The sequence below is a fragment of the Rhizobium sp. 'Codium 1' genome, assembly GCF_020889605.1.
Taxonomy (GTDB): Bacteria; Pseudomonadota; Alphaproteobacteria; order Rhizobiales; family Rhizobiaceae; genus Allorhizobium; species Allorhizobium algae.
This window is the reverse complement of sequence record NZ_JAJGPW010000007.1, coordinates 166,993-222,594: the sequence shown is the minus strand read 5'-3', so window position 1 is coordinate 222,594 and position 55,602 is coordinate 166,993. Positions and strand designations below refer to the sequence as shown.

56 protein-coding genes, 1 tRNA gene and 1 pseudogene (2 of these 58 cut by a window edge) are annotated in these 55,602 nt (G+C 62.1%); 30 read left to right on the top strand and 28 right to left on the bottom strand.

The window, feature by feature from the left end; all coding sequences use genetic code 11:
* The 7 genes from rplO to rplQ form a co-directional block, all read left to right on the top strand.
* On the top strand, nt 1-141 hold the end of the coding sequence (gene rplO / locus LJE98_RS17325; RefSeq protein ID WP_229576460.1) for a 50S ribosomal protein L15. The gene continues 339 nt to the left of window position 1, outside the view; 141 of the gene's 480 nt are visible here — the last part of the coding sequence; the start codon falls outside the window, past its left edge; it ends in the stop codon at nt 139-141.
* Between the two features lie 240 nt (nt 142-381).
* Nucleotides 382-1,722 (top strand): preprotein translocase subunit SecY, encoded by a 1,341-nt coding sequence (secY, locus tag LJE98_RS17320; protein WP_229576459.1) that lies wholly within the window; start codon nt 382-384, stop codon nt 1,720-1,722.
* The gene (locus LJE98_RS17315) at nt 1,719-2,369 is read left to right on the top strand and encodes an adenylate kinase (RefSeq protein WP_229576458.1); all 651 of its coding nucleotides are present in this window, start codon (nt 1,719-1,721) and stop codon (nt 2,367-2,369) included. Before secY ends, LJE98_RS17315 begins: the two co-directional genes overlap by 4 nt.
* Before the next feature lie 231 nt (nt 2,370-2,600).
* Entirely contained in the window at nt 2,601-2,969 is a 369-nt protein-coding gene (rpsM, locus tag LJE98_RS17310) for a 30S ribosomal protein S13 (protein WP_229576457.1), read from the top strand.
* A 129-nt stretch (nt 2,970-3,098) separates the two neighbouring features.
* Nucleotides 3,099-3,488, top strand: coding sequence for a 30S ribosomal protein S11 (gene rpsK / locus LJE98_RS17305; protein WP_015915761.1), 390 nt, complete (start codon nt 3,099-3,101; stop codon nt 3,486-3,488).
* Between the two features lie 100 nt (nt 3,489-3,588).
* Nucleotides 3,589-4,599 (top strand): DNA-directed RNA polymerase subunit alpha, encoded by a 1,011-nt coding sequence (locus LJE98_RS17300; protein ID WP_112247662.1) that lies wholly within the window; start codon nt 3,589-3,591, stop codon nt 4,597-4,599.
* Between the two features lie 116 nt (nt 4,600-4,715).
* Nucleotides 4,716-5,138, top strand: a complete 423-nt coding sequence (gene rplQ, locus LJE98_RS17295) for a 50S ribosomal protein L17 (protein ID WP_054150978.1) — start codon at nt 4,716-4,718, stop codon at nt 5,136-5,138.
* A gap of 97 nt (nt 5,139-5,235) precedes the next feature.
* Here the strand turns inward: rplQ and LJE98_RS17290 are convergent, their stop codons facing one another.
* The 10 genes from LJE98_RS17290 to LJE98_RS17245 all read right to left on the bottom strand — a co-directional run bounded on the left by LJE98_RS17290 (nt 5,236) and on the right by LJE98_RS17245 (nt 12,898).
* Complete coding sequence (locus LJE98_RS17290; RefSeq protein ID WP_229576456.1) at nt 5,236-5,985, bottom strand: hypothetical protein; 750 nt, start codon at nt 5,983-5,985, stop codon at nt 5,236-5,238.
* A 47-nt stretch (nt 5,986-6,032) separates the two neighbouring features.
* Nucleotides 6,033-7,364 carry an RNA polymerase sigma factor gene (locus LJE98_RS17285; RefSeq protein ID WP_229576455.1) on the bottom strand — a complete coding sequence of 444 codons (1,332 nt, stop codon included), beginning with the start codon at nt 7,362-7,364 and terminating at the stop codon, nt 6,033-6,035.
* 34 nt (nt 7,365-7,398) lie between these two features.
* A complete protein-coding gene (locus tag LJE98_RS17280) occupies nt 7,399-7,827 on the bottom strand; it encodes a VOC family protein (RefSeq protein WP_229576454.1) in 429 nt (142 codons plus the stop codon).
* 6 nt (nt 7,828-7,833) lie between these two features.
* A complete protein-coding gene (locus LJE98_RS17275) occupies nt 7,834-8,271 on the bottom strand; it encodes a YciI family protein (protein ID WP_229576453.1) in 438 nt (145 codons plus the stop codon).
* Nucleotides 8,272-8,383: 112 nt separating this feature from the next.
* The gene (locus LJE98_RS17270) at nt 8,384-9,256 is read right to left on the bottom strand and encodes a DUF817 domain-containing protein (RefSeq protein WP_229576452.1); all 873 of its coding nucleotides are present in this window, start codon (nt 9,254-9,256) and stop codon (nt 8,384-8,386) included.
* 108 nt (nt 9,257-9,364) lie between these two features.
* Complete coding sequence (locus LJE98_RS17265; RefSeq protein ID WP_229576451.1) at nt 9,365-10,084, bottom strand: cytochrome c biogenesis CcdA family protein; 720 nt, start codon at nt 10,082-10,084, stop codon at nt 9,365-9,367.
* Nucleotides 10,085-10,088: 4 nt separating this feature from the next.
* Nucleotides 10,089-10,493, bottom strand: a complete 405-nt coding sequence (locus tag LJE98_RS17260; RefSeq protein ID WP_229576450.1) for a thioredoxin family protein — start codon at nt 10,491-10,493, stop codon at nt 10,089-10,091.
* A gap of 38 nt (nt 10,494-10,531) precedes the next feature.
* Entirely contained in the window at nt 10,532-11,185 is a 654-nt protein-coding gene (msrQ, locus tag LJE98_RS17255; RefSeq protein WP_229576449.1) for a protein-methionine-sulfoxide reductase heme-binding subunit MsrQ, read from the bottom strand.
* Nucleotides 11,185-12,135, bottom strand: coding sequence for a protein-methionine-sulfoxide reductase catalytic subunit MsrP (gene msrP / locus LJE98_RS17250; RefSeq protein ID WP_229576448.1), 951 nt, complete (start codon nt 12,133-12,135; stop codon nt 11,185-11,187). Before msrP ends, msrQ begins: the two co-directional genes overlap by 1 nt.
* Before the next feature lie 157 nt (nt 12,136-12,292).
* On the bottom strand, nt 12,293-12,898 hold the full coding sequence (locus tag LJE98_RS17245; protein ID WP_229576447.1) for a thermonuclease family protein: 606 nt from the start codon (nt 12,896-12,898) through the stop codon (nt 12,293-12,295).
* Between the two features lie 229 nt (nt 12,899-13,127).
* On the opposite strand from LJE98_RS17245, the gene ilvD reads away from it, so the two are divergent.
* Nucleotides 13,128-14,963 (top strand): dihydroxy-acid dehydratase, encoded by a 1,836-nt coding sequence (gene ilvD, locus LJE98_RS17240; RefSeq protein ID WP_229576446.1) that lies wholly within the window; start codon nt 13,128-13,130, stop codon nt 14,961-14,963.
* Between the two features lie 132 nt (nt 14,964-15,095).
* A complete protein-coding gene (locus LJE98_RS17235) occupies nt 15,096-15,524 on the top strand; it encodes a VOC family protein (protein ID WP_229576445.1) in 429 nt (142 codons plus the stop codon).
* Between the two features lie 9 nt (nt 15,525-15,533).
* On the opposite strand, the gene LJE98_RS17230 is transcribed toward LJE98_RS17235, so the two are convergent.
* Nucleotides 15,534-16,298, bottom strand: a complete 765-nt coding sequence (locus LJE98_RS17230) for a class II aldolase/adducin family protein (RefSeq protein WP_229576444.1) — start codon at nt 16,296-16,298, stop codon at nt 15,534-15,536.
* Nucleotides 16,295-17,431 carry a TauD/TfdA family dioxygenase gene (locus tag LJE98_RS17225; protein WP_229576443.1) on the bottom strand — a complete coding sequence of 379 codons (1,137 nt, stop codon included), beginning with the start codon at nt 17,429-17,431 and terminating at the stop codon, nt 16,295-16,297. Before LJE98_RS17225 ends, LJE98_RS17230 begins: the two co-directional genes overlap by 4 nt.
* Nucleotides 17,432-17,548: 117 nt before the next feature.
* Between LJE98_RS17225 and LJE98_RS17220 the strand changes: the two genes are divergently transcribed.
* Nucleotides 17,549-18,448 (top strand): LysR family transcriptional regulator, encoded by a 900-nt coding sequence (locus LJE98_RS17220; protein ID WP_229576442.1) that lies wholly within the window; start codon nt 17,549-17,551, stop codon nt 18,446-18,448.
* Nucleotides 18,449-18,512: 64 nt separating this feature from the next.
* Here the strand turns inward: LJE98_RS17220 and LJE98_RS17215 are convergent, their stop codons facing one another.
* The 3 genes and pseudogenes from LJE98_RS17215 to LJE98_RS17205 all read right to left on the bottom strand — a co-directional run bounded on the left by LJE98_RS17215 (nt 18,513) and on the right by LJE98_RS17205 (nt 20,588).
* A complete protein-coding gene (locus LJE98_RS17215) occupies nt 18,513-19,154 on the bottom strand; it encodes a glutathione S-transferase family protein (protein ID WP_229576441.1) in 642 nt (213 codons plus the stop codon).
* Between the two features lie 43 nt (nt 19,155-19,197).
* Nucleotides 19,198-19,479: pseudogene (locus LJE98_RS17210) on the bottom strand (HepT-like ribonuclease domain-containing protein); the annotation flags it as partial.
* Nucleotides 19,480-19,481: 2 nt separating this feature from the next.
* Complete coding sequence (locus LJE98_RS17205) at nt 19,482-20,588, bottom strand: cytochrome c3 family protein (RefSeq protein WP_229576440.1); 1,107 nt, start codon at nt 20,586-20,588, stop codon at nt 19,482-19,484.
* Nucleotides 20,589-20,716: 128 nt separating this feature from the next.
* Here LJE98_RS17205 and LJE98_RS17200 point away from each other — a divergent pair, with 128 nt between their 5' ends.
* From LJE98_RS17200 to LJE98_RS17190, 3 genes are all read left to right on the top strand, one after another.
* On the top strand, nt 20,717-22,201 hold the full coding sequence (locus LJE98_RS17200) for a ferric reductase-like transmembrane domain-containing protein (protein WP_229576439.1): 1,485 nt from the start codon (nt 20,717-20,719) through the stop codon (nt 22,199-22,201).
* A 220-nt stretch (nt 22,202-22,421) separates the two neighbouring features.
* Entirely contained in the window at nt 22,422-22,736 is a 315-nt protein-coding gene (locus tag LJE98_RS17195; protein ID WP_229576438.1) for an ArsR/SmtB family transcription factor, read from the top strand.
* 135 nt (nt 22,737-22,871) lie between these two features.
* Nucleotides 22,872-23,843 carry a permease gene (locus LJE98_RS17190; protein ID WP_229576437.1) on the top strand — a complete coding sequence of 324 codons (972 nt, stop codon included), beginning with the start codon at nt 22,872-22,874 and terminating at the stop codon, nt 23,841-23,843.
* A gap of 105 nt (nt 23,844-23,948) precedes the next feature.
* Here LJE98_RS17190 and LJE98_RS17185 read toward each other — a convergent pair whose 3' ends face one another.
* Nucleotides 23,949-24,359, bottom strand: a complete 411-nt coding sequence (locus LJE98_RS17185; protein WP_229576436.1) for a lysozyme inhibitor LprI family protein — start codon at nt 24,357-24,359, stop codon at nt 23,949-23,951.
* Between the two features lie 143 nt (nt 24,360-24,502).
* On the opposite strand from LJE98_RS17185, the gene LJE98_RS17180 reads away from it, so the two are divergent.
* From LJE98_RS17180 to LJE98_RS17170, 3 genes are all read left to right on the top strand, one after another.
* On the top strand, nt 24,503-25,579 hold the full coding sequence (locus LJE98_RS17180; protein WP_229576435.1) for a serine hydrolase domain-containing protein: 1,077 nt from the start codon (nt 24,503-24,505) through the stop codon (nt 25,577-25,579).
* A 106-nt stretch (nt 25,580-25,685) separates the two neighbouring features.
* On the top strand, nt 25,686-27,092 hold the full coding sequence (locus LJE98_RS17175) for a DegQ family serine endoprotease (RefSeq protein ID WP_229576434.1): 1,407 nt from the start codon (nt 25,686-25,688) through the stop codon (nt 27,090-27,092).
* Nucleotides 27,089-28,402, top strand: a complete 1,314-nt coding sequence (locus LJE98_RS17170; protein WP_229576433.1) for a replication-associated recombination protein A — start codon at nt 27,089-27,091, stop codon at nt 28,400-28,402. The genes LJE98_RS17175 and LJE98_RS17170 overlap by 4 nt, the downstream gene beginning before the upstream one ends.
* Before the next feature lie 15 nt (nt 28,403-28,417).
* Here the strand turns inward: LJE98_RS17170 and LJE98_RS17165 are convergent, their stop codons facing one another.
* Complete coding sequence (locus LJE98_RS17165) at nt 28,418-28,729, bottom strand: DUF1883 domain-containing protein (protein ID WP_229576432.1); 312 nt, start codon at nt 28,727-28,729, stop codon at nt 28,418-28,420.
* A 1,079-nt stretch (nt 28,730-29,808) separates the two neighbouring features.
* On the opposite strand from LJE98_RS17165, the gene LJE98_RS17160 reads away from it, so the two are divergent.
* Nucleotides 29,809-30,093, top strand: coding sequence for a GIY-YIG nuclease family protein (locus LJE98_RS17160; RefSeq protein ID WP_229576431.1), 285 nt, complete (start codon nt 29,809-29,811; stop codon nt 30,091-30,093).
* Between the two features lie 627 nt (nt 30,094-30,720).
* Here LJE98_RS17160 and LJE98_RS20190 read toward each other — a convergent pair.
* Nucleotides 30,721-30,855, bottom strand: coding sequence for a hypothetical protein (locus LJE98_RS20190; protein WP_267499099.1), 135 nt, complete (start codon nt 30,853-30,855; stop codon nt 30,721-30,723).
* Between the two features lie 262 nt (nt 30,856-31,117).
* Nucleotides 31,118-34,897 (bottom strand): vitamin B12-dependent ribonucleotide reductase, encoded by a 3,780-nt coding sequence (locus LJE98_RS17155; protein ID WP_229576430.1) that lies wholly within the window; start codon nt 34,895-34,897, stop codon nt 31,118-31,120.
* Between the two features lie 843 nt (nt 34,898-35,740).
* Here LJE98_RS17155 and LJE98_RS17150 point away from each other — a divergent pair.
* Nucleotides 35,741-37,651 carry a methyl-accepting chemotaxis protein gene (locus LJE98_RS17150; RefSeq protein ID WP_229576429.1) on the top strand — a complete coding sequence of 637 codons (1,911 nt, stop codon included), beginning with the start codon at nt 35,741-35,743 and terminating at the stop codon, nt 37,649-37,651.
* Between the two features lie 186 nt (nt 37,652-37,837).
* Nucleotides 37,838-38,467: an NAD(P)H-binding protein gene (locus tag LJE98_RS17145; protein WP_229576428.1), complete on the top strand. Its 630-nt coding sequence runs from the start codon at nt 37,838-37,840 to the stop codon at nt 38,465-38,467.
* Nucleotides 38,468-38,501: 34 nt separating this feature from the next.
* Here the strand turns inward: LJE98_RS17145 and LJE98_RS17140 are convergent, their stop codons facing one another.
* Nucleotides 38,502-39,329, bottom strand: coding sequence for a DUF1206 domain-containing protein (locus LJE98_RS17140; protein WP_229576427.1), 828 nt, complete (start codon nt 39,327-39,329; stop codon nt 38,502-38,504).
* Between the two features lie 122 nt (nt 39,330-39,451).
* On the opposite strand from LJE98_RS17140, the gene LJE98_RS17135 reads away from it, so the two are divergent.
* The 3 genes from LJE98_RS17135 to LJE98_RS17125 are packed head-to-tail and all read left to right on the top strand — an operon-like array spanning nt 39,452 to nt 40,562.
* A complete protein-coding gene (locus tag LJE98_RS17135; RefSeq protein WP_229576426.1) occupies nt 39,452-39,610 on the top strand; it encodes a hypothetical protein in 159 nt (52 codons plus the stop codon).
* A gap of 56 nt (nt 39,611-39,666) precedes the next feature.
* Nucleotides 39,667-40,026 carry an ArsR/SmtB family transcription factor gene (locus tag LJE98_RS17130; protein WP_229576425.1) on the top strand — a complete coding sequence of 120 codons (360 nt, stop codon included), beginning with the start codon at nt 39,667-39,669 and terminating at the stop codon, nt 40,024-40,026.
* 2 nt (nt 40,027-40,028) lie between these two features.
* Nucleotides 40,029-40,562, top strand: coding sequence for an SRPBCC family protein (locus tag LJE98_RS17125; RefSeq protein ID WP_229576424.1), 534 nt, complete (start codon nt 40,029-40,031; stop codon nt 40,560-40,562).
* Nucleotides 40,563-40,646: 84 nt separating this feature from the next.
* Here LJE98_RS17125 and LJE98_RS17120 read toward each other — a convergent pair whose 3' ends face one another.
* The 5 genes from LJE98_RS17120 to LJE98_RS17100 form a co-directional block, all read right to left on the bottom strand.
* Nucleotides 40,647-42,308, bottom strand: coding sequence for a PQQ-dependent sugar dehydrogenase (locus LJE98_RS17120; RefSeq protein WP_229576423.1), 1,662 nt, complete (start codon nt 42,306-42,308; stop codon nt 40,647-40,649).
* Nucleotides 42,305-42,742, bottom strand: a complete 438-nt coding sequence (locus tag LJE98_RS17115; protein ID WP_420710168.1) for a DUF2231 domain-containing protein — start codon at nt 42,740-42,742, stop codon at nt 42,305-42,307. The genes LJE98_RS17120 and LJE98_RS17115 overlap by 4 nt, the downstream gene beginning before the upstream one ends.
* Nucleotides 42,743-42,907: 165 nt before the next feature.
* The gene (gpt, locus tag LJE98_RS17110; protein WP_229576421.1) at nt 42,908-43,405 is read right to left on the bottom strand and encodes a xanthine phosphoribosyltransferase; all 498 of its coding nucleotides are present in this window, start codon (nt 43,403-43,405) and stop codon (nt 42,908-42,910) included.
* A 223-nt stretch (nt 43,406-43,628) separates the two neighbouring features.
* Complete coding sequence (locus LJE98_RS17105; protein ID WP_229576420.1) at nt 43,629-44,471, bottom strand: universal stress protein; 843 nt, start codon at nt 44,469-44,471, stop codon at nt 43,629-43,631.
* Between the two features lie 101 nt (nt 44,472-44,572).
* Nucleotides 44,573-45,358, bottom strand: coding sequence for a competence/damage-inducible protein A (locus tag LJE98_RS17100; RefSeq protein WP_229576419.1), 786 nt, complete (start codon nt 45,356-45,358; stop codon nt 44,573-44,575).
* 190 nt (nt 45,359-45,548) lie between these two features.
* Here LJE98_RS17100 and wrbA point away from each other — a divergent pair, with 190 nt between their 5' ends.
* The 5 genes from wrbA (at nt 45,549) to LJE98_RS17075 (ending at nt 49,676) form a co-directional block, all read left to right on the top strand.
* Nucleotides 45,549-46,145, top strand: a complete 597-nt coding sequence (wrbA, locus tag LJE98_RS17095) for an NAD(P)H:quinone oxidoreductase type IV (RefSeq protein WP_229576479.1) — start codon at nt 45,549-45,551, stop codon at nt 46,143-46,145.
* 468 nt (nt 46,146-46,613) lie between these two features.
* A tRNA-Leu gene (locus LJE98_RS17090) sits at nt 46,614-46,699 on the top strand.
* Nucleotides 46,700-46,896: 197 nt separating this feature from the next.
* Nucleotides 46,897-47,931, top strand: coding sequence for an ABC transporter substrate-binding protein (locus LJE98_RS17085; RefSeq protein ID WP_229576418.1), 1,035 nt, complete (start codon nt 46,897-46,899; stop codon nt 47,929-47,931).
* Nucleotides 47,932-48,072: 141 nt separating this feature from the next.
* Complete coding sequence (locus LJE98_RS17080) at nt 48,073-48,861, top strand: ABC transporter ATP-binding protein (RefSeq protein ID WP_229576417.1); 789 nt, start codon at nt 48,073-48,075, stop codon at nt 48,859-48,861.
* Complete coding sequence (locus LJE98_RS17075) at nt 48,858-49,676, top strand: ABC transporter permease (protein WP_229576416.1); 819 nt, start codon at nt 48,858-48,860, stop codon at nt 49,674-49,676. The genes LJE98_RS17080 and LJE98_RS17075 overlap by 4 nt, the downstream gene beginning before the upstream one ends.
* Nucleotides 49,677-49,712: 36 nt before the next feature.
* Here LJE98_RS17075 and LJE98_RS17070 read toward each other — a convergent pair whose 3' ends face one another.
* Both LJE98_RS17070 and LJE98_RS17065 read right to left on the bottom strand, forming a co-directional pair.
* Nucleotides 49,713-50,312 (bottom strand): hypothetical protein, encoded by a 600-nt coding sequence (locus tag LJE98_RS17070; RefSeq protein WP_229576415.1) that lies wholly within the window; start codon nt 50,310-50,312, stop codon nt 49,713-49,715.
* Between the two features lie 96 nt (nt 50,313-50,408).
* Nucleotides 50,409-51,863, bottom strand: coding sequence for a TrkH family potassium uptake protein (locus LJE98_RS17065; RefSeq protein ID WP_229576414.1), 1,455 nt, complete (start codon nt 51,861-51,863; stop codon nt 50,409-50,411).
* A gap of 132 nt (nt 51,864-51,995) precedes the next feature.
* On the opposite strand from LJE98_RS17065, the gene ilvA reads away from it, so the two are divergent.
* Complete coding sequence (ilvA, locus tag LJE98_RS17060) at nt 51,996-53,210, top strand: threonine ammonia-lyase (RefSeq protein WP_267499108.1); 1,215 nt, start codon at nt 51,996-51,998, stop codon at nt 53,208-53,210.
* On the opposite strand, the gene LJE98_RS17055 is transcribed toward ilvA, so the two are convergent.
* Nucleotides 53,203-54,192: an alpha/beta hydrolase gene (locus LJE98_RS17055; RefSeq protein ID WP_229576412.1), complete on the bottom strand. Its 990-nt coding sequence runs from the start codon at nt 54,190-54,192 to the stop codon at nt 53,203-53,205. The genes ilvA and LJE98_RS17055 overlap by 8 nt on opposite strands.
* A 115-nt stretch (nt 54,193-54,307) precedes the next feature.
* Here LJE98_RS17055 and LJE98_RS17050 point away from each other — a divergent pair, with 115 nt between their 5' ends.
* A complete protein-coding gene (locus LJE98_RS17050; protein ID WP_229576411.1) occupies nt 54,308-54,628 on the top strand; it encodes an HlyU family transcriptional regulator in 321 nt (106 codons plus the stop codon).
* Between the two features lie 97 nt (nt 54,629-54,725).
* On the top strand, nt 54,726-55,602 hold the 5' end (the start) of the coding sequence (gene amt, locus LJE98_RS17045; protein WP_229576410.1) for an ammonium transporter. Its footprint extends 2,366 nt past the window's final position; the window shows 877 of its 3,243 coding nt (coding positions 1-877); its start codon is at nt 54,726-54,728; its stop codon lies off the right edge, out of view.

Genomic DNA, 55,602 nt, shown 5'->3' with positions numbered 1-55,602 from the left:
GTTCGCGTCCTGTCGGGTGGCGAACTCAAGGCTAAGCTGACGATCGAAGTCGCCGGCGCCTCCAAGGCAGCCGTCGAGAAGATCGAAAAGGCCGGTGGTTCCATCAAGCTGCTCGAAACAGCCAAGGAAGCCGCTGAATAAGTGAAAGACAATCGCCCGGGGTGCTTCACACCGGGCGATTTTGCTCCCATATGTGAGCCTCACGATCCCAGGACGGAATGGACGTTGTTTCGTCTTCCGGGTCATCTGGAAAACAAGGGTGTGAGGCATGCGGTTGCTCGGCAACTTCTCCCGCGCCCTGTTTTCTGAAAAAGCAGTTTGATTAAAGAGCCTCCGGTTCCGGCGTAGCGCCGCCACCGGTCTGGGTTTGCGGAGAATTCTATGGCTTCTGCAGCGGAACAACTGGCCTCGAACCTCAACTTCTCGACTTTCGCCAAGGCGGAAGATCTGAAGAAGCGTCTGTGGTTCACTCTGGCCGCATTGCTGGTTTATCGCCTCGGCACGCATATTCCGCTGCCTGGCCTCAATCCGGAGGCCTATGCCGCCGCCTTCCAGGGGCAGTCGGGTGGCATCCTCGGACTTTTCAACATGTTTGCCGGCGGTGCAGTCGAGCGCATGGCGATCTTTGCGCTGGGCATCATGCCCTATATCTCCGCGTCGATCATCGTGCAGCTGATGACGTCGGTCGTGCCCACCCTCGAGCAACTCAAGAAAGAGGGCGAGCAGGGGCGCAAGATCATCAATCAGTACACGCGCTACGGCACTGTGCTTCTGGGTGCCCTCCAGGCCTATGGCATCGCCGTCGGTCTCGAAACGGGCCAGGGCATCGTGGCCGATCCGGGCTGGTTCTTCCGTATTTCGACCGTGCTGACCCTGCTTGGCGGCACCATGTTCCTGATGTGGCTGGGTGAACAGATCACCTCGCGTGGTATCGGCAACGGCATTTCGCTGATCATCTTCGCCGGCATCGCGGCCGGCCTGCCGACAGCCGTGGCACACACTCTTGAGCTCGGCCGTACCGGCGCGCTCTCGACCCTGCTCATCCTGGCCGTCATCGTTGTGGCAATTGGCGTCATCGCGCTGATCGTCTTCGTCGAGCGTGCCCAGCGTCGCCTTCTGATCCAGTATCCGAAGCGCCAGGTCGGCAACCGCATGTTCCAGGGCGACACGTCGCATCTGCCGCTGAAGCTCAACACTGCGGGTGTCATTCCGGCAATCTTCGCCTCGTCGCTGCTGCTTCTGCCTGCAACGGCTGCAGGTTTCGCCGGCAACAGTCAGCTTCCGGGCTGGGCAACGACCGTGATCGCCGCGCTGCAGCACGGACACCCGGTCTATATGATGCTCTATGCGGCCTTGATCGCTTTCTTCGCCTTCTTCTACACGGCCATCGTCTTCAACCCGAAGGATACGGCCGACAATCTGAAGAAGCATGGCGGCTTCATTCCCGGCATCCGCCCCGGTGACCGCACAGCTGAGTATATCGACTACGTTCTGACCCGCATCACGGTGGTCGGCGCGATCTACCTCGTCTTCGTCTGCGTCCTGCCTGAAATCCTCATCGCACGCACCGGGATCCCATTAGCCCTTGGTGGTACTTCGCTTTTGATTGTTGTCAGCGTGACCCTTGATACTGTAGCACAGGTTCAGGGACATCTGATCGCCCAGCAGTATGAGGGGCTGATCAAGAAGTCGAAGTTACGTGGAGGAAAGAGGGGACGATGAGACTGATTCTGTTAGGACCGCCGGGCGCGGGTAAGGGAACCCAGGCCCAGCGGATCGTTGAGAAGCACGGCATTCCGCAGCTTTCCACCGGTGACATGCTCCGTGCAGCCGTTTCGGCGGGCACGGAGGTCGGCAAGCGCGCCAAGGCTGTCATGGACGCCGGCAAGCTGGTCTCGGACGACATCGTCATCGCCATCGTCTCCGAGCGCATCGATGCGCCCGACTGTGCCAATGGCTTTATTCTTGATGGTTTCCCTCGGACCTTGGTCCAGGCGGATGCCACCGAGTCCATGCTGAAAGGCAAGAATCTCGACCTGACGGCGGTGATCGAAATCCGCGTCGACGACGAGATTCTGGCTGAGCGAATCGCCGGCCGTTACACCTGCGCCAACTGCGGTGCCGGCTATCACGACGAGAACCTGAAGCCGAAGGTTGAAGGCGTCTGTGACAAGTGCGGCTCGACGCATTTCAAGCGTCGTCCGGATGACAACCGCGATACGGTCCGCACCCGTCTGCAGGCCTACTACAAGGAAACCTCGCCGCTGATCGGCTATTACCACGCCAAGGGTAAGCTGCATTCGGTCGACGGCATGGGAGAGATCGATGCCGTAACCGGCGAGATCGAAGCCATTTTCGCCAAGCTCTGAAGCCGGCGGAATCCAAGAATCTTCGCGGGATCGGTTGCTTTTGTCGATCGATTCCGTTAAAGACCGCGCCAACTCGCGACATGTCTGCGATCGGCGCGTTCTTCCAAAACGCTGGGAGACCGGGTTCGATCGTTTTGGTTTGTCGTGAACCCGAATTGTAATTGCGGTCCATCTGGGCCGTGTAACGAGACACCACTTGCCGGATGGCAACTGGAAGCAAGGAGAATAGGCGTGGCACGTATCGCTGGCGTCAACATCCCGACTGCGAAGCGCGTAATCATCGCGCTGACCTATATTCACGGGATTGGACCGAAGTTCGCAAAGGAAATCATGGAGAAGGTCGGTCTTCCGGCCGAGAAGCGCGTTCATCAGCTGACCGACGCTGAAGTGCTCCAGATCCGCGAAACCATCGACCGCGATTACCAGGTCGAAGGCGACCTGCGTCGCGATACCGCGATGAACATCAAGCGTTTGATGGATCTCGGCTGCTACCGTGGCCTGCGCCATCGTCGTGGTCTGCCGGTTCGCGGTCAGCGCACGCACACCAACGCCCGCACCCGCAAGGGTCCGGCGAAGGCGATCGCTGGTAAGAAGAAGTAATTTTTTCGCGGCATTTTGGATGAGGGCAGTCGGCGGTAGGGAGCTACCGCTCACTGCCTAAATCCTATTGCCTCGATTGGTGTAGCCGCTGGAACTACGGCGGTGCTTAGATCAACTGAAAGGAAGACCATGGCCAAGGAAGCCACACGCGTCCGCCGTCGCGAACGCAAGAACATCTCGTCGGGCGTTGCCCACGTTAACTCGACCTTCAACAACACGATGATCACCATCACCGACGCACAGGGCAACGCGATTGCCTGGTCGTCTGCTGGTGCCAAGGGCTTCAAGGGTTCGCGCAAGTCGACCCCGTTCGCAGCCCAGATCGCTGCTGAAGACTGCGCCAAGAAGGCTCAGGAACACGGCATGAAGTCTCTCGAAGTGGAAGTCTGCGGTCCGGGTTCGGGTCGTGAATCCGCTCTGCGCGCCCTCCAGGCTGCCGGCTTTATGATCACGTCCATCCGCGACGTGACGCCGATCCCGCACAATGGCTGCCGTCCGCGCAAGAAGCGTCGCGTTTGATCGTTCTTCGTTTTGCCGGCCAGGTGTTTGCGCGCCTAGCCGGTGCTTCTCATATTCGGCCGTCACGATTGAATGGTGATGGCGAACGGAAGGTAAAATCATGATTCAGAAGAATTGGCAGGAACTGATCAAGCCGAACAAGGTGGAGTTTTCCTCCTCCGGCCGCACCAAGGTGAACCTCGTCGCCGAGCCGCTTGAGCGTGGCTTCGGTCTGACGCTCGGCAACGCCCTGCGTCGCGTTCTCCTGTCGTCGCTTCGGGGTGCAGCCGTCACGGCTGTCCAGATCGACGGCGTTCTGCACGAGTTCTCGTCTATCCCGGGCGTTCGCGAAGATGTCACCGACATCGTCCTGAACATCAAGGAAATCGCTATCAAGATGGACGGCGACGATGCCAAGCGCATGGTTGTCCGCAAGCAGGGTCCGGGCGTTGTAACCGCCGGTGACATCCAGACGGTCGGCGACATCGAGATCCTGAACCCCAACCATGTCATCTGCACCCTCGACGAAGGTGCCGAGATCCGCATGGAGTTCACGGTCAACAACGGCAAGGGTTACGTCCCGGCCGAGCGCAACCGCGCGGAAGATGCTCCAATCGGTCTCATCCCGGTCGACAGCCTCTACTCGCCGGTCAAGAAAGTGTCCTACAAGGTGGAAAACACCCGCGAAGGACAGGTTCTCGACTATGACAAGCTGCTGATGACCATCGAAACCGATGGTTCGGTCACCGGTGAAGATGCAGTCGCTTTTGCGGCCCGCATTCTCCAGGACCAGCTCGGCGTCTTCGTCAACTTCGACGAGCCGCAGAAGGAAGTTGAAGAAGAGTCGGTCACCGAACTCGCCTTCAATCCGGCGCTGCTCAAGAAGGTCGACGAACTGGAGCTTTCGGTCCGTTCGGCGAACTGCCTGAAGAACGACAACATTGTCTACATCGGCGATCTGATCCAGAAGACCGAGGCAGAAATGCTGCGCACGCCGAACTTCGGTCGCAAGTCGCTCAACGAAATCAAGGAAGTTCTCGCTTCCATGGGCCTGCACCTCGGTATGGAAGTACCGGCATGGCCGCCCGAGAACATCGAAGATCTCGCGAAGCGTTACGAAGACCAGTATTAATAACAGTGAAGGCAGCCTCTAAGCCTGCCTTTCCCCGTCAAACTGCGGGCGAATGTCCGTATGTGTCAGGAAACGGCAGCCTCTGAGACAGAGCCTGCACTCAAAGGAGAATAGCAATGCGCCACCAGAAAGCCGGCCGCAAGCTGAACCGTACCGCCAGCCACCGCAAGGCGATGTTCGCCAACATGGCGGCTTCGCTCATCCTGCATGAGCAGATCGTCACCACCCTGCCGAAGGCGAAGGAAATTCGCCCGATCGTCGAAAAGCTCGTCACCCTCGGCAAGCGCGGCGACCTGCATGCTCGCCGTCAGGCGATCTCGCAGATCCGCGACGTCACCGTGGTTGCCAAGCTGTTCGACGCCATCGCGACGCGTTACGCCACCCGTAACGGCGGCTACCTGCGCATCATGAAGGCCGGTTTCCGCCAGGGCGACAACGCTGCCATGGCCGTCATCGAGTTCGTCGAGCGCGACGTCGATGCCAAGGGCGCAGCCGACAAGGCCCGCGTCGCCGCTGAAGCCGAAGCTGAAGCAGCGTAAGGTTCTTGCCCGTAAGGGAAAGATGAAAAAGCCGGGTGAGCGATCACCCGGCTTTTTGCGTTCTGGCGGGGGTTCCCCTCAATCCTGCCGGTTCAATTCAAATGGGATATGGGAAGTCAACGAAAGGGTCCGCAAGGGGTTCGAGCAATTGCCACGTAAAGCCGTACCGTTCAGCAGGCGGTATGTTTGTCGGGAGCTTGACTTTAAAGTATCCGCCGATTGCTTTTTCATAGCCGTCGCTGGGTCCAAGGGAGATTTCGAGCTGTCCCTGCGTTTCAAAAGGGCCGTCGAGGAATTGGGCGTGCAGCACCACGACTAGGCCCGCAACAGAATGGAGCAAGTTGTCGAAGTTGGCATTTGAAAACGACGCGTGACGATCATGTTTGGCAGCGTGATACTCTTGGTACCAAGTAGGTTTGCCGTTTGAGGTCCAATCGTGGAATGGCGCTAGCACCTTGGTTCCGGTCCGCCACAGCGGCAACTTCACTTCGTACTGCGACAAGAAATGAGATGCCTCAATCTTTCTATAGTCGTTTATATTCCAGGTCCCCGCCTTCTGGTACTCGTTCTCTTTGAGGATAGCCTTGAAATTGGCTTCTAGTTCGATGCAGCTTCTGATGAAGAGCTCATGTATGCGAAATGAATACGTCTTAAGATTTTCATCGTCCGGCTCGATGTAATCAAATATTTCGAATAGGTCTTTCTGGATAAGTTCAAACGCTCGAATGTAATGCTCTGGCTCGGTGCAGAATTTTGGATGTCGTATGTAGCGCCACCGTCCTTCTTCGGTGTAGTCACCGTCAGCGAATTGACGAACGGTTCTCCTAAAAGGTCTATCGATTGCCACTTGCTTCTCCCTCCTGCAGCGACACGATGGCAACGTAAGCCTGTCGTTCAGGTTGTGATACAGGTTTTAGCACGTTCCGATAAAAACGTTCTTTCAGTCTCATTGCCACTGAACGCGGCCGCCTGCATGAATTCGGCCCGCGCCTCTGCCCTACGTCCGAGCCGAAACAGAAAATCCCCCTTCGCGGCATGAAGCGGCGGATAGGTCGCAAGTTGCGGCTTGCCCTCGATTGCCGCCAGCAAAGCCAGCCCCACCTCCGGCCCAAAAGCCATCGTATGCGCCACCGCCCGGTTGAGTGCGACGACTGGTGAGGGCACCCGCGCCAGCAGCCGGTCGTACAGCGCAGCGCTCGTCGCCCAGTCCGTGTCCTCGTACCGCGCCGCTCGCGCATGCACGGCCGCCAGCGCCGCCTGCAGCGCATAGATCCCGTCTTCACCACCGAGATGGTTCACCGTCGCCAGCCCCTCCATCCCGCGCTGGATCAGCAAGCGGTCCCACAGGCGCCGGTTTTGCGTCTCAAGCGTCAGTGCGCTGCCATCGGCTGCCACCCGCGCCTTGAAGCGCGAGGCCTGCAACTCCATCAGGGCCAGCAGAGCATGCGCCTCCGGCTCGTCAGGGGCGAGCCCGACCAGGATGCGCCCAAGCCGCATCGCCTCCTGGCAGAGCTGCGGTCGGATCAGATCCTCGCCGCGGCTTGCGGCATAACCCTCGTTGAAGATCAGGTAGATCACCTCCAGCACCGAGGCGAGGCGGGCGTCGCGTTCGTCCCCGAGCGGGACCTCGAAACCGACATCGGCATCCCTGAGCGCTTTCTTTGCCCTCACGATCCGCTGTGCCACCGTGGTCTCAGGAGTGAGAAAGGCCCGGGCGATTTCCTCCGTCGTCAGCCCGCCGATGACCTTCAGCGTCAGCGCCGTGCGCTGGTCGCGCGAGAGCAGGGGATGGCATGCGGTGAAGATGAGCGACAGTCGCTCGTCGCCGATCTCGTCATCGAGCGAGGCCTCCACGGCCGCATGCGCGTCCACGCGCCCGGTTTCGATGTCATGGGCAAGCGAGGCTTCGTGCCGCGCCATCATCTGGCGCCGGCGCCAGAGATCGACCGCCCGCCGCTTGGCGGTCGTCATCAGCCAGGCGCCGGGATTGGGCGGCGTGCCGGTGTCTGGCCAGGACGCAAGCGCTGAAACCAGCGCTTCCTGCGCCAGCTCTTCCGCCAGGCTGATGTCGCCAACATGTTTTGCGAGGCCGGCAACCAGCCGGACCCGCTCCATGCGATAGATCGCCTCAATATCCCGAGCCGCTGCCTCCGCGCCGTCGCCATGCGGACGGGCGGAGGGCGCGACCGCCTGTCCGTCTCGTGTCATGAGCCGGAGTATGGACACGTTCCCGGGGTGGTCAACCTGGGAGGAATGAACCTCAGGCGTCGACACCGGTCGTGTCGCCGGCAGCGGCTGCCGGGTCCATCCAGAAGATCTCCCAGACATGCCCGTCGGGGTCCTCCACCGATCGGCTCCACATGAAGCCGTGATCCTGCGGCGGGTTCGGGTCGGCCCGCCCGCCTGCGGTCACTCCAGCGCCTACCATGCGGTCGACATCCGCACGCGCCTCGACGGTCAGCGCCAGCAGCATCTGGCTGGTTGCCCTGGCGTCCGCAATGGTCCGGCTGGTGAAGGTCCGGTAGTAGCCATGCGTCAGGATCATCACGCCGATCGTGTCGCACAGCATCATGCAGGCTGCATTCTCATTGGAAAATTGCGGGTTCCGGCTTGCCCCCAGCGCCTCGTAGAAGCGTGTCGAGGCATCGAGATCGGTCACCGGCAGGTTGATGAAGATCATCTTGCTCATCGCGTCTCAGCCCTTCGCGTTGAGCTGGGCGGCGAGACCTTCGGCCGCGCGGTCATGGCTTGCCTGCCCCTCGGGCGTCGCGATTTCGGCAAAATCCTCCATCTCGTAGAAGGGGCGGATCTCGATCTCGCTCGGTCCCATCATCGGGTTCGGGCAGCGCTTCACCCAGGCGACAGCTTCGTCCATGTCCTTCACCTCCCAGATCCAGTAGCCGGCGACCAGTTCCCGGGTCTCGGCAAAGGGGCCGTCGATCACCCGGCGGTCCGCACCGTCGAAGGCGACGCGCTTGCCCATCTTCGACGGTTTCAATCCGTCGCCGGACATCATGATGCCGGCCTGCACCAGTTCCTCGTTGAACTTGCCCATGTCCTCGAACAGCTTGGCCGGGGGCATGATGCCCTCTTCGCTGTCTTCCGTGGCCTTCACCATCACCATTACACGCATGTCGTCACTCCTCTCTTTGTCCGGACCGCACCCGCGATCCTGCCTCCCCAACGAATGAGGTAAACCCATTTCGACACGGCCTGCGAGAAATTTTGTCGGCAAGCGCCACAAGTCACTTCGGAATATGGATTGTCGAGCGGATATGCTTGAGGGACGCGACGATGGTGAAGGTCATCATGACCAGCAGCGTCCAGGAACTCCATTTGCCCAGATGCACGGTCGACCAGGCGCCGAGCTGGTTGGGATAGTGCCAGATGGCGAAGAAGGTGGAGATGTTCTCCGCCACCCAGATAAAGAAGCCGATCAGGATGAAGGAGAGCAGCATCGGCATCTGGCGGTCCCGGTCGAAGGGGCGGAAGGTGACCGTCGTGCGGGCATAAAGGCCGATGGCGAGCGCCGCCAGATACCAGCGATAGTCGCCGATATAGTGGTGAGTGAAAAAATTTAGATAGATGGCAAGCGCCACGCCGATGGCCATCCAGTAGGGCGGGTGATGACGGATGCGCAGGTCGAACAGCCGCCAGGCCTGGATGATGTAGCTGCCGACCGCCGCATACATGAAGCCGGAAAACAGGGGCACGCCGAAGAGCTTCGTATAGGCAAAGTCCTGATAGGACCACGACGGATTGGCACCTGCGGTCTTGAACGCCTCGAGCACGAAGCCGACGACATGGAACAGGCAGATCGCCTTCAACTCGTCCGTCGTCTCAAGCTTTGTCCAGACCATCCAGACCTGGATGGCAAGCGCAATGATCAGCAGGACGTCATAGCGGGGAATGCCGAAGACGCCAGCGCGCGGAACGACGAATATGGAGAGGAAGAACAGACCGGCAAACAGGCAGGCCCGCGCCTCCTTGATGCCGAAGAACAAAAATTCGATGACGAAGCGCCGAAAGCCGGTGAGCGCGGGAGAGGGTGTCTGGTCGATCAGCCGGCGGTCGAGTGCGCTGAGGAGGCCGTTTCGTCCATCTGCCACCAGTGCCATCGCCGACCGCCTACGCTGTTGCAATCCGTTGCAACCTCACTACTCGGCGGCCATGGACGAAATCAAGGCATCGACGTCACTTCGCAGACGCTGGCGGAAGACCTGAGACTAGATCCGCGTGGTCAGGTCGATCATCCAGGTCGGCGCAATGTCGAGCAGCCAGATTTCGATGCTCTTGTCGAAGCCGGAGACGACAAGGGCACCCGTGATGACCAGCAAGCCACCCATCAGGCTCTTGCCGGCTTGTCCGACCGTCAGCAGGCGATGCCGCGACCGCGCGAGCGCCTCGCGCGACAGCATGCCGATCACCAGCAACGGCAGGGCGGCACCGACACCGAACGCGATCATCGTCCCGGTTACCTGCAGGAGGTTTTCGCCGCGGGCCGCCATCAGGGACGCGGCGCCGAGTGTCGGTCCGACACAGGGGCTCCAGACGGCTCCGAGCAGCAGGCCGACGAGAAACTGCCCCTTGATGCCCTTGTCATCGAACTGACCGAAGTGTGCCTGAGACCAGGCGGCGACCGGCCCCGTGGCGGCGGCCATCCGGTGTTGAGCGATCGGCACGAGGAGCACGGCGCCGAAAAGGATCATCACGATCCCGGCCACCATCCTGAAGAGGCTGAAGTCGAGGCCGACCGAGAAGCCGACAAGCGCGACGAACAACCCGATTCCGACAAACGAGATCGTCAGCCCCGCCGCCAGAGCGACGGGACCGTATCGATGCCGATTGATCGCCGTGCCAAGTACAATCGGAATGAGCGGCAGCGTGCACGGATTGAGCAGGGACAAAAGGCCCGCGAGAAAGGCGAGCAGAGCGCTGCTCAGCATCGCTCTATTGCCCCAGCGCCGAGGTGAAGAGTTTTTCGACCGAGGCGGGGTTTGTGTCTGCCACGCTGCGGCCCCTCTCTTCTGCGCCCTTGAAGGCGATCAGCGTCGAGCGATTTTGCGCCCCGAGACTGCGCATCTCGTCCTTCTGCTTGTCGTAGTCGACCTTGAGGACGAGGATGTCCTTGTATTCCGGTTTGCCGGCCAGCGTATCGATGATCTTGGTCTGTGCCCGACACGTGCTGCACCAGCTGGCCGTCACGTCGACCACCACCGATTTGCCCTCCGCCTTGGCGGTCTCGAAGGCCGATGCCTCGAAGGGCGCGATCTCGATCGCACCGGCAACCCCCGCCGTGGCCAGCATCACGACACCTGCAAGCGCCGCACTCCATGTCTTCAGGTGTCTTGTCATCGCATTCACCCCTTTTGTGTTTGATGTCGTTGGCGTGGTCAGGTCCGCGGCGCCGTCATGCGCTTTGCCCGCCGCCGCTCCATGATCTTCGGCCGGATGAGCCGGTAGCCGAGCAGTATGATTGTCACGGCAATGTAGAAGGCGGCCTCAGGATCGATCACCTTCAGCGACAATGCATAATGCAGGATCGCGACCAGCAGCACGGGATAGACCAGCTTGTGCAGCATGTTCCAGCGCTGACCCAGCCTGCGGATCGACCACTGGTTCGACGTCAGCGCCAGCGGGATCAGCATCAGAAGTCCCGCCATGCCGAGCATGATATAGGGCCGCTTCAGGATGTCGCCGGCGATCGACGACAGGATCAGGCCCCGGTCCAGCGTCAGATAGACGGCGAAATGCGCCAGCACGTAATAGAAGGCAAGAAGACCGAGTGCGCGCCGATAGGCAATGAGATTAATGCCGAACAGATCCCTGAGCGGCGTCACCGTGAGCCCAAGACAGACGAATCTGAGCGCCCAGAGGCCCAGCAGATGTTCGAAGGCGCGCACGGGGTCTGCCCCCAGCCCCCCGAAAATCCCGAGATAGAAGGCATAGAGCCCGGGTAGCAGCCCGACCGCATAGAGTGCCCAGACGGAGGCCGGGCGATAGCGTTTGGGTAGCGCGGGCAGGGCGGGCAAGGCGAGCGAGGCCATCAGAAGAACTTCGCGAGGTCCATGCCGTCGTAAAGGCTTGCCACCTCGTCGGCATAGCCGTTGAACGGCAGCGTATTGATGCGCGCGCCACCGAACAGGCCGTCGGCCTCGCCGATCCGTCGTTCGGTCGCCTGGCTCCAGCGCGGATGATCGACCTCGGGATTCACATTGGCATAGAAGCCATATTCAGACGGCTGCAGCCTGTTCCAGGTCGATGGCGGCTCCTGCTCGGTGAGCGTGATCTTGACGATCGACTTGATGCCCTTGAAGCCGTATTTCCACGGCACGACCAGACGGATCGGCGCACCGTTCTGGTTCGGCAGGGTTTCACCATAGAGGCCGGTTGCAAGGATCGCGAGCGGATGGCGCGCCTCATCCAGCCTCAACCCTTCGACATAGGGCCATTCCAGTGCCTGGAAGAGGCCCGCCTGACCTTGCATTTCCTCAGGCCGGACGAGGGTTTCGAAGGCAACATATTTTGCCGAGCCGAGCGGCTCGACCCTGTCGAGGATGGCAGAGATCGGGAAGCCGATCCATGGGATCACCATCGACCATGCCTCGACGCAGCGCATCCGGTAGACGCGCTCTTCCATCGGGATTTCCTTCATGATCGTCTCGATGTCGATCACCTGCGGCTTTCCGACCAGTCCATCGATTTCGATGGTCCAGGGCCGTGTGTTCAGCGAGCCCGCATTGCGTGCCGGATCATCCTTGCCCGTCCCGAACTCGTAGAAATTGTTGTAGGTCGTCACGTCTTCCTTCGACGTCAGCTTCTCGTCGAGCTTGTAGATGCTCGGCTTTGCCGCAAGTGGTGCCGCCAGCGCCTGAGAGCCGAGAGCCATGGCCGTAAAGCCGCCGGCCGCCGCGCCGATGAATTCGCGCCGCCTCATGTAGAGCGACTTCGGGGTAATCTCGGAACTGGCGATCTTCGGCGGATGGTAATGGGGCATGGCGAACCTCGTCGAACTCTCTGTGTCTCTGTAAATAGGAGACGACGCGAAAGAGAACAGAGTTTCACGCTGCCGGAAAGATACCCGGCGGGAACAATTTCGTGTAGCTCGCGTGCGCGGCCGACCTGTAAGAGATCACCATTTTCGCCGACGGAGTTCAGCCGCACCAGTTCAGCTTGTGTCCGTTCCAGCGATGCGCGAGCCCCCGAGCGATCAGGTCGTCGCCGACGGAGCGGCCATCCTGGAGCACCACGCGAAGCTTGCGGCCATATTGGTCGACGTCGCGCCGCTCCCGCCGCTCCATGGTGAGCCCTCCGCCATTCAGGTTCTCCAGCAGCGCCACTTGCGCCTCGAGCCCCAGTCGCCGTTCGGTCTCGCATTGCGGGCGCCCGATCTCCGGCGTGTTGATATCCGAGATCCGGTATTTCACCGCCCGGTACCAGAAGGTGTCACCATCGACGACGCAATTGATCCGCTGCGCGCCGGTGCAGGTGACGAAGCGCCCCTCGATCGGCTCGGGACGGGGCGCGACGGCACCGGTGATCCCATAGTCGATCAGCTTGTTGCCGGCTGGCACAACCAGGTAGGAATAGGGAAGCTTTTCGAAATGAATGACGGTCAATGTCGCGAGGAGCGCGACCATCAGCACGCGCCGCATGCGATAGAGCGCGGCAAACGGATTGAAGTGCGGCGAAGGCTCGGGATTGAGCTTCTGGCGGGCATCTTTCAGCAGGAGCACGCGGGCAGGTTTGCGGGTCATCATGACGCCTCCTTCCGCGCTAAACTCTAGTAAACACAGATTTCCCCAGGCTTAATCCGATCACTAAAATGCGAATGAAATCGGGGTTCGCGCATCCTGGAAGCGTACCGAAATGCCGCCTGATGCTAGTGACAGGCGGCAAGGCTTGGCTTAGACCAGTTCCAAAAATGGCCGCCTTGCCCCGGCGCCGAGGGTGCAGGCTTGGCGGCGAACAGCCATCGAGGTGACACCCATGCCCGTCTATCGTTCGAGAACCACCACCCACGGCCGCAACATGGCCGGTGCCCGCGGCCTCTGGCGCGCGACCGGCATGAAGGACGGCGATTTCGGCAAGCCGATCATCGCGGTCGTCAATTCCTTCACCCAGTTCGTGCCCGGTCACGTGCACCTGAAGGATCTCGGCCAGCTCGTCGCGCGTGAAATCGAAGCAGCCGGCGGTGTGGCCAAGGAGTTCAACACCATCGCCGTCGACGACGGCATCGCCATGGGCCATGACGGCATGCTCTATTCGCTGCCTTCGCGCGAGATCATCTCCGACTCGGTCGAATACATGGTCAACGCCCACTGCGCCGACGCCATGGTCTGCATCTCCAACTGCGACAAGATCACCCCCGGCATGCTCTCGGCCGCCATGCGCCTCAACATCCCTGCCGTCTTCGTTTCCGGTGGTCCGATGGAGGCCGGCAAGGCGATCCTGCAGGGCCGCAAGGTCGCGCTCGACCTCGTCGATGCCATGGTCGCGGCTGCTGACGACAATATCTCCGACGCCGATGTCGACGAGATCGAGAAGAACGCCTGTCCGACCTGCGGCTCCTGCTCGGGCATGTTCACCGCCAATTCGATGAACTGCCTGACCGAAGCGCTCGGCCTCTCGCTGCCGGGCAACGGTTCGACGCTTGCGACCCATGCCGATCGCAAGCGCCTCTTCGTCGAGGCTGGACACCTGATCGTCGATATCGCCCGCCGCTACTATGAGCAGGACGACGAAAGCGTTCTGCCGCGCAACGTCGCGTCCAAGGCTGCCTTCGAAAATGCCATGGCCCTCGACATCGCCATGGGCGGCTCGACCAACACGGTCCTGCACATCCTGGCGGCTGCCCATGAAGGCGGCATCGATTTCACCATGGACGATATCGATCGCCTGTCGCGCAGGGTGCCCTGCCTGTCCAAGGTAGCGCCCGCCAAGCAGGATGTGCATATGGAAGACGTCCACCGCGCCGGCGGCATCATGCGCATCCTCGGCGAACTCGACCGCGGCGGCCTGATCAATCGCGACTGCCCGACCGTGCATGCCGAATCCATTGGTCACGCCATCGACCGCTGGGACATCACCCGCACCAATTCCGAAACCGTGCGTGACTTCTTCAAGGCCGCTCCGGGCGGTGTCCGCACCACTCAGGCCTTCTCGCAGGCTTCGCGCTGGGACGATCTCGACACCGACGGCGAAAAGGGTGTCATCCGCTCCGTCGAGCATCCCTTCTCCAAGGATGGCGGTCTGGCCGTCCTCAAGGGCAACATCGCGCTCGACGGCTGCATCGTGAAGACCGCTGGCGTCGATGAATCGATCCTGAAGTTCAAGGGGCCGGCCCGCGTGTTCGAAAGCCAGGACGCCTCGGTCAAGGCGATCCTCTCGAACGAGGTGAAGGCTGGCGACGTCGTCGTCATCCGTTACGAAGGCCCGAAGGGCGGCCCCGGCATGCAGGAAATGCTCTATCCGACGAGCTATCTGAAGTCGAAAGGCCTCGGCAAGGTCTGCGCGCTGATCACCGACGGCCGCTTTTCGGGCGGCACCTCGGGCCTCTCGATCGGCCACGCCTCGCCGGAAGCAGCCCAGGGCGGCGCCATCGGCCTCGTGCGTGAGGGCGACATGATCGACATCGACATCCCGAACCGCACGATCAACCTCGTCGTCGATCCGGCCGAACTGGAACGCCGCCGCGCCGAGCAGGACGCCAAGGGCTGGTTCCCGGCCGAAAAGCGCAAGCGCAACGTCACGACGGCGCTCAAGGCCTATGCCGCCTTCGCCTCGTCCGCCGACAAGGGTGCCGTGCGCCAGTTGCCGGAATAAGCTTTGAAAGTTCCGACCGGAGGCGGTCCTTCGCCTCCGGTCTCGCCTGTCTCAAGACTCCGCTGCCTGCCGGGAACACTGATCCCATCAGCCGCCCGACCCACCTGAATTCCCATACTTTCAGGAACCGTCATGACCGTCCCTTTCAGCCTGGTCGGCATCGATCACGTCGTCTTCATCGTTGACGACATGGAAAAGGCGATCCGCTTCTATCACGACGTTCTCGGTTGCCGCCCGGGCTACACCTATCCCGCGCTCGGCATGGAACAGGTCTGGTGCGGAAGCGCCCTGATCGTGCTCTGGGACATCACCCATCCCGGCGGCCACAAGGCAGCCCCGCCGGTCGCAGGCGGTCGCAATGTCGACCATGTCTGCATCGCGACCGGCCCCTTCGATCATGACGAATTGCGGGCGCATCTTGGCCGCCACGGCGTCGCGATCGAGCGCGAGGCTATGCATGGCGGCGCCCGGGGCATGGGCCATTCCTTTTACGTGAAGGATCCTTTCGGCAATACGATCGAGATCAAGGGCCCGGCCGAATATCCAGACGGCCGGGGCTGACGTCTGGCATCACTCCCGCCAGGAGGGATCCTCCTTGTCGAGGCAGGACTTCAGATAGGCGAAATGCCGCTCCGCCATCCCGCGATAGGGAATCCAGCCCTCCGACGTGCCCTGCGCGATCTCATCCGAGAGCACTGCCAGCGGCTTGCCGGTCGACAGCGCCAGCACCATCGTCTGCGCCGCCTTCTCGAAGAAATACAGATCCTCGAAGGCATCCGCCACCGTCTCGCCGGCAACCGACACGCCGTGATTGCCCATGACCAGAACCGCCTTGCCGCGGATCATCTCGACCAGCCGTTCGCCTTCTTCCGCCGCATCCGCGATGCCGCCGAAGTCGAGGTCGTAGCCGATCCGGCCGAAGAAGCGGGCCGTATTGTTGTCGAGCGGCAGAAGTGTCGGATCCTTCAGGCAGGAGAGAGCCACCGCATAGGGCGAATGGCAATGCAGGATCACGCGCGCCTCCGGCAACATGCGGTGCAGCGTGCCATGCACGGTCCATGCCGAGGGGTCGGGCGCATTCGGGCCGTTCATGACGTCAGGATCGTCAGCGTCAAGCAGCAGCAGGTCGCTCGCCTTGACCGTGGCGAAATGCTGCCAGCGCGGATTGAGCAGGAATTTTCGCCCATTGGCGGAAGCCGCCGCACTGAAGTGATTGCCGACCGATTCGCTCCAGCCGAAGCGGTGGCAGAGCCGGAAGGCAGCCGCCAGATCCTGGCGCAACGTCGTCAGCGCCGCCTCGTCCAGCATGTCGTTCACCTGAGGGGAAATATTCATGCCTTGAACCGTCCTTCCGTCGTCAGCGCCCGATAGGTCGAGCGCATTTCCTCGCGATCGGCATAGCAGCCGCGCAGATAGCGGTCACCGCTGGTCGCCGAATAGGCCATGCGCCCATGCACGATGCGGTGGTTGTCGAACACCATGCACTCGCCGGCCTTCATCAGGAAACGCATCATGAACTTGTCGTCCTGCAGCATTTTCCCGAAGCGGCAGAAGGCCGGATAATAATCGTCGAGCACGGTCTGCGGCAAGTCGAACAGATCGGCCATGTGCTGGCTGATCGTAAGCCCCGAGACCTCGCCATGTTTGTCGAGTTCGATCACCCGCTGCCGGGAGCGCATGTCATAGGTGTCATGCTCGCAATAGAAGGGAATGTCGATTTCAGACAGCAGCCTGAAGCCATCGGGATCGATCTCCCGGAAGGCATTCGCCACCGCCACGCCGTCCGAATAGATGCTCATCCCGCCATCGACCGTATTTGCCCGGCAATGCAGGAACTGGATCCCCGGCGCATATTCCTCGGCCGGCGTATCGGTATGCAGCTCCAGCGCCTTGGCAGTGTAGGCTGTATTGGTCGGGTTGATATGCGTCTTCACGTCGAAATAGTCGCCGAAAAAGGTCGGCCGCACATGGCCCATCAGCTTCACCGTCTCGGTCAGCCCCTGATCGCTGTCGGGCATGTCGGTGACGAAGGTCAGCCCTTCGACGATCATCGCCTTCAGCCATTCCGCCACCTTCTGCGGATCGCGCATCAGCTCCGGCTGCGAGAAGCGCTTGACGTTAGGGTAGTGGTCGCTGAACCATGCCTTGCGCGGCAGGTCGGCGGGATCGGGCCGATGCTTGCCCTCGGCGTAGAGCGCGAGCATTGGCAGCGGAAAACGCGAGACGTGATCCTCGCCCGCCCACCGGATCACCAGCATGCCGTCTTCAATCTCGGCGCTATCGGCGCGGGGGGCTGTCGACAGATGGAAGATGTCGAAGCTGCGTTCGCGAGTCCCGCTGTCGAACGAAGTCGGGCAATTGTCGCGCAGCCAGTAATAATTGAAATAGGCTGGGTTTCCCTCGGAAAGTGGCAGGTGAAGCCCCTTCTCGGCGAGTATCACGGCACCGGTCGCAACATGCATGTTCATCGCGGGTTTCCTTAAGCTGGGACGGCAGGAGGGCGGATCTGATTTGACAATCATCATCCGACTTCCCAGCGGATGCCAGAGCGATTATGCTAATGCTGAGTTAAGCTGGAGGTTAAGTTGAGTCGTCTGCCACCCCTGCGCCTGCTGACCACATTCGAGGCTGTCGCCCGGCTGGGCTCCATGCGTGAGGCGGCAACAGCGCTCAACGTCACCCAGCCCGCCGTCACCCAGGCGCTGAAGGCGCTGGAGGACCATGTCGGCACAGCCCTGATCGATCGCACGACGAGGCCGGCAAGGCTCACGGAGCCCGGCCATCAGCTTGCCCGCGCCACCCGTGACGGCCTTGATCTGATTGCTGACACGATCGAGGAAATCCGCACCAGTAGCGGCCTCGAGGACCAGCGCCTGACGGTTGCCTGCACCATGGGTTTTGCGACCCATTGGCTGATGCCACGCCTCAGCGCCTTCTATGCCGGTCATCCCGGCTATTTCGTCAATGTCCAGGTTCCTCCAACCGACCTGCCGCAGATGTGGCCCGGCACCGATCTCGTGCTGCGCTATGGTCGCGGCACCTGGACCGATGGCACGACACTGCGCCTCTTTGGCGAAACCCTCTGCCCGGTCGGCCGTCCGGCTTTGGTGGAAAACCTGCTGGCCAAAGGCGACGGCCTGGACGCCGCCCCACTCATCCATGTCCGAACGGTCGAGGCGCGCCACTGGGAAGGCTGGACGGATTATCTGGCGCGGCGCGGCCTGCCCAAGCCTCGCGGCCGATCCCACATCTTCGACAACTACGTCCAGGCGGTTCAGGCGGCCCTCGACGGCCGCGGCCTGATGCTTGGCTGGCGCTCGATCACCGACGGCCTCGTCGCCGATGGCAGCTTGCAACCCTGGCCCGAAGGGGCCTTGGATCTCGGTACCGCCTATTTCGCCACCGTGTCGCCCGGGGCGGCGAAACGCCCTGCGGTCAAGGCATTTGTGACCTGGCTGGGGGAGGGGATGGAGGAAGTCCCCTGAGGAGCCGGCGCGACCTGGCCGATCGGGGAATGACGCAAATAGGGCCGACAAGGCTGGCGTCTCGTCAGGGAGTGGGCTGAGTTTCCCGAAAACTGTCCAGTGCCAACACTCTCTGCCACCAATCGCCAAGATTTCGATGGTTCGCGGCCATCGCGCGGACCTCCGGCACCTGAAGCGCACAATGGATCATCGGCGCCAGATAGAGATCCGCAAGCGTCGGCCTGTCTCCACACATCCACCGCTGCTCGGAAAGCAGACCGGCGAGCACGGCAAACGATATCAGAGCTACACCGCGCGCCTTCTGCACACGTCCTTCATCTGGGACTTCGCCCCGCTTCGGCTTTTCAATGCATTCCACATAGAGCCCCCAGACCAGTTGCGGATAAACATAGCTGTCGGCGATGCTGATGATCTGGTTCATCCGGGCGCGTGACTGCACTTCGGCAGGCTGAAGCGGCGGCCCTTCGAAGGCCTCGTCGATATAGCGGGTAATCGCGCTGGTCTCATAGAGGTGGAAATCGCCATGCGCGAAGGTCGGAATCTTGCCGAAGGGATGCCGGTCCAAGTGCGTGTCCGGTATTTTCTCGGCAAAGATGTCGACCGGCACAAGGTCGTACGCCACCTCTTTTTCCGCAAGGGCAAGCCGCGCGATCCGCAGATAAACGCTGTATTCGGCGCCGTGGAGCTGAGGTCGGGTATCGCCCATGGGTCTTCTCGGCAATGTCACCTTCGCTCCTCACCGACCAGATCACGTCATCGGCAATCTTGTGATACCCGTGGCGCAGTAGATTGCCTATACCATGGATCTGTATCCAGGGTCTGTCAGGTGCATGGATCAGGAGGTCATCCGGCAGGCGCCCCAATGCCGCAGAGATGATTTGGAGTGCCCCTTGCACGGCCAATTGCGGCACCCGTCTTGTTTGCAATCGCCCGATGATTTGCCAACGGGTTACTGTTCGTTTGCCCCGAAGGCGTCCGGCACTGCTATCGAGACCGCCGGCATTGCGCACCGGCGGCGGCCGGAGGGTCATCCTCAGGGGCGGGACACATCCGCCATGTCGATCTCCACCGCCGCTGCCAGGCTTTCCAGGCTGTCATGCAGCAATTGCAGCAGATAGGCCGGATTGTGGACATAACCCGCCGGGTCCTTTGCCACGACCTGATAGTTATAGGCGGCCTTCAGCAGGCGAGGGGACCAGGCCTTGTAGGCATTGTCACGCACCGCCTCGTCGTCGCTGATCGCGCCGTCTCCGTCAGTATCCGCGAAGAAATAGGGATGCCGTCCCTTGTTGTAGCCGATCGGTGCGTCGAGCACGGCGTCCGAATAGGCCTGGATCGCAGCGTAGAGCCGCTCATGCAGGGTGGTGATCTCGCCATGCACACCTTCCTGGATGTTGCCGTCACCGTCAAAATCGCTGTGCCGCATGCGGATGTCGCGTATATTGTCCACGCCGCGATGACAGGTCATGCAACTGTCTTCGGCCACCTTCGTCGTGTGCGGATCATGACAGGCGACACAGCTGTTGTTGCTGGGAACGTGCTGGAAGCGTCCGGCATAGGTCTTGCCGGGATAGTGGTAGCCGCTGGCCGTGTCCGCTCCATGCATTGTCGCGGCGGCCACGGCGTAGTGAATGTTGATGAAGGCGAGATCGGCCGAAATCGCGTCTTCGTCGATGGTCCCCACCGCCTTTGTCAGCGCCGCACCGGACTGACGGCCCTGGTGGCAGACGGTACAGGTGGCAGAGCCGCCCAGTTCGCCCACCTCGACGCCCGAAGGGAAGCGGACGGAGTCCAGCGCATTGGCTTCGGTGGTATGGCAGGTGGCGCAGCCGACGGGCGAGTTGATGACGCCGGGCTGCTCGACGCTGCCTTTGGCACTTCCGTCGACGCCGAGATAATCGAGGAACCCCGTCTCGGAGTGACAGGTGGCGCAATTCGTCGGCACCTCGCCCTCCTTGTTCCAATAGGTAAAGGACAGGGAGTGGTAATCGCCATGCGGCGATGCGAGCCATGCCTCGACCAGTTTTGTGATCGGGGATGCGTCGTTCGCCCCTGCCGAAACGGGTGTGAACAGCAGGACGGTCAGTGCCAGCAGGCGGGCAAGGCTGATGAAACAGCGGGTCGGCTTTCGCAGCGTCATGGGATCCTCCTCGGTCGTGCATGTCGTGGCGATGGTGGGATCATGACCCGCCTTGGCGCTGCGGGATATGACCGAGATCAATTCCGGACTGAATTTATGCTGCTAGAAGGGGAGGCAAGGAGGAGCCCATGACCGATACCGCGATGCCCGGCATGGGCGCCATGCCGTCTCGATCCTCGCGCCGGATGCCTCGTCTGCCGGCGGGAATTCTGGCGGCCCTCTATCTCGGGCTCTGCATCCTGCCGCTCGTCCTGTCCTTGCCAGCGGATGTTTCGCCGCCCGATCCGCTGGAGCGGCTGGCCGCCGGGCTTGGCATGGTGGGATTGGCCGGCATGGCCGTGCAATTCGTCACCTCCGGTCGCTTCGACATCGTCTCGGGTCGGCTTGGCATCGACAGGATCATGGCTTTTCACAAGCTGGCCGCCTGGTGGGTTCTGCTGGCCATCGTTCTGCACCCGGTCGCTTATGTCGCGCCCACCTGGCTTGAGGATCCAGCCCTCGGCCGGGAGCGCTTGGTCGCCTACCTGACCTTGCCGCATTATCGCTCCGGCGTGGTGGCCTGGGCAGCCCTTGTTTTCTTGGTTCTGTCCTCGGCCCTCCGCAACCGTCTGCCCTGGCGCTACGAGGTCTGGCGGGCAACGCATCTCGTCCTGGGCACGGTGGCCACGGCCGGCGGACTGCATCACGCCATCGTTGCCGGCCGGTTTGCGGCCGGTGGTCCGGTGGGCGTCTACTGGTGGCTCGTCGCAAGTGCCATCGTCGCCGTGCTCTCTGTCCTCTACGGCTATCGCTGGCTGAACCTGCATCGCCGGCCATGGCGACTTCATTCCGTCACGCGCCGGGCAGACCGCCTCTGGGAACTCGACATCCAGCCTGCCCCGGGAACCCCGCCGCTCGACTATAACGCCGGCCAGTTCGTCTGGATGACCGAGGGCGCCAGACGTTTCCCGCTGCTGGATCATCCCTTTTCGATTGCCGATAGCCCGACCCGTCACGGTCTCAGCCTGATTATCAAGGAGGCCGGCGATTTCACCGGCCGCATCGGCAGCCTGGAGCCCGGCACGCCTGTTGGCATTGACGGCCCCTATGGCGAATTTTTCCTTGAGGCATATCCTGCAGATGCGGTGCTCCTGATTGCCGGCGGCGTCGGCATCGCCCCGATCCTTGGCATCCTGCGCGATCTGGTCGCGCGTCGCGACAAGCGTCCGGTGCGCCTCGCCTATGCCGTAGGCACGCCGAAGAACTTCGCCTGTCTGGAAGAGATCGCCGCTGCCGGCGCCGAGCTCGACCTTGAGGTCCTCTTGATCAGCGAAGAGGAGCCGTCAGGCTGGCAGGGTGCGGTAGGTCGTCTTGATCGCGCCCGGCTGAAGGATCTCCTGAACGGGATAGAGCCGTCGGCCTGTGTCGCCCTGATGTGTGGTCCAGGCGCTATGGTCTCGGCCGTGTCCGACACACTGCTCGACCTCGGCCTTCCCATGAAGAACGTTGTCTATGAGCGCTTCGACTACGCCGGAGGGGCTTCCTCGCGCCAGGATCGCCGGCGCAGCCTCGCCTTTCTAGGTGTAGCCGCAGTTCTGGGGGCTTCCGTGTTGCTTTATTATTGGGGGGGATGACCGGCAAAGCGCGCGCGATGAAGCCATTGGTGTCTCACGATGCGGTGTTTTGCTCAGATGGGGACGCCGCTAATGCTCGAAATCGCTCAGCGCGGTTTCGAGCATTTTTGTCCCCGGCAGCAAGCCAGGCTGGCTCCGAGCGCTCAGGAGCATTGGTGGTAGCCACGCCATTTTCAAAAGGCATGTTTACAAAACTATATTTCTAGTTATATTGGCAGCCATGATGGACCACACCACCGCCGCTCTTTCACTCGCTGCCCTTGGCCATGACACGCGCCTGACAATATTCCGGCTCTTGGTGCGGGCCGGAAATGATGGCCTGAACATCGGCGAAATCGGCCAACATCTGGAGATGGCGGCGTCAACGCTTGCCTACCATCTCAAGACGTTGGTGGATGCCGGGCTTGTAACCCAGGAGCGGCAGGGGCGGCAGATCGTGAACCGCGTAGATTATGACGTCATGCATCAGACTGTGTCGTTCTTGACATCGGAATGTTGTGCGGGAGTAAAGCTCACACAGGAGGACGCTGCATGATGGATACAGCTCTTTTTTGCGCTTCAAATAAACTATAAATCTAAGGATTTGGATATGAGTGAGCTTAGCTCTAGTGCCCCGCGTTGGACCAGTGGTCTCCTCCATCGGTTTTGGACAAAGGAAAAGGTTTGGCTTGTGTCAGCAGGCATTCTTGTCCTGCTGTTGATCCTCGCGCCGACCCTTGGTCTGACGACCACGGCTTTCGTCGCGCAGAATCTCGCCAACATAGCCCCCTTCCTTGCGCTTTCCGTAGGGATCGCAGCTTATGCGGGGGCCACAGGCGCTGACGGACTGATCGCACGGGCCTTTACCGGATCTCCCGCCATGATGATCTTCGTCGCGGCCCTTGTCGGCGGGCTTTCTCCATTCTGTTCCTGCGGCGTCATTCCCCTCATCGCCGCCCTGCTGGCGATGGGCGTTCCGCTTTCCGCTGTCATGGCGTTCTGGCTTGCCTCGCCGGTGATGGATCCATCGATGTTCGTTCTCACGGCAGGCGTTCTGGGCATCGAGTTTGCCATCGGAAAAGCGATCGCTGCCGTAAGCTTGGGTATTTTTGGTGGCTTCGTGGTTCACACGCTTTCCAGTTCCGGTGCTCTCTCCGATCCCCTGCGCGACGGTGTGGGAAATGGCGGTTGCGGGGGTGCAAAGGTCCGCACGGTTCGGCCAGTCGTCTGGAAATTCTGGAGCGATGATGAACGTGTTTCCAAATTCTGGCGCGAAGGCATCAAGACCACGCTTTTTCTCGCCAAATGGCTGACCCTCGCCTTCATCCTCGAAAGCCTGATGCTGGGATGGCTGCCTGCCGATCTGGTTGCAAGCTTGCTTGGCGGCTCAGGCATTGCCCCAATTGGTATTGCAACCCTCGTGGGCGTGCCTGCCTATCTGAACGGCTATGCTGCTCTGCCGCTGGTCGGCGGCCTGATGGGGCAGGGCATGGCACCCGGCGCCGGCATGGCGTTTCTGGTTGCAGGCGGGGTTAGCTCACTGCCCGCTGCCATTGCCGTCTGGGCCCTGGTCAAAAGGGAAGTGTTCTTTCTGTATCTCGGCCTTGCCTTGGCAGGCTCATTCGTCATCGGCGTGTTGTTTCAGCTGTGGACTGCGCTTTAGAGAGAACTCTACTCTCGACAAAAAATTGCAGGCCTTCATCAGAGGCCTGCAATCACCGTATCGGAACCAACGCAGGAATGCGGAAGCCCCTCGTTATTGCGCCGTTCAGGGCGTGGATGGAATGGCGTCATTGCTTGGTGCAGCACCCTCGATCAGGCTCAACACCTCACCGACGCCGCTTCGCAACTCTGCCATGCGACTGGCATAGGCGGCGGCCAGGCAGTCGAGGCTTGCTCCACAGGCACGGCGTTCTTCAAGCCATTCGATCTGCGCCGTTTCCAGTGCGCCACGGCTGCCCATCGGCAGAACCTCGCGAAGGAGTTCGAATGTCGTTGCCATGCGCACATCCATGTCGTTCAGATCGATGTTCTGGCAGATCGCCGCCTCGTCGGCCGCAAGGCCGGCCGCACGGCAGCTGAAACTCGCCGCCTGCGCGGGGGCGGGCAGTGCCGTGACCGTTACCATGGTCGCGAGGAGTGAAGCGGCCGCCGCTCCGACGGCTGAAATTTTCCACATGATAGGCCTCCTTTCTTGTTGGAGGGGGAACGGGTGTGCCACTGTATCGTTCCGCCGGACGGAAAGCCCCACCGCCTTCACAATGGGGTGACCTCGCCGGTTCAAGGTCTTTCATCGACCGTGTTGGAGACTACCTAGCAGAGATGAAGAGACGAGATTTCCTGCCACTCCTGGGCGCCGTTGCCCTTATCCCGATGTGTCCATTGTCGATCGCCCGAGCCCAGTCCGCGTCCGCCGAGGCGCCGGCCGGCGGCCCGCAGCCTGCGGCCTTGGTCGATCTTGATGCCTTGCGGCCCCGTATCGCGACCCTTCTCGAAGAGGCGCGTCGCCTCGACACGCTGGAAACGGTGATCGCCACCTGCAACGGCGAAACGCTGGGTGAACGCGCCTATGGCAACAGCTCGCTCACCGGCTCCACCAACATCAAGTCGGCGTCGAAATGCGTGGTCTCGGCCCTTGTTGGCATCGCCATCGACAAGGGCTTGCTGGATGGGGTCGACCAGAAGATCGAAACCGTACTGCGCGCGGAATTTCCCGCAAATCCCGATCCGCGCCTGTCACAGGTTACGATTGGCCATCTGCTGTCCATGCGCGCAGGTCTGGATCGCATGTCGGGGCCGAATTACGGTCGCTGGGTCGCGAGCCGCAACTGGACGCGTTTTGCGCTGGCCGCCGATTTCGTCGGCGAACCGGGCGGCGACATGCTCTATTCGACCGCATCCACCCACCTTCTGTCCGTCATTCTCACCAAGGTTTCCGGCAAGCCGACGCTTTCGCTGGCAAGGGAGTGGCTCGGCCCCCTTGAGGGGTTCCGCATCGGCTCATGGCACCGTGACCCGCAAGGCTATTATCTGGGTGGCAACCAGATGGCCATGACCCCGCGTTCGCTGCATGCCTTCGGCGAGCTATATCGGCGTGGCGGCGTGACCGGGGACGGCACCCGGCTCATCTCGGAGAACTGGATCCGCGAGAGCTGGATGCGTCGCACCAACTCCGTCTTCAGCGGCGATGGTTACGGCTATGCCTGGTTCCTCAAGGAAATGGGCGGCGAGCAGGTCAATTATGCCTGGGGTTACGGCGGCCAGATGCTCTACATCACGCCGAGCCTCGGTCTCACCGTCGCCATGACATCGAACGAGTCCGCACCTTCCGCCCGCACCGGCTACCGCGACGAACTGCACCGCCTGATGACACGCATCATCGAAACCGTTGCGACTTGAGCTGAAAGCGCGTTATCCCCATCTGCGATGGAACTTCCTTGCTTCTGCCTATTTCAGGACGCAGGAACCCGGACTAGAACGTCCATATTGCATGAAGGATCTTCGCATGCCGCGTTTCGACCGCCTCAAATCCGCTGCCGTTGTCGTTGCCCTGATGGTGCCGCTCTCTGCCTCAGCCCTGGCGCAGGACAAGGCAGTCCCGCAGAGCCAGCTGGAGATGCAGCTCTCATTCGCGCCGCTGGTCAAGCAGGCGCGGGGCGCCGTGGTGAATGTCTATGCCGAGCGCCTCGTCCAGCGCCGCTCGAACCTGTTTGCCGGCGATCCTTTCTTCGAGCAGTTTTTCGGCCAGCGCATGCCCAACCGGACCGAGAAGCAATCCTCCCTCGGCTCTGGCGTGATCGTCGAGGCGAATGGCACGGTCGTGACCAACAATCACGTCATTGACGGCGCCGACGACATCAAGGTGGCACTCGCCGACGGCCGCGAATTTCCGGTCAAGGTGGTGCTGAAGGATGACCGTCTCGATCTTGCGGTGCTGAAGTTCGAGACCGGCGAGGCCATGCCGACGCTGCCGATCGGCGATTCTGACGCGACCGAGGTCGGCGACCTCGTGCTGGCCATCGGCAACCCCTTCGGCGTCGGCCAGACGGTGACCTCGGGCATCGTCTCGGCGCTCGCGCGCAACCAGGTGACGGAGGGTGACTTCGGCTTCTTCATCCAGACCGATGCCGCGATCAATCCCGGCAATTCGGGTGGTGCGCTGGTCGACATGAAGGGGCAGCTGATCGGCATCAACACCGCGATCTTCTCCAAGGGGGGCGGCTCCAACGGGGTCGGTTTCGCCATTCCCGCCAATCTCGTGCGCGTCTTCCTCGATGCCGCCGACCGGGGCGAGGCGAGTTTCGAGCGGCCGTATGTCGGGGCAAGTTTCGAGCCCGTCACGTCCGATGTCGCCGAAGCACTGGGCCTGAAAACGGTGCGCGGGGCACTCGTCGTGCGCATCGCCGAGGATGGCCCGGCCGCCAGGGCGGGCCTCAAGCCCGGCCAGGTGGTCACCGCCGTCAACGACATTCTCGTCGAACATCCCGATGCACTCGGCTATCGCCTGACCACCGCAGGACTGGGCAAGAAGGCCGAGTTGACGGTGCAGGAGGATGGCCGCGAGGAGAAAATCGCGATCACGCTGGCGGCCGCCCCCGAAACCCGGCCGCGCGACATCCAGCTCATCGAGGGCCGCAGCCCCTTTGCCGGCATCCGCGCCGGCAACCTCTCGCCGCGCCTTGCCTATGAGCTCAAGATGGTCTCCGAGACGACCGGTGTCGTGGTCACCGAAGTCGTGCGCGGCTCGCCCGCGGCCCGGCTCGGTTTTGCGCCGCGCGACATCGTCGTTGCCATCAACGGCGAGGAGATCGCTTCGGTCGACGATCTCCAGAGGATCGCCGAAAGCGATGCCGGTTTCTGGCGGGTCGAGATCGACCGCAATGGTCAACGCATCCGGCAGATCTTTCGATGAGTGATCTCTTCGCGCCGCAGATATCCAAGGAAATGGCCGAGCGCCGCCCGCTCGCCGACCGCCTGCGGCCGAAGAACCTTGCCGAAGTCACCGGCCAGGAACACCTGACCGGTGATGACGGCGTGCTTGCGCGCATGATCGCCTCGGGCTCGCTCGGCTCGATGATCTTCTGGGGGCCGCCCGGCACGGGCAAGACCACCGTCGCCCGGCTGCTCTCGGGCGAGGCAGGCCTTGCCTTCGAGCAGATCTCGGCGATCTTTTCCGGCGTCGCCGACCTGAAGAAGGTTTTCGAAAGTGCGCGCCTGCGCCGGATGGAGGGCCGCCAGACCCTGCTTTTCGTCGACGAGATCCACCGCTTCAACCGCGCCCAGCAGGACAGTTTCCTGCCGGTCATGGAGGACGGCACAGTCATCCTCGTTGGCGCGACGACGGAGAATCCGAGCTTCGAGCTCAACGCCGCTCTTCTGTCGCGGGCAAGGGTCCTGACCTTCAGGAGCCATGATGCCGAGAGCATCGAGACGCTTCTGAAGCGCGCCGAAGAGACCGAAGCCAAGCCGCTGCCGCTGGATGCCGACGCCCGCCAGGCCCTCATCCGCATGGCCGATGGCGATGGCCGCGCCTCCCTGACGCTGGCGGAAGAAGTCTGGCGCGCTGCCCGGCCTGGCGAGGTCTTCGACACCGAGGGCCTGGGGCGGATCGTCCAGCGCCGTGCCCCGGTCTACGACAAGGGCCAGGACGGCCACTACAATCTGATCTCTGCCTTGCACAAGGCGGTGCGCGGCTCCGATCCGGATGCCGCCCTCTACTACCTCTGCCGCATGTTCGATGCCGGCGAAGACCCGCTCTATCTCGGTCGCCGCCTCGTGCGCATGGCGGTCGAGGATATTGGTCTCGCCGACCCGCAGGCGCTGGTCGTCTGCAATGCCGCCAAGGACGCCTATGACTATCTCGGTTCGCCCGAAGGGGAACTCGCGCTCGCCCAGGCCTGCGTCTATCTGGCGACCGCACCGAAATCGAACGGCGTCTATGTCGCCTACAAGGCGGCAATGCGGGCGGCCAAGGAGCACGGCTCGCTGCTGCCGCCCAAGCATATCCTGAACGCCCCGACCAAGCTGATGAAGGCGGAGGGCTATAACGAGGGCTATCGCTACGATCACGACGAGCCGGACGCCTTTTCCGGCCAGAACTACTTCCCCGAAAAGATGGGCCGCCACACCTTCTATGATCCGCCGGAGCGCGGTTTCGAGCGGGAGATCAGGAAACGGCTCGACTGGTGGTCGAAGCTGCGGCGTGAGCGGGGCGAGGGGTAGGAACCGCCCCGGCGCTCAGGATGCCTTCTGTTTCGGCTGGGTGGCTGGCGCCGCGATCATCTTGACCTTGGATTCGGCGAGCCCGTGATGGCCCTCCATGTCGACGATCAGATGCCAGTGGCCGCTTTCCGGGATGACGATGTTGAGCGGGGATTTTTTCGCCACGCCGCCCAGAAACTTGAAGTCGAGCGTTTCCTTGAACCGCTGGAAATTCGTCGGCGTCATCAGCCGCACATTGTTCACCGCCGAGAGCGTCACCTCGATGATCGTGCCGGCACGCTGGTCCTTGAGGTCGTAATGGGTAAAGCGGAAGGTCGGTTTGGACATTTCGCTCGGGTCTCCGTTCGGCTTTTTACGGTGTTCTAATCTACACCAAGGCCGTTAAGGAAGCGTTTGCCCGGGGCCAATCCGGCATGGGGCAGGACGGACTTTCTTGCGACGATACTGAACTGTCAAATAACCCAAGCTTCGCCGCCGGTCGGGATCGCTCCCTCCGGGTGGGCTGAAACTTTCCTCGGGTTGAACCCGAGGATCGGACGAGGCGCCAGAAGCAACCTGTCTAAGTAGTGTATGTGGCTCCTTCCGGCGCCCCGTTCGGCGTCTTGTCCCGCTGCATGCGTCTCTCTGGCAAGGCGGCGACGGTCCTCGTCATCCTCGTCCTCGGGTTTAACCCGAGGATGACCCGAGGACCGAGGATTGACCGGGCGCAGGGTCCGGCTGCGGCGTCACCATAAGATGACGCTTCAGCCTGGCCGGTGGCCCGGGAGGTTCCCGCCGGATGGTGCACCAATCCGACCGGGACCCTCGCCCGGGGGATGGGGCTTTGGTCATTTGCGACCTCACCGTCATCCCCGCCGTTTTGTCCGCCCCGCCATCGGTCAAATTCGCGACGGCGTGGGCGCCTTGTCTGTGTGCCTCTGAGGCACGTCCTTCCGATCAGGGTATCAGTGACGAGAGCATCCGACCCCGTCACCTCAGCCCCTCGTCCGGAGGGAGACCGTTGCAGAGGGCCGGGGATTTGCACTTGCGACAGTGCTCGCCCCCGGCGCCGGCCCCGCCTCGCCTGACATCGCATCGTCAGATGTATCCGAGGGCGGGACGGGGATGAGTCTACAAGGGTGGAAATGGGCGGGGATGAAAAAACTTTGTTTTGTTGAATTCGTTGGGGGATTCTTGGAAGTCGTCCCCCTTTTTCAGCAGGGGCGGCATTTTCTCGTGATCCGTCTGGCGTGGGAAGGCCTGTGTCTGGATCCTCGGGTCAAGCCCGAGGATGACGACCCTTGGGGGGGAGGGTATTCTCCGCAGGCCTCGCGCGATGAAGACGGTAGAGGAGGATACCGCAGCTTCCCCACCCTCCGTCATCCTCGGGCTTGACCCGAGGATCCAGACGCAAGCACACTGCACGCATGGCGGGATATGTCTACATCGTCACCAACCACAAGCGCGGCACCCTCTATATTGGCGTAACCTCCGATCTGGAGCGACGGATCTACGAGCATCGGGAAGGTCAGACGCCAGGCTTCGCGTCCAGGTATGGCTGCCGGCAACTGGTCTGGTACGAGGAGCACGACAGCATCGGTACGGCGATCCAGCGGGAGAAGTCGCTGAAGCGCTGGTACCGGCAGTGGAAGATCGAGCTGATCGAGGGTTTCAATCCGGACTGGCGGGATTTGTATTACGAGTTGATGTGAGGGTGTGCTTTCCGCTGCCGGTGAAGGGCTTGTGTCTGGATCCTCGGGTCATCCTCGGGTTAAACCCGAGGACGAGGATGACGACCTTTGGGGTGAGGTAAGGGTATTCTCCTCAGGCCTTGTGCTATGAAGACAGTAGAGGAGGATACTCGCAGCTCCCATGCTCCGTCCCGCCTGGCAGGATCTGCATTGCGAGTTGATGTCAAGGTTCCGGTGGTCCTTGGTGCCGGGCGCTGCCGTTGAAGGCCTTGTGTCTGGATCCTCGGGTCAAGCCCGAGGATGACGACCTTGGGGGGCTGGGTATTCTCCTCTGGCCTCGCGCAAGGACGACGGTAGAGGAGGATACCAGCAGAATCCCCACCCTCCGTCATCCTCGGGCTTGACCCGAGGATCCAATCACAAGCCTCGGGATGCCCGATCAGGGCCAAACCTTGAGATTTCGCAAGAGAGGGGCTCGGTGAGGTCGTCGTCCACAGAACTGTGCCCCTCTCCAAGAATATCAGGCGGCTTGCGCGCGCCTAAGCCTTCGATTTTTCGTCCTCCCCCGCAAGGGGGGAGGTGGGAGCCGCGACCTCAAAGTGATGATTTAAGCCACCCGCAAGTTGGTACCTGCGGGTGGCAGCTACATCACTTCTTTTTATTCGGCGCTTGCGTCAGCGCCGAAGCTGCGACCTTCTTCACTGCAGAAGGTGTTTTCGGATTGCTCAACAGCTTTCCAGCGGTCGATGCAACAGACTTCGAGGTACGTTCATTTCGAGCCATGGGGATCTCCCTGTCAATGGCCTCCGAAGCTACCTCGACTCTGAGACTCAACTCCCCTATTTTCACCGTGCTACAGGCAAGGGATTTGAGTCTCTTAGCCCCGCGTGGGCTTCGGCCTTTTCGCGGTGTACAAAGCCGGAACCGAGAGGTTTCGGCTTTGTCATTTCTGAGCTCAGCGATTTGGCCGAATCTCGTTTTGTTCTACTATGCTTTCCGGCCCGAGGTTTCCCCCGGGCCGAAATCTAACTCAAAACTCAGCTAATCAGCTGCACCCGCTCGTCGCACCACACGTGTCGCACTTCTCGCAGGTCCCGTTCCGCACCATCGTGAAGTTCTGGCATTCCGAGCACATGTTGCCCGTATAGCCTTGCGCGATGGAGCGCATGCGGCGGGTGGCCTCAAGCTGCTTGGCATCCGCCTTGGCCTTGGCGGCCTCGTCGGCGGACGTGTCGGAGAACAGGCCGTCGTCGGCGATCTCCTCGGCCAGTTCCACGGCGCGTTCCTCGTAGTCGCGCTTGAAGGACACGACTTCGGACGTTGCGATCGCGGTCGTCACTTCGAGCTTGCGGGCGGTGTTGCCGGCCGACGAGAAGGCGGTGACGGTCGAGGCCTTGGCGGGGGCTGATGTCGCGGCACCCTTGGGGTCGGCGCCAGACGCAGCAGGCGTATGGCTGGAGACGAGCGTCGGCTTGTAACCGCGGGTCAGACCCTTGGAGACGACATCCGCCTTGCCTTCCTTGACGCCACGGCCGAGTGCGGTCGTGGAGAAGTCCGATGTGTCGACATGCGCCAGATCGTTGCGACCGAGATAGGAGATCGCAAGCTCGCGGAAGACGTAGTCGAGGATCGACGTCGCATTCTTGATCGCGTCATTGCCGGTGACCATGCCGGCCGGCTCGAACTTGGTGAAGGTGAAGGCGTCGACATATTCCTCGAGCGGCACGCCATACTGCAGGCCGAGCGAGACGGAGATGGCGAAGTTGTTGATGAAGGCGCGCAGCGCCGAGCCTTCCTTGTTCATGTCGAGGAAGATTTCGCCCAGACGCCCGTCGTCATATTCGCCGGTGCGCAGGAAGATGGTGTGACCACCGATCTTGGCTTTCTGGGTGTAACCCTTGCGGCGGGTCGGCAGCTTTTCCTGCTCGCGCACGACACGGTCGACGATGCGCTCGACGATGCGTTCCGTGATGGTGACGGCCTGGGCCGCCATCGGCTGGGCCAGCAGTTCCTCGACGCCGTCCTCGTCATCCTCGTCCTCGATCAGCGAGGCATTGAGCGGCTGGGAAAGCTTCGAGCCGTCGCGGTAAAGCGCATTGGCCTTCAGTGCCAGCTTCCAGGACAGCATGTAGGCGGCACCGCAATCCTCGACGGTGGCTTCGTTCGGCATGTTGATCGTCTTGGAGATCGCACCCGAGATGAAGGGCTGGGCCGCTGCCATCATGCGGATGTGGGATTCGACCGAGAGATAACGCTTGCCGATCTTGCCGCAGGGGTTGGCGCAATCGAAGACGGGCAGGTGCTCCTTCTTGAGGAAGGGGGCGCCTTCCAGCGTCATCGCACCGCAGACATGGATGTTCGCAGCCTCGATGTCCTTCTTGGCGAAGCCCATGTGCTCGAGCAGGTTGAAGCTCATGTCGGTGAGCTGCTCGTCGGAGACCTTGAGCGTCTCCTTCAGGAAGTCGGCGCCGAGCGTCCACTGGTTGAAGACGAACTTGATGTCGAAGGCGGCCTTCAGCGCGCCATTGACGGCTTCGATCTTCTCGTCGGTGAAGCCCTTGGCCTTCAGCGTCGAGGGATTGATGCCCGGTGCCTGGTTGAGATTGCCATGGCCGACGGCATAGGCGTCGATCTCGGCGATCTGGCTCTCCGAATAACCGAGCGTGCGCAGCGCTTCCGGAACGGCCGCATTGATGATCTTGAAATAGCCGCCACCGGCGAGCTTCTTGAACTTCACCAGCGCGAAGTCGGGCTCGATGCCGGTCGTGTCGCAGTCCATGACCAGACCGATCGTGCCGGTCGGCGCGATGACCGAGACCTGGGCATTGCGGTAGCCGTGCTTTTCGCCCAGTTCCAGCGCCTTGTCCCAGGCAGCCGTCGCATGGGTGATCAGATCGGGATCCGTGCAGTCGGCATGGATGAGCGGAACCGGGTTGACCGACAGGCCCTCGTAACCGAAGGCGAGGCCCTGGGCGGCGCGGCGATGGTTGCGGATGACGCGCAGCATGTTGTCGCGGTTCGGCGCAAAGCCCGGGAAGGGGCCGAGTTCCGAGGCGATTTCGGCAGACGTCGCATAGGAGACGCCGGTCATGATGGCGGTCAGCGCACCGCAGATGGCACGGCCTTCGGCGCTGTCATAGGGAATGCCGGACGACATCAGGAGACCGCCGATATTCGCATAGCCGAGGCCGAGCGTACGGTATTCGTAGGAACGTTCGGCGATCTGGCGCGACGGGAACTGCGCCATCATCACGGAGACTTCGAGCACGACGGTCCACAGACGAACGGCATGTTCGTAATCGGCGATGTCGATGTTCTTGGTCGTCTGATCCTTGAACTGCAGCAGGTTCAGCGAGGCCAGGTTGCAGGCGGTGTCGTCGAGGAACATGTATTCCGAGCACGGGTTCGACGCGCGGATCGAGCCGGCGGCCGGGCAGGTGTGCCAGTCGTTCATCGTCGTGTTGAAATGCAGGCCGGGATCTGCCGATGCCCAGGCGGCATAGGAGATTTTTTCCCACAGGTCGCGGGCCTTCAAGGTCTTCATCACCTTGCCGTCCTTGCGGGCGGTGAGGTTCCAGTCGCCGTCATTTTCGACCGAGCGCAGGAAGTCGTCCTTCAGCGAGACGGAATTGTTCGAATTCTGGCCCGACACGGTGAGATAGGCTTCCGAATCCCAGTCGGTGTCATAGGTCTTGAATTCGAGATCCTTGTAGCCCTGCTGGGCGAACTGGATGACGCGCTTGATGTAGTTTTCCGGAACCTGATCCTTCTTCGCGGCCTTGATTTCGCGCTTGAGGGCTGGGTTCTCGTTCGGGTCGAAGCAGGCGCCGTTGTCGGCCTCGCAATTGACGCAGGCCTTCATGATCGCCTTCAGATGACGGGCGACGATCTTCGAGCCGGTGACGAGGGCTGCCACCTTCTGCTCTTCCTTCACCTTCCAGTCGATATAGGCTTCGATGTCCGGATGGTCGATGTCGACGACGACCATCTTGGCCGCACGGCGGGTGGTGCCACCCGACTTGATCGCGCCGGCAGCCCGGTCGCCGATCTTCAGGAAGGACATGAGACCGGACGAGCGACCGCCGCCCGAGAGCCGTTCGCCTTCGCCGCGCAGATAGGAGAAGTTGGAGCCGGTGCCGGAGCCGTATTTGAACAGACGCGCTTCGCGGACCCAGAGGTCCATGATGCCGCCTTCGTTGACCAGGTCGTCCTCGACGGACTGGATGAAGCAGGCATGCGGCTGCGGATGCTCATAGGACGACTTCGACTTCACCAGCTTGGCCGTGAAGGGGTCGACATAGAAATGTCCCTGGCCGGGGCCGTCGATGCCATAGGCCCAGTGCAGGCCGGTGTTGAACCACTGCGGCGAATTCGGCGCGACGCGCTGGGTGGCCAGCATATAGGCGAGCTCGTCCTTGAAGGCGGCAGCGTCTTCTTCGGAGGTGAAATACTTGCCCTTCCAGCCCCAATAGGTCCAGGTGCCGGCCAGGCGATCGAAGACCTGGCGAGCATCGGTTTCCGAGCCGTAGCGCTCGTTTTCGGGCAGGCTGGCCATGGCCTTCTCGTCGGCGACAGACCGCCAGAGGAAGGAGGGAACGTCGTTCTCCTCGACCTTCTTCAGGATCTTCGGCACGCCGGCCTTGCGGAAATATTTCTGGGCGAGAATGTCGGCCGCCACCTGGCTGAACTGTGCGGGCACGTCGATGTCGGCAAGACGAAATACGATTGAGCCGTCGGGGTTCTTGATCTCGCTGATGGCCTTGCGGAACTCGATCTCCGCATAAGCGGACTGTCCCGGTTTGGTGAAGCGACGTTCAATGCGCATCTGCCTGTGTCCCTCGATCTAGGGCGCCGAAAACCCGGCGCGTAAAATTGCGTAACGCCTGCACGCAGAACCGCGCAGCCGCCGACTTGCTTATCCTTCAGGTGATTCATCCGGAGATGATTGCACCCTCTATATTGTGGTGATGGTGGCTGCAAATACTAAATATAGTTTTACCACACAAATGCCGCCAGGCCCAAATACCCCGCCGGGCGGTCAAAAATCGCACAATTTTCCTCTCGCAGGCGACGTCGTCAAAACGTCGTTCCGCATCCAAGAAAGCCGCTACAATGTTTGATGAAACCCGGCCTCGTTCATGCCCGGTCCAGTCGCCGCCGCAACAGGGTCCATTAACATCGTCCTCACTGATTCCGTCAAGGGGTGGTCTTTGAAGGAAATGTTAACGCTATATGTTGTGGTGTTAGATTGTGGATAACGGGCAAAAGAGCGAAGTCACGGGAATGACACGGCTTTCTCGGACGGTGTTACGTGTGCGGCAGCGGATGTGATGCAGAGTGTGAATTATCCCTGGGTAGATTTCGTGCCGAAACGGGCCGTTTTCGCCGACTTTGATGCGTCGAAGACACGCCGCCACAAGATTTAGGGGGCGATGCCAAAAATCTGGGGATGAGTCGCGCGTCAAATCTGCTTGACACAATTGCCGGACCAGAGGTGCTGCGGCCCGGCGAGCGGGTTTGCCGTTGCAGTGCACAAATTCGTGGCTTTTTTCAACGAAATCGCAACATGTCGCGATTACGACAAGGGAAGAACAGTATGGAATGAGCTCCATGCCCGGCCGCGACAGGCCGCCTGCCAGGAGGGCGGGTCGCGCGGAGTGAGCTTTCCATGTCTATTGCCAATCTATCCATTTTGAAGAAAGTCAGTCTCGTCGTCGTCCTGATGGGCGTCGCTGCTGCGGCGATTGCGGCGGTCGGTGCAAGCGGCCTGTCCTCCCTGGGCTCTGCCCTCAAGGATACCGGTGCACGCGAAGAGGTCGCCCGTGAGGCCATGGACCTGCGTGTCGACATCATCGCGATTTCCCGCATGACCTACCAGCTGGCGCTTGCGCCGGAAAAGGCCGCCGATTTTGCCGCCGAGACCGACAAGCGCGCGGCCGAAATGCTCGCCCGCCTGCCGAAGATCGCGACCACGGCCAGCCCGGCCGAGGCACAGATCCTCGACCGCACCAGGACCGCGCTCGATGCTTATTTCAACCAGATCCGCGCCATGGTGGCCGTTGCCGCCACGCCTGCCGGCCAGGACCTCGCAGCCATGAAGGCCGAGCTCGACAAGGCGCTCGAGGCTCAGAAGACGGTGACGTCGGTGGTCAAGGAGTATTCGACCTCGTCTGCCGAAAGCCTGAAGGCTTCGCGTGAAGATGCGCTGGCCGCTTCCGGCTTCACAATGCTGGTGCAGATCATCACCGCCGGCGTGTGCATCGTCGCAGGCGTTGCGATCAGCTTCCTGCTGGCCCGTCGCGGCATCGTCAATCCGATCCGCAGCCTGACGGCCGTCATGACCGAAATGGCCTCCGGCAAGGTCGGCGACGCGATTGACGGCACCGAGCGCCGGGATGAAATCGGCGAGATGGCGCGCGCGCTCGAAGTCTTCCGCACCAATGAAGCGCAGATGCGCGCCATGGAAACGCAGGAAGCGGCTCTGCATGCCCAGAGCAAGGATCTTCAGACCTCGATCAGCGATATCGTGGCGGCAGCAGCAGCCGGCGACTTCTCCAAGCGTATTTCCAAGACCTATGACGACGCCGATCTGCAGCGCTTCGCGGGCTCGGTCAACGAGCTGGTCGAAAGCGTCGACCGCGGCGTGAGCGAAGTCCGCCGCGTCATCGCAGCACTTGCCGATGCCGACCTGACCCATGACATGGACGGCCAGTTCCAGGGCGCCTTTGCCGAACTGCAGGGCAACGTCAACCAGACCATGGCGGTGCTTCGCCAGACCATGCAGAACATCCTGACGGCCGCCGGCACGATCACCGGCAATTCCGGCGAACTCTCTTCGGCCGCCAACCAGCTCGCCCGCCGCACGGAGCAGCAGGCAGCCTCGCTGGAAGAGACCGCCGCAGCCCTCGAGGAGATCACCACCACGGTCAAGACCTCCACCCAGCGCGCCAAGGAAGCCTCGCACATGGTCGACGAGACCAAGTCGAGCGCTGGCAAGTCGGGCGATATCGTCCGCAACGCGATCGACGCCATGGGCCGGATCGAGCAGTCCTCGCAGAAGATCAGTCAGATCATCTCGGTCATCGACGAAATCGCCTTCCAGACCAATCTCCTGGCGCTGAATGCCGGCGTCGAGGCCGCCCGTGCCGGTGAAGCCGGCCGTGGTTTCGCCGTTGTCGCCCAGGAAGTGCGTGAACTGGCCCAGCGCTCGGCCAATGCCGCAAAGGAGATCAAGACGCTGATCCACACCTCGGCCGAGGAAGTGAAGGGCGGCGTGTCGCTCGTGCTTTCCACCGGCGAGGCGCTGAAGGAGATCGAATCGCTGGTCAACCGCGTCAACGACCACGTCGTGACGATCGCCCGCGCGGCCGAAGAACAGTCGGCAGCCCTCGGCGAGATCAACACCTCGGTCAATCACATGGACCAGATGACCCAGCAGAACGCCGCCATGGTCGAAGAAACCACGGCTGCCAGCCAGGTTCTCGCCGGCGAAGCCCGCCAGCTGCAGGCGCAGCTCGCCCGCTTCAAGCTGGAAGGCGGCGCGTCCGCTGGCAGCGCAGGTTACCGCGCGGCGGCCTGAGGCTTGTCACTAATTCGCTAATTCGCTAATTCGCTAATTCGCGAAGCAGAAGCGTCACACCCGTGTGGCGCTTCTTTCGTTTGTGCGATGGAAAGGGCAGGATGGCTGGGCATTGGACTTAGCGTCGGCCTTGTTCTGTCTGGCAGGCTGGCGTGCGTAGTCGTTGGATTGAGGAGATACGAGATCATGCATCTGTTGTTGTTGGGCGCTACCGGACTTGTCGGCAGCCATGTTCTCGAGGCGGCGCTCGCCGATCCGCGGATCACTGCGGTGACCGCCCCGACCCGGCGACCACTGCCGTCGCGGCCGGGTCTGTCGGCGCCGGTCCTGGATTTCGACTCGCTTCCGCAGGATCCCGCAGTCTGGACTGTCGATGCTGTAATCTGCGCGCTCGGCACGACCATCAAGACAGCCGGATCTCGCGAGCGCTTCCATCGGGTCGACCATGACATTCCGCTCGAGATCGCCAGACTTGCGAAGGCCCATGGCGCCCGGACCTTCGTGCTCAATTCGGCGAAAGGTGCTGATGTGAAATCGTGGTTCTTCTACAGTCGGGTAAAAGGCGAGACCGAACAGGACATTCTGGGCCTCGGGTTCGAGCGAACGGTCCTGGTGCGACCCGGCCTGATCGACGGCCCTCGTCCCGAGCCGCGCCCTGTGGAGAAATGGGCGGGCAAAGTGCTTTCCGTGTTGGGGCCGCTTCTGCCCTTGTCGATGAAGGCGAACCCGCCTGAAGCGATCGCCCGCGCCATGCTCGCCGCCGCCATATCATCGGCGCCGGGCGTGACAATCGTGCCGTCGCAGGATCTGCACTGACGGCCGCCGAGACCATTGGCGACCGTCTGTCGGTTCAGCTTGCACGACCAAGCGGAAGCTCTCGGCGGATGTCGCCAACCTCGGGCACGTTGATGCGGCGGTAGCGCGCCTCCACAAAATTGTAGATGCCGAAGGCAGCAAGACCAACCGCGACGATGGCGTAGATGACGCCGCCGAAAGGAAGCCGCTGGACCCAGGCCAGCGCATCGGCCATCCCACCCGCCTGATCGGGATCGACGGTGAAGGCCGCGTAGAGGAAAAACACACCGATTATGCCGAAGACCGCGCCGCGAGCGACCAGGCCATAGATCGAAATCAGGACGGCGGGGGTGTTCTTGTCTGCATCCAGCGCCAGATAGCGCCCGAATTTGCGCCTGATGCCCTTCAATGCGGTGATGATGCCGCCGATGACGAAGCCCAGGCCGATGAGACCGGCAATATAGCGGCCAAAAGGCTGGGCCATAACCCAGGCGGCCAGCCCCTCTTCGCCACCGGATCCGCCGCCGCTCGACATGTGCAAGGCCATCGTCAGGCTGGTAAGGGCAAGGCCCGCATAGGTGATGGCGCTGCCGAAGAGGGCTGCACGGATTACATAGCCCTTCAGGTCATCATCCTGGCCATCGGCATTGGCGAGCGATTGGGCAAGCCTCCAGATGACGAAGCCGGCAAGCCCCAGTCCGATCAACCCGATCCAGATCCGCCCGAACGGTTGCTGCAGGAGTGCAGTCAGTGCAGACTGGGTGTCCGGTCTGCCGCCGGCAACGCTGGAAAACAGGGCAAGCGCCGCAATCAGCAGGAAGACAACGCCGCGCGCGCCGTAGCCCGCACGTGCCAGCAAGTGAAATTTTGACCGCGTGTTCATGGGAACCCTCTCTTGATACCAAGGGAGAACGGAAGCCACGCCCAACGGGTTCCGTCGAAAGAGCGCCTCGTACGGAACCTCCGGGGCAGGGCGATGTTCTGTCGATGCCAAGGGAGAAGGCCATGGAAGACGAACGCATCAGGCATGACGGAGACCGGAACACCGGCTATCGGGACAAGGATCATCCGGGCCCCCGAAGTGGCAGTGTGCTGTCCTGGTGGTCCCTGGCGATCGTCACGGTCTTTCTGGTGTTCATCGTCGGCGGCGTATTGATGATGTGACGAAATACTCAACCAAGTGGTTGACAATCGGCGCATCGCGATAGATATTCAACCACATGGTTGAGCAAACAGACGCGATCCTCGATACGATTTTTCACGCACTGGGCGACCGAACCCGTCGCCAGATGCTCTTCGACCTGTCGCAGGGCGCTCGCAGCGTCGGCGAACTGGCGGAACCCCATGCCATGTCACTGGCGGCCGCATCCAAGCACGTGAAGGTGCTGGAAGGGGCGGGGCTCGTGCGGCGGGAAATCAGGGGACGAACCCATCTCTGCCACCTGGATCCAGGGCCGCTATCCGGCGCTCACCGGTGGCTGAGCACCTATGAGCACTTCTGGACCGGCCGGCTGGACGTTCTCGAACGGCTTCTCCAAGCGGAGGACGCCGCATCTCCCAACAACAAGGATGGAGAATGACGATGACGGAACTACTGGAAATGGACACTTATGGACGTGTGGCGGAACCGGCGACGCTGGTGATCGAGCGCCGCCTGCCGGGGCCACCTTCGCGGATCTGGTCCTATCTGGTCGATGCCGACAAGCGCCGGCTCTGGTTGGCTGACGGCGTGATGGAAGCGAAAGCGGGCACCCCGTTCGAACTTGTCTGGCGCAATGACGAACTGACCGACCCGCCCGGCGCACGTCCCGAGGGTTTCAAAGAGGAAATGCGTATGGAGAGCCGGGTGCTGGAGGTGCACAAGGACAAGCGGCTGGTCTTCACCTGGGGTGACACCGGTGAGGTCTCTTTTGACCTTCATCCGGAAGGCGATGCGGTTCTGCTCAAGATCACACACCGGCGGATCTCGGACCGGGCAAACCTGCTGATGGTCGGGGCCGGCTGGCACATGCATCTCGACATTCTCGCAGCCAAGCTGCGGGGAGACCGGCCGGAACCCTTCTGGGACGGATGGCTGCGCCTGAAGGCCGACTACGACAAGCGGATCCCGGCCTGAAATCGACCAGGTCGCCAAAGCAGAAAGACCCTCCCCGGATGACGGGGAGGGTCGCTTCATGTCTTCGAGTTGCAGCCGGGCGGCTTAGGGTTGCGCAGGCTGGGGCTCATCCGGTGCCGGGGCCGGTGCGTCCTGCACGGCGCCTTCCGGTCCTGTGGCCGGAACATCCGTTTGTGGCGGTGTGACCGAGGGCGGCGCCAGCGTGCCATTGCCCGGATCGGCTGGTCCTTCCGGTGTCGGAGCCGCCGCCGGATCGTCTGCAGGGGCCGTGCCGGGGGTGGCTGGCGTGGCCGGCTGAACGCTGTCGCCCGGCTGGGCTTCGGTGGCATCCGCAGAGGTCGCCTGTGTCTGGGCGACCGGGGAACCCTCCGGCATCTGGTCGGTGCCGACAGGTTCGGCGAGCGGGTTTGCACCTTCTGCCGCAAGACGCCAGACCGTGTTGCCGGCATCGTCGGCAATCAGGAGTGCGCCGGTTCCATCGAAACCGAGACCGACGGGGCGGCCGCGGGCTTCTTCATCCGGGTTGAGGAAGCCAGTTACCACGTCGCGGGCTTCGCCCGACGGCATGCCGTTCTCGAAAGGTACGTAAAGGACCTTGTAGCCGTTGAAGTGGTCGCGGTTCCAGCTGCCACGATTGCCGACAAAGGCGCCGTTTTCATAATCGGCCGGCATCGCCATGCCGAGCGAGAAGGCGAGGCCGAGCGCGGCCACATGGCTCGACAGGGCATAATCCGGCTTGATTGCCTGTTCGACCATGTCGGGGCGCGGCGGATGCAGCCGGGGGTCGACATGCTGGCCGTAATAGCTCCATGGCCAGCCGTAGAAACCGCGGTCCTGGACGGAGGTCATGTAGTCGGGAACGAGATTGGGCCCGAGTTCGTCGCGCTCGTTGACGACGGTCCAGAGCGCACCGCTTTCCGGATTGATCGTCAGGCCGTTCGGATTGCGAAGGCCCGAGGCGTAGATGCGCGAGGCGCCGGTTTCCCGGTCGATCTGCCAGATGGCGGCGCGGCCCTTTTCGGCTTCCAGCCCGCGTTCGCCGGCATTCGAATTGGACCCGACCGAAGCGTAAAGGAAGCGGCCGTCGGGGCTGAGCGCCAGATCCTTGGTCCAGTGGTGATTGATCGGGCCGCCAGGCAGGGGCGACAGAACCCGCGGCGGCGTCGTGATCTCGTTTTGACCGAGCTGGTAATCATAGGCAAGCACAGCATCAGCGGCCGCGACATAGAGCGTATCGTCGATAAAGGCGAGGCCGAAGGGCGAATTCAGGTCCTGCAGCAGGTCGTGGCGTTCATCGACGGTTCCGTCGCGGTCGGTATCACGCAACAGCGTGATGAGATTGGTCGGCTTGCCGCCCCCGCCGCTGCCGGACGCGATCGACATGATGAAACCACGGATGACATCCTTTGGCCGCTCGACCGGCTTGCCCGGCGGTGCCTTGCTCTGCACGACGAGAACGTCGCCATTCGGCAGCGTGTGGACGGTGCGCGGATTGGCGAGATCCCGGGCATAGGCTGTGATGGTGAAGCCTTCCGCGACATCGGGCGTTTCGTCCTCGTTCCAGCCAACGACTTCGGCGACCTTGAGATCGGGCACGAGGGACTGGCTTGGTTCGGGAAGAACGGGATCGGGACCGATCTGGCTGGTGATGTCGAAATCGCCGTTGTCGTCGCTGCAGCCGGCGAGCGCGAGGACGAGGACGGCGGTGGAGGCAAGCGCCGCGTGGCGCAGGGTGAGGCGGGTCATGGAGTTCTCCAGGCATCGGCGGCGCGCTGGTCGGCCGTAAGGTAGACACAGGCGATCATGGCGATCACGGTGACGGACGAGGCAATGAGGCCGTAGGGCACGATGGCGGTCCAGCCGTCGCCGGCATGAATGAAGCTGTTGATGATCGCGAGGACCAGAATGGCGATGAAGGCCAGCGAGGCGGGCCAGCGCGGGCGCAGCGCCCGTGTCGCCGGACGTGCAAGGTCGATCAGTCCAGCGATGACGGCAAGCGCTCCGAAGACGAGGCCGAAGAACAGGAGCCAGTCGGAAAAGTTGCTCCACATCAGATGCGCTGTCCGCCAGTAGAGGATGTCGGTGATCAGCGTCAGCGTGAAGCAGACGAAGGGGAAAGGAACAAAGAGCGCCGAAAACGGATAGGCGTTGCCGGCAGCGGGCGGAGAATGAATGGCCATGGCGATCTCGATCTTGAGGGATGGGATACTCATGCCATACGGTCGAGCGGCGCCTTTTGTTCCATCACGCAGACAACGGATGGCGCGCCGACAGGCTCGGACGGCATGAAAAAGCCCGCGGCCATGGCGCGGGCTTTAGCGAGATCGGGATGGACGTTTCGCCTGTCAGCCCTTGGAGCCCTTGGCGATCGGCTCCTGATAGGTGAAGCCCATGTCCCAGGGAAAATAGATCCAGGTATCCTGGGAGACTTCCGTGACAAAGGTGTCGATGGTGGGAACGCCCTTCGGCTTTGCATAGACGCAGGCAAAATGCGCCTTCGGCATCATTTCGCGCACTTCGATTGCGGTCTTGCCGGTGTCGGTCAGGTCGTCGACGACCAGCACGCCTTCGCCGCCATTGACCATGAGTTCTGCGGTGATGCCCTTCAGGAGGTTCATTTCGCCCTGGTTGACATAGTCGTGATAGGAGGCGACGCAGACCGTCTCGATCAGACGGATATTGAGTTCGCGCGAGATGATCGCCGCCGGCACGAGGCCGCCGCGGGTGATGCAGACGATGGCACGGAAGTCCTGGCCCATGCCCGCAAGGCGCCAGGCGAGCGCCCGGGCATCGCGGTGAAACTGGTCCCAGGAGACGGGGAAGGCTTTATCGGGAAGAGACATGGGAAGAGGGCTCCGCTGGCTGGATGATATCGTCCGCGCCGGACTGCGGCGCCATGGACCGGATCCTTGGGCGGGCCGCCATGTGCGCGGTCCTGAAACGCGTTTCGCGCGGCAGATACCGCGCGAAGCTCGTCCTCGAAGGGCTCCAGTCTTTGGCCGTTGCTATTAGCGGGAATCCGAAGCCTCTGGCAAGGCCCGTGTTCCCGCAAGCATCGGCGCGTGATCAGCGCGACAGCAGCGTCAGCGCCGTCATCGAATCGAGCAATGTGCGGGTGACGCCGCCGAACAGCATTTCCCACCAGCGCTTGTTGCCATAGGCGCCCATGACCAGGAGATCGATGGAACTGTCCGACAGACGATTCTCGATTGCGATTGCCGGATCGAGACCCGTCTTTTCCGACGCTGTCAGCGTGACCTTGATGCCGTGCCGGGCAAGCGAGGCAGCAATCTCGGCCCCTGCCATCGGCGCGCTGTGGCCTGCATTGTCGCTCGCATCGACGGTGAAGATTTCGACCATGTCGGCCGCTTTCAGGAAGGGGAGCGCGTCGAAGGTCGCCCGCGCGGCTTCCCGCGAGCCGTTCCAGGCGACGAGCACCCGGCGGATCGGCTTCGGCGATTTCAGGATATGCGGGATGAGCAGGACCGGCCGGCCACTTTCGAACAGGAAGCTTTCGAGCTCCGAGCGGGTCTCCGACAGCATGCCGGTTTCACTCTGGGCGGCGATGACGAGATCAACGCTGCGGGCGCTGTCGATCAGCGAGGCCGAATTGAAGCCGGAGGATGTGACGAAGCTGCGCCACTCATGCGAAAGCCCCTCGCGGGTGCCGACCTCACGAAAGATCTTCTCGACGCTTTCCGTTTCCTGATGGGCCATTTCCTGCAAGGCCTGGACCGTCGCGGGATCCGGGATCTCCATCGGCGCGACCAACGGCACCATGGCGACGGCTTCGGCATGGGCGCCGATCACATGCGCCTCAAACTGGTTGGCGATGGAGACGGCGAAGTCCGTCACCTGGCTGGTGGTTTTGGGGGTGTCCAATATGGCGAGCAGTGTCCGGTAGCCCATGGTCGTCTCCTCTCGCGGCCCTTATTCATCGTCCGCACAAGACAAGTATGGGCTGCAGTGTGTGCTTCCGCCTTGACCTCGGTCAAGTGGGGAGCGGGATGTCAGGCCACTTCGCCGGTGCCGAGATCGCGTTTGGCGGCGGCATCCTTTTCCGAGCGCAGGGTGGCAATCATCGCTTCGACATCGGCGGCCGCCGCGTCGACCACGGCCTGGTCACGGGCCCTGACGATCAGCTCGGTGGAGAAGCGAATGCCGTCGAAATGCGGATAGGAACCGATCGAGGTGTCCGGATGTGCCTTCTGGATCGCGCCGAGTGCCGTCCCGATATCGCCTTCGCCGAAGGGGCAGGGGATGGAGCGGGAGAGAACCCGCTGGCCGGCCGGCAGAGTTCCGATCACATGCGCCATCATCGCCTGGAAGACCTGCGGCACGCCGGCCATGACATGCACATTGCCGATGATGAAGCCGGGCGCGGTCGAGACCGGGTTGGGGATATGGCGGCTGCCCTCCGGCATGCGCGCCATGCGCTGGCGGGCATCGGTGAAGTCGAGCCCGCGGCCGGCATACATGTCGCCGAGCAGCTTCATGGCATCCGCATCATGCAGGCAGGGAACGCCGAAGGCCTTGGACACGGCATCCGCCGTGATGTCGTCATGCGTCGGACCGATGCCGCCCGAGGTGAAGACATAGGTGTATTTCGACCGGAGCGCGTTGAGCGCCTCGACGATCGCATCCTCCTCGTCGGCGACGATTCGCACTTCCTTCAGATCGATGCCGGCGACGGTGAGCAGGTCGGCGAGATGGCCGATATTCTTGTCCTTGGTGCGGCCGGACAGGAGTTCGTCGCCGATGGCGAGCATCGCTGCGGTCTGGATCGTCGAGGTCATGGATCAGGTCCTATGGGGTGAGGCAGGCGGGGCGGAAAGACGTTACCGTTTTGTGTCGGTGAAGAGAAGTAAAGGTGGTGAATGATTGAACAGTGCGTTCCCTCGCGTGTGACTGGTCGGATCGCCGAAATGCGATACCTATCGCCCATCCACAGCGCGGCGAGGCCGCATGTTCAAAGAAAGATACGACATGGCCAAGGTACTGGTTCTCTATTATTCGGCTTACGGTCACATCGAAACTATGGCTTATGCCGTTGCCGAAGGCGCAAAGTCTGCCGGCGCCGACGTTACCGTCAAGCGCGTTCCAGAACTGGTGCCGGATGATGTCGCCAAGGCTTCATATTACAAGATGGACCAGCAAGCCCCGATCGCCGACCCGGCCGAACTCGACCAGTATGACGCGATCATTGTCGGCGCCGGCACCCGTTACGGCACGGTCGCCTCACAGATGCGCAATTTCTGGGATCAGACCGGCGGCCTCTGGGCGCAGGGCAAGCTGACCGGCAAGCTCGGCTCGATGTTCACCTCGACCGCGACCCAGCATGGCGGCCAGGAAACTACGATCATGGGGTTCATCCCGACCTTCCTGCATCACGGCATGCTCTATGCAGGCCTTCCCTACGCCTTCCAGGGCCAGATGGGCGTCGAGCAGGTCAAGGGCGGCTCTCCCTATGGCGCCTCCACGATCACCGAGGGCGACGGCTCGCGCCAGCCTTCCGCGATCGAGCTGGAAGCCGCCCGCTACCAAGGCGCGCATGTGGCGAAGCTGGCTGCCAAGCTGGCCTGACCGGCACAGAATTGACAATCATCAAAGGCGGGGCGCAGGCCCCGCCTCTTTTCGTGCCTGCTCTGGTTTTCGGTCCGTGATCGGTAAAATGCGAGATGTATTTGCAACGATCGCTTCGGTGGTGTGACGAATCAGACAGCACGCCGTCACCAACTCCGCCCGAGGGCCCTGAAAGCGGGCCGAGCCATCCTTGCGGGAGGTTGCACCACCTTCGACTGCAGGATTCGCAATCTCTCGCCTGTTGGCGCTTAGGTCATCTCCGAGACGACAGCCCACATTCCCCCTCACTTCCGCCTGCGCCTCGATGACGGCACGCATGACTGCGCGGTCAAGTGGCGCAAGGAACGCGTGCTCGGCGTGGAATTCACCGATGTCCGCGCGAGCTAAGTGACCAATGACACGGGGTGGCACGCCGACGGCCCTGCCTGCCCTTGACGCGTCCGTCGAACTGATCGAAACAGGGCCCGCGCGGACGTGGCGAAACTGGTAGACGCAAGAGACTTAAAATCTCTCGGCCTTAGGTCATGCGGGTTCGATCCCCGCCGTCCGCACCAACCCTCCCTCTGCATCTTCCTGGCACCCATGCGCTCAAGCGACCTGTCGGGCGTGTCGCCGCAATCAGGGAGCTGCGATGTCGGTGCGCCAAAATTGTGCATATCCACAATTGACGAAAGTTTGAGCATTTTCCGCTTTCCGGCCTCTTTGATTCCTGCTTTGATGGACACATCAAAAACAAGGGGAGCAAAATTCCATGATATCAAGACGTCTCTTTTCGGCGGCCGTTCTCGCAGCCGGGCTGATGGCCGGCGTGACGCTGCCGGTCTCCGAAGCCCATGCCGAGACCGCCATCAAGTTTACCCTCGACTGGAAATATGAAGGCCCGGCAGCCGGCTTCCTTCTGGCGCTGGACAAGGGGTATTTTGCGGCCGAGGGGCTCGACGTAACGATCGATTCGGGCAATGGCTCGGTCGAGGCCATCCCGCGGGTGGCGACCGGCGCCTATCAGATGGGCTTCGGTGACATCAATTCGGTGATCAAGTTCCTCGATGAGGATCCGACCCAGAAGGTCAAGGCCATCATGATGGTCTATGAGAAGCCGGTCTTTGCCGTCGTCGGTCGCAAGTCGCTTGGCGTGACCGAAGACCCGAAGTCGCTGGAAGGCAAGAAGCTCGGCGCCCCGCCGCCGGATGGCGCCTTTGCCCAGTGGCCGGCCTTCAAGCAGGCTGCCGGCATCGATGACAGCGGCATCACCATCGAGAGCATCGGTTTCCCGGTGCGCGAGCCGATGCTCGCCAAGGGTGACGTCGATGCCGTCTTCGGCTTCGCCTTCTCGGTTATCCTGAACCTGAAGGCGCAGGGGATCGCGGCCGACGACATCGCCACCATCCTGATGGCCGACAACGGCTTGAACCTCTACGGCAACAGCGTCTTGGTGAATACCGACTTCGCCACCGAAAACCCCGAGGCCGTCAAGGGCTTCCTGAAGGCGCTGACGAAAGGCTTTGTCGACGCGGTCGCCAATCCGGAAGAGGGCGTGGCTGCCGTCCTGAAGCGCAACGAAACGCTCAATCCCGAGATCGAGAAGGAACGTCTTGATATGGCCAATGCCATGAACATCAAGACACCTTACGTGGTCGAAAACGGCATGGGCACCGTCGACATGGAGCGGCTTGCCGCCTCGATCGAGACGCTGAAGGTGTCGATGGGGCTGAAGGGCAATGTCACCGCCGAGCAGGTCTTCGACGCAAGCTTCCTGCCCGCCAAGGAAGAGCGGATGCTGCCGTAACGACCTCACCCTCCCCTTCAGGGGGAGGGTCGAACCCTTGGTTCGGGGTGGGGTGACCTTTCGCGAGACCACCCCACCCGCTGTTCGCAGCGGCCTCCCCCTCAAGGGAGGTTGGGAAATCCCATTTTGACCGGAGCCCCAATGTCTCATCTCGTTTCCATCGACAATGTCGACATGCGCTATGGCGGCGCGGACGGCACGCTGGCCGTCTCCGGCCTGACGCTCAGGGTCGACAAGGGCGAATTCGCCGCCGTCGTCGGGCCCTCCGGTTGCGGCAAGTCGACCCTGATGAAGCTCGTGACGGGATTGCATATTCCCCAGTCCGGTGTCGTCATCGTCGCCGGCCAGCAGGTGACCAAACCGGTCTCGATCGTCGGCATGGCCTTCCAGAACCCGACCATGCTGCCCTGGCGCACGACGCTCGAAAACATCCTCCTGCCGCTCGAAATCGTCGATCGGCATCGCCATCGTCTGCGGGCGAACAAGAAGGAATACATCGAGAAGGCGGAGAACCTGCTGGAGATCGTCGGCCTCAAGGGGGTCGGCTCGAAATTCCCCTGGCAGCTGTCGGGGGGCATGCAGCAGCGCGCCAATCTCTGCCGGGCGCTGATTCACGAGCCGGAACTCCTGATGCTCGACGAACCCTTCGGCGCGCTCGATGCCTTCACCCGCGAGGAGCTTTGGTGCGTGATCCGCGATCTGCATGCAGCCCAGGGCGTGACGATCGTGCTGGTCACCCATGACCTGCGCGAGGCGGTTTTCCTGGCGGACCGGATCTTTGTGATGAGCGCAAGGCCCGGCAAGGTGGTGAAGGAACACACGGTGCCCTTCGCCCGGCCGCGCGACATCGAACTGACCTATGACAATGCCTTCAACGACATGGTGCATGTCCTGCATGGCGAGATCGCGAAGGCGAGGGTGGTGGCATGAGTGTGACAATCGAAACGGCTCCGACCCGGCCGGTGGTGAAGCCGCTGATGCAGCGGATCAACTGGGTGCGCGCCGCCCCCATTCTCTACACGCTCGGTCTCTTCGTCGTCTGGGAGCTCTCCGTCATCGTCTTTGCCCTGCCGCAGACGCTGCTGCCGGCGCCGACGCGTGTCTTCGAGGCGATCATCCAATACTGGTCGCCGATCTGGAAGAATTCGCTGCAGACGCTTTACACCACGACGCTCGGCTTCCTGATCGCAGTCGTGGCAGGCCTGGGTCTCGGCCTCTTCATCGGCTGGTCGAAGACCATCTATGCCGGGCTCTATCCCCTGATGATCGGCTTCAACGCCATACCCAAGGTAGCGCTCGTCCCGATCCTCGTCATCTGGTTCGGCATCGGTACCGTGCCGGCGGTGTTGACCGCCTTCCTGATTTCCTTCTTCCCGATCGTCGTCAACGTCGCGACGGGCCTCGCCACGATCGAGCCGGAAACCGAGGATGTGCTCAGGGCTTTGGGCGCGCGAAAGATGGACATCATGCTGAAGGTCGGCATTCCCCGCTCCATGCCCTATTTCTTCGGCTCGCTGAAGATCGCGATCACGCTCGCTTTCGTCGGCTCTGTCGTCTCCGAGACGGTCGCCTCCAACTATGGCCTCGGCAACATGATGAGCTCGGCCCAGAGCCAGTTCAACGTGCCACTGGTCTTTGCCGGCCTCTTGATGCTCGCGGTCGAGGGCATCGCCATGTATGCGCTGATGGCCTTCATCGAGAAGCGCATGACCGGCTGGGCGCACCGTTCGACCATGGCGAACTGATGCCCTGGCCGGTGGGGTGGGGCGGTAAACCCGCGTTCAGCCCTTTGCCTTGAGCGTGAAGGGCAGCTCGAACGGGGTGGAGCGCTCGGCGATCACGTCGTTGATGGTATAGCGCAGAACATAGCCGCCGGGCTTGGCCCCTGCGACGTCGAGGGTGAGGTGGGTATAGACCTCGACCGCATCCGAGTGGCTGGTGAAGGTGAAATTGCCAAATTCCTTCTGCAGCGCCAGTGTCTTGCCTTCGTCGTTGGTCAGTTCGAGGTCGACGGTGAAGTGCGACTGGCGCTGATTGTCCGGTGCCGGTTTCCATTTGAGGCCGGTCACTTCCACATAGGTGATCAGCTTTTCGCCGGTCATGAAGACCGGTTCCGCCTTCGCGGCGTAGGCGCGGTAGGCTTTCGGCACGTCACTGACGAAGAGTGCCCGGGGAACCGTGGGCGGCAGTGTCTGCGAGAAGGCCGCAAGGCCTGAGCGCATGGCCTCGAAGGCGCCGCGCGCGTCGTTCTGCGCCGCCAGCCGCTCCGCCTCGATCGCTGCGTCGAGAAGCGGGCCTGCCGAGGCCGTGGAGGCGACGAGCCATGCGCCGAGAGCGGCGGCGGTGAAGGAACGGATGGGGCCGGGGTATTTCAGGGGCACGTGATTCTCCCGCGTTGCGATGGCGCGAGTGTGGAAAGAACCAGCACGACGCGTCAAGCGCTGCCTCCGCTTGCCGGGATCACGTTGACCTGATCCTTACGAGCGCCAGAAGATCGGGACGAGCAGGACCATGACGGTCAGCACTTCCAGACGGCCGAGCAGCATGGCGAGCGACAGGATGTAGAGCTCCGGATCGGCCATCATGGCAAAGTTGCCGGCGGGGCCGATCAGGGGTCCGATGCCGGGGCCGACATTCGAGAGCGCCGTGATCACGGCCGAAGAGGCGGTGGCGAATTCATATCCGGCAAGCGCCATGGCGAGGCTTCCGACAACCCAGATGAAGGTATAGGCGCTGAAGAAGAGGAAGACGGCCCTTTGGGTGTCTGCATCGACGATCTGGTTGCCGTAGCGCACGGAATAGACCGCGTTGGGATAGATGAGCTTCTTCATGCCGGTCAGGATGATGTTGAACAGGATCACGAAGCGGTAGGCCTTGATGCCGCCGGCGGTCGAACCCGAGCAGCCGCCCATGAAGGTCGCGAAGAAGGCGGCTGCGACGGCAAAGGGCCCCCAGAGCGTATAGTCCTCGCTGGCATAGCCGGTGGTGGAGAGGATCGACGAAAAATTGAAGAAGGAATGTGACAGCGCCAGCGGCAGATCGACACCGTTGCGCAGGTGGTTATAGAGCGCAGCAGCGATGGCAAAGGCGGCAAGATAGCCGAGGAAGACCAGGATCTGGGGATCGCGCAGCGCATCGAGGCGCCCCTTGATGAAAAACACGATCAGGATCGAGAAGGGCAGGCTGCAGACCGTCATGAAGAAGGTCGCGATCCAGCGCAGCGCGTAGCTGTTGAAATAGCCGAAGGACGCGTCATGGGTGGAGAAGCCACCGGTCGCGATCGTGGTCAGGGCGTGATTGAGCGCGTCGAAATGGCTCATGCCGAAAACGTCGTAGGCGATCATGCAGATGAGCGTGATCGCCACATAGATGGCGACAAAGGCTCGGGTGAAGGTCGCAATCCGCGCGAACGGCTTGTCGCCGATGTCGGAGGATTCCATCTTGAAGAACGAGACCCCTCCGACCCGCAGGAACGGCAAAACGAACAGCCCGAGCGCCACGATCCCGATGCCGCCTAGCCATTGCAGCAGCGAACGCCAGACGAGCAGACCGGGCGCCATGTCGTCAAGCCCGACGAGAACGGTGGACCCGGTCGTGGTGATGGCCGAGACCGATTCGAACAATGCCTGGGCGAAGGTGAGTTCGAGCTCGGAGAAGAAGATCGGGATGGCACCGATGAGCGAGAAGGTCGCCCAGAGCACATTCACCAGAAGGAAGCCCATGCGCTTGGAAAAGGCAGGCGGCGGGCCCCGCGTCGCCATGGCCGCGGTGACCGACAGCCCGCCCACCATGGCCGCAGAGACGGTGAAGACCGACCAGTGGGCATCGCCATAATAGAGGTCCACCATGGCCGGGATCAGCATGGCCGTGGAGAGGTAGAGCCCGCAAAGGGCCGCGATGTAGACGACGGAGCGGAGCAGATTGGTATTCAAGCAAGGTCTTCCGTCTGTTGCGGCGCAAAGAGGCTTTGTCTCCGCCCTATGTGTATGCCATAGCGGGGCTCGGTTCAAAATTCAACGGAGGCTGACGTGACCGCCAGTCAAGTCGACGAAGCGCTGGAGGCAATGCGCGGCCTCTTTCCCGAAACACCGCTGCAGCTCAACGACCATCTGAGCGCCCGTTACGGCGCCAATGTCTATCTGAAGCGCGAGGACCTGACGCCCGTCCGCTCCTACAAGATCCGTGGCGCCTTCAATTTCTTTCGCAAGATCGTTGCCGACAGCCCCTCCGGCACCACCTTCGTCTGCGCCTCCGCCGGCAATCACGCCCAGGGCTTTGCCTATGTCTGCCGCCATTTCGGCGTCGAGGGCGTGGTCTTCATGCCGGTGACCACGCCGCAGCAGAAGATCGACAAGACCCGCATCTTCGGCGGCGAATTCATCACCATCCGTCTGGTCGGCGACATCTTCGACCAGTGCTATGCGGCTGCCCGAGACCATGTCGAGGCCATCGGCGGCCACATGGTGCCGCCCTTCGACCATCCTGATATCATCGAGGGACAGGCGACCGTTGCCGCCGAGGTCATGCAGCAACTGCCCGATGGGGTCGCTCCCGATCTGGTGGTTATGCCGGTCGGTGGCGGCGGGCTCTCCTCGGGCATGACGGGCTACATGGCCGGACGCGTGTCGCCCGAGGCGATGATCTTTTGCGAACCGGCCGGGGCGCCCAGCCTGAAGAAGAGCCTCGAGGCCGGCAAGGTCGTGACGCTGCCCAAGGTCGACAATTTCGTCGATGGCGCCGCCGTTGCCCGCATCGGCGATCACAATTTCGAGGCGCTGAAGAGCTTCCGGCCGGATCAGGTGCTGATCGTGCCTGAAAATGCGATCTGCGTGACGATGACCGACATGCTCAATGTCGAGGGCGTGGTGCTGGAACCGGCGGGCGCGCTGGCGCTGGCGGCCCTCGATCTGCTGCCCCGCGTGGCGCTGAGCGGCCGGACGATCGTCGCGGTCGTGTCGGGCGGCAATTTCGATTTCGAGCGTCTGCCCGACGTCAAGGAACGCGCCATGCGCTATGCGGGCCTCAAGAAATACTTCATCCTGCGCCTGCCGCAACGCCCCGGCGCCTTGCGCGATTTCCTCAACCTGCTCGGTCCTGAGGATGATATCGCCCGCTTCGAATATCTGAAGAAGTCGGCGCGAAATTTCGGCTCGATCCTGATCGGCATCGAGACCGGCAAGCGCGAGAATTTCGCAGCCCTGTTCGAGCGGTTCGATCAGGCAGGGCTGGGCTTCGAGGACATTACCGAAAACGAGATCCTTGCCAATCTGATCATCTGATGCCCTGCTGGCCGAGCCAGTCGAGAATTGTCCGGGCGATGGGTTCGGTGGTTTCGGGCGAATAGGTGTCGCCGGCGATCACGTGATTGTTGGCGTCGCCGGTCGGGCCGGGATCGATCAAGCGGTGAGGGCCGCCCCAACGGGCGGCGACGGCCGCTGTCCGATCCGGCCGCACGACCTTGTCTTCAGGCGACTGGATGAAAAGTGCGGGAATGCGGATGGCCTCGACCGGGCTATGGGTCGCCAGACGCACCGACTGTGCCATCGGAATGAGCGCGGCGACCGGATAGTCGGTGGTCCAGTTATGGGCGTTGAGCGGGCTGACCGGCTGGAAGCTGCGTCGCTCGCCGAGCAGAAGCCGTGCCAGTCGCGTGCCAAAAGGCCCGCTCAGCAGGAAACTGCCGGAAGCCTGCACGCCGTAGTTTGGCGAGAGGAACACCGCGGCCGCCACCTGATCCGAAAGAGAAGGCCGGGCGAGCGCCCAGGTGACAAGCGAGGCACCCGTCGACGTCGAGATGACCACGACCTGCTCGCCGAGCAGGCGTCCCACGGCCAGCGCCTCGCCGACATCGCCCGTCCAGTCCTCGATTGTCGCGAGGCCAAGCGCGTCGGGATCGTCGAGGCCGTGGCCGACCAGACGGGTGAAGAAGAGATTGGCGCCGAGCGCCTTTGCCACAAGATCGGGCAGGGGACGAACCTCGGCGGGTGAGGCGGAAAAACCATGTACGTATATGATGCTGACCGGCGTCTTGCCGCGACGCGCGGGGTCGGCCCAGACGATCTGCTTGGCGAGGCCCTTGCGAATGACGCCCACCTTGCCCTCGTCCTCCGCGATCCGTGATTCCACCTCCTCGGGGGGCGTGTCGGCAGCGAGGCGTGCCTTGCCCTCCAATGCAAGCGCCGGGGGCATTCGGTAGACGGCGATGAGTGTTGCGACCGCAACCGCGATGAACGCAAGCGCTATGCCCATGAAGCTCCGCATCTCCTTCTCCACGGTCGTGTTTGCTCGCCGCAGTGGAGCTTAGCACGCCGGTCACCGGCGGAAAGCCACCCGTCCTGCTCTTCCGCGTCGTTCCTCCCTGTGCTAGGGGAAACGCATGTCGATCCTGTCCAGCATCCTTTCTTTTTTCACCGGTGGCGCCTCGTCCGAGAGCCCTGCCAAGCCCATGGCCGAGCCGCAGACCTACAAGGATTGCGTCATCCACGCCGAACCCCTGCGCGAAGGCAGCCAGTATCGTCTTGCCGGCCGCATCGTGCAGACCGTGGATGGTCGCGATCTCGAACGGAAGTTCATCCGCGCTGATGTCTTCACCTCGCTCGACGATGCGCTTGATTGCACCTTCCGCAAGGCGCATCAGATCATCGACCAGAACGGCCCGGCTCTCTTCGGTGACGGGGAAGAGACACGAATCGTCTGACGGTTGTCGAATTGATGCGAAGAAATCTTTCTTCGCAGTCACTGAAAATTAATGCTGCAGCGCAACACTGGGCCCGGGAAATTGCTCGGGTTTTCATGTGATTATTGCGTTTCTGTCTGCCTTTTCGCCCCGCATTGGTCTGATCGCATCTGGCATCCTCCTCGGGATGGCGGGGACGCTTGTCGCCGCCGACGGGACTGCGGCCGCCCAGACGGCGAAGGCGTCCGCCGACCTTGCCTGGCTGATGGCCGCGGCCGGTATGGTGATGATGATGCAAATCGGTTTCCTGCTCCTGGAAGCCGGCATGGTTCGCTCCAAGAACTCGATCAACGTGGCCCAGAAGAACCTGCTGGATTTCGTTTTCGGCGTGATCGGTTTCGCCGCGATTGGCTTCATGTTGGCCTTTGGTACCTCCGGCACGCTGCCAGTCGGCTTCGACCTGGACTATTTCCTGCTCCAGGACCTCGACAGCTGGCTCGCAGGCTTCTTTGTCTTCCAGGTGATGTTCTGCGGCACGGCCGCGACCATCGTTTCCGGGGCAATTGCCGAGCGCATGACACTGTCGGCCTATGTTCTCGGTTCGATCGTGCTGTCGACCCTCATCTACCCGGTCTTCGTCCACTGGGCCTGGGGAACGGCAGTCGGCCCGAACTCCGGCGCCTTTCTCGCCAATCTCGGTTTTGTCGATTTCGCCGGCTCGACGGTCGTTCATGCCACAGGCGGCTGGGTCGCGCTCGCGGCCTGCCTGGTAATCGGCCCCAGACAGGGCCGCTTCGATGCCGAGGGCCGGCCGGTCCGGATCGCCGGCCATAACCCGGTACTGGCGACGACCGGCGGGCTGATCCTGTTTTTCGGCTGGATCGGATTCAATGGCGGCTCGACGCTCGCGGCCAGTGCCGATGTCGCTCCGATCATTCTCAACACGGTGCTTGCAGGTGGCATGGGCACCTGCGTCGGGTACGTCATCGGCGCCA

Coding starts and splice junctions, on each gene's coding strand:
- secY (WP_229576459.1), top strand. CDS start 382: ATGGCTTCTGCAGCGGAACAACTGGCCTCGAACCTCAACTTCTCGACT.
- LJE98_RS17315 (WP_229576458.1), top strand. CDS start 1,719: ATGAGACTGATTCTGTTAGGACCGCCGGGCGCGGGTAAGGGAACCCAG.
- rpsK (WP_015915761.1), top strand. CDS start 3,099: ATGGCCAAGGAAGCCACACGCGTCCGCCGTCGCGAACGCAAGAACATC.
- LJE98_RS17300 (WP_112247662.1), top strand. CDS start 3,589: ATGATTCAGAAGAATTGGCAGGAACTGATCAAGCCGAACAAGGTGGAG.
- rplQ (WP_054150978.1), top strand. CDS start 4,716: ATGCGCCACCAGAAAGCCGGCCGCAAGCTGAACCGTACCGCCAGCCAC.
- LJE98_RS17280 (WP_229576454.1), bottom strand. CDS start 7,827: ATGAGCAAGATGATCTTCATCAACCTGCCGGTGACCGATCTCGATGCC.
- LJE98_RS17275 (WP_229576453.1), bottom strand. CDS start 8,271: ATGCGTGTAATGGTGATGGTGAAGGCCACGGAAGACAGCGAAGAGGGC.
- LJE98_RS17270 (WP_229576452.1), bottom strand. CDS start 9,256: ATGGCACTGGTGGCAGATGGACGAAACGGCCTCCTCAGCGCACTCGAC.
- LJE98_RS17265 (WP_229576451.1), bottom strand. CDS start 10,084: ATGCTGAGCAGCGCTCTGCTCGCCTTTCTCGCGGGCCTTTTGTCCCTG.
- LJE98_RS17260 (WP_229576450.1), bottom strand. CDS start 10,493: ATGACAAGACACCTGAAGACATGGAGTGCGGCGCTTGCAGGTGTCGTG.
- msrQ (WP_229576449.1), bottom strand. CDS start 11,185: ATGGCCTCGCTCGCCTTGCCCGCCCTGCCCGCGCTACCCAAACGCTAT.
- msrP (WP_229576448.1), bottom strand. CDS start 12,135: ATGCCCCATTACCATCCGCCGAAGATCGCCAGTTCCGAGATTACCCCG.
- LJE98_RS17245 (WP_229576447.1), bottom strand. CDS start 12,898: ATGATGACCCGCAAACCTGCCCGCGTGCTCCTGCTGAAAGATGCCCGC.
- ilvD (WP_229576446.1), top strand. CDS start 13,128: ATGCCCGTCTATCGTTCGAGAACCACCACCCACGGCCGCAACATGGCC.
- LJE98_RS17235 (WP_229576445.1), top strand. CDS start 15,096: ATGACCGTCCCTTTCAGCCTGGTCGGCATCGATCACGTCGTCTTCATC.
- LJE98_RS17230 (WP_229576444.1), bottom strand. CDS start 16,298: ATGAATATTTCCCCTCAGGTGAACGACATGCTGGACGAGGCGGCGCTG.
- LJE98_RS17225 (WP_229576443.1), bottom strand. CDS start 17,431: ATGAACATGCATGTTGCGACCGGTGCCGTGATACTCGCCGAGAAGGGG.
- LJE98_RS17215 (WP_229576441.1), bottom strand. CDS start 19,154: ATGGGCGATACCCGACCTCAGCTCCACGGCGCCGAATACAGCGTTTAT.
- LJE98_RS17205 (WP_229576440.1), bottom strand. CDS start 20,588: ATGACGCTGCGAAAGCCGACCCGCTGTTTCATCAGCCTTGCCCGCCTG.
- LJE98_RS17200 (WP_229576439.1), top strand. CDS start 20,717: ATGACCGATACCGCGATGCCCGGCATGGGCGCCATGCCGTCTCGATCC.
- LJE98_RS17195 (WP_229576438.1), top strand. CDS start 22,422: ATGATGGACCACACCACCGCCGCTCTTTCACTCGCTGCCCTTGGCCAT.
- LJE98_RS17185 (WP_229576436.1), bottom strand. CDS start 24,359: ATGTGGAAAATTTCAGCCGTCGGAGCGGCGGCCGCTTCACTCCTCGCG.
- LJE98_RS17180 (WP_229576435.1), top strand. CDS start 24,503: ATGAAGAGACGAGATTTCCTGCCACTCCTGGGCGCCGTTGCCCTTATC.
- LJE98_RS17175 (WP_229576434.1), top strand. CDS start 25,686: ATGCCGCGTTTCGACCGCCTCAAATCCGCTGCCGTTGTCGTTGCCCTG.
- LJE98_RS17170 (WP_229576433.1), top strand. CDS start 27,089: ATGAGTGATCTCTTCGCGCCGCAGATATCCAAGGAAATGGCCGAGCGC.
- LJE98_RS17165 (WP_229576432.1), bottom strand. CDS start 28,729: ATGTCCAAACCGACCTTCCGCTTTACCCATTACGACCTCAAGGACCAG.
- LJE98_RS17160 (WP_229576431.1), top strand. CDS start 29,809: ATGGCGGGATATGTCTACATCGTCACCAACCACAAGCGCGGCACCCTC.
- LJE98_RS20190 (WP_267499099.1), bottom strand. CDS start 30,855: ATGGCTCGAAATGAACGTACCTCGAAGTCTGTTGCATCGACCGCTGGA.
- LJE98_RS17155 (WP_229576430.1), bottom strand. CDS start 34,897: ATGCGCATTGAACGTCGCTTCACCAAACCGGGACAGTCCGCTTATGCG.
- LJE98_RS17150 (WP_229576429.1), top strand. CDS start 35,741: ATGTCTATTGCCAATCTATCCATTTTGAAGAAAGTCAGTCTCGTCGTC.
- LJE98_RS17145 (WP_229576428.1), top strand. CDS start 37,838: ATGCATCTGTTGTTGTTGGGCGCTACCGGACTTGTCGGCAGCCATGTT.
- LJE98_RS17140 (WP_229576427.1), bottom strand. CDS start 39,329: ATGAACACGCGGTCAAAATTTCACTTGCTGGCACGTGCGGGCTACGGC.
- LJE98_RS17135 (WP_229576426.1), top strand. CDS start 39,452: ATGGAAGACGAACGCATCAGGCATGACGGAGACCGGAACACCGGCTAT.
- LJE98_RS17130 (WP_229576425.1), top strand. CDS start 39,667: ATGGTTGAGCAAACAGACGCGATCCTCGATACGATTTTTCACGCACTG.
- LJE98_RS17125 (WP_229576424.1), top strand. CDS start 40,029: ATGACGGAACTACTGGAAATGGACACTTATGGACGTGTGGCGGAACCG.
- LJE98_RS17120 (WP_229576423.1), bottom strand. CDS start 42,308: ATGACCCGCCTCACCCTGCGCCACGCGGCGCTTGCCTCCACCGCCGTC.
- LJE98_RS17115 (WP_420710168.1), bottom strand. CDS start 42,742: ATGGCCATTCATTCTCCGCCCGCTGCCGGCAACGCCTATCCGTTTTCG.
- gpt (WP_229576421.1), bottom strand. CDS start 43,405: ATGTCTCTTCCCGATAAAGCCTTCCCCGTCTCCTGGGACCAGTTTCAC.
- LJE98_RS17105 (WP_229576420.1), bottom strand. CDS start 44,471: ATGGGCTACCGGACACTGCTCGCCATATTGGACACCCCCAAAACCACC.
- LJE98_RS17100 (WP_229576419.1), bottom strand. CDS start 45,358: ATGACCTCGACGATCCAGACCGCAGCGATGCTCGCCATCGGCGACGAA.
- wrbA (WP_229576479.1), top strand. CDS start 45,549: ATGGCCAAGGTACTGGTTCTCTATTATTCGGCTTACGGTCACATCGAA.
- LJE98_RS17085 (WP_229576418.1), top strand. CDS start 46,897: ATGATATCAAGACGTCTCTTTTCGGCGGCCGTTCTCGCAGCCGGGCTG.
- LJE98_RS17080 (WP_229576417.1), top strand. CDS start 48,073: ATGTCTCATCTCGTTTCCATCGACAATGTCGACATGCGCTATGGCGGC.
- LJE98_RS17075 (WP_229576416.1), top strand. CDS start 48,858: ATGAGTGTGACAATCGAAACGGCTCCGACCCGGCCGGTGGTGAAGCCG.
- ilvA (WP_267499108.1), top strand. CDS start 51,996: ATGCGCGGCCTCTTTCCCGAAACACCGCTGCAGCTCAACGACCATCTG.
- LJE98_RS17055 (WP_229576412.1), bottom strand. CDS start 54,192: ATGCGGAGCTTCATGGGCATAGCGCTTGCGTTCATCGCGGTTGCGGTC.
- LJE98_RS17050 (WP_229576411.1), top strand. CDS start 54,308: ATGTCGATCCTGTCCAGCATCCTTTCTTTTTTCACCGGTGGCGCCTCG.